Raw genomic sequence first — 51052 nt, forward strand, 5'->3', positions numbered from 1 at the left:
CATCATGTTCCGTTCGCTGGGCTTTCTCGGCAAGCTGATGGGTGAGGCCATCGAGGAGATCGATCGTCGCCCGGTGGAGGCTCTGGAAGCGACCGGCGCTTCGCGCGCCAAGGTCATCCTCTATGCCATCGTGCCGCAGGTGGTCCCAACCTTCTTCGCAGTCAGCATCCTGCGCTGGGACATCAACCTGCGTGAATCTACCGTGCTCGGTCTGGTAGGCGCCGGCGGCATCGGCGTGATTCTCCAGGGTGCCATCGACACGCTGGACTGGCCCACCGTCGCCACCGTATTGCTGGCCATCATCGTGCTCGTCATCGCCGGTGAGGCCGTCGCCGCCTGGCTACGCAAGAAGGTGATCTGAAGACATGGCGCTACGAGATCAAGTTAGTCGCGATATCCGTCACCCAGCCTGACACACTACGAAAAACCGGGCGTTTGTCAGCGCCCGGTTGAGAGTGAGCATTAACTTTTGACGGCTTAGCGCTCGAAGAAGTTGCTTTTGACGAGGTCGACGACGTCTTCCATGCGGCCGTTGAGGACGGCTTTGGTGGAGTAAAGCGCGGTGGAGGCGACTTCTCCGGCGGCTACCTTGGGTGGCATGACGAGCTCCATACGGTTGACCTTGACGTCGAGTAGCGCGGGGCCGTCATGTTTGAGCCATTCAGTGATGGCAGGCTTGAGCTCGTGGGCTTCCTCGACGCGTTTGCCCCAAATACCCGTGGCCTGGGCAAGTTTATCGAAGTCGGGATTCTCAAGGTCAGTGTAGCTGTCGAGCAGACCATCGACCTTCTGTTCGAGTTCGACGAAGCCCAGCGAGCTGTTGTTGTAGACGACGATGTTGAGCGGCACTTTCTCTTGCTTGAGGGTGAGAAGATCGCCCATCAGCATGGTCAGACCGCCATCGCCACACATGGCGATAACTTGCCGCTCGGGAAACGCCTCCTGAATGCCGATGGCCTGCGGATAGGCGTTGGCCATGGTGCCGTGAACGAGGCTGGAAAGCGTACGGCGTTGGCCGTTGGCGTGAATGTGAAGCAACAAGCAGAGAATTGATATATCATCGCTTGGTCACCCGCCATGAATATCCGGTGGCCATGCGCGCCCATTCATAAACACGACCCACTCATGAACGGAGGTTAGTTCCATGGAGCTGACGACGTGGCTAACCTATGTCGGCGTTATCTCCGCACTGATCGCTTTTCCCGGCCCAGTGGCCTTGTTATGCATGCATCATGGGCTGCGCCATGGCCGACAACGCGCGCTAGCGACGGTAATCGGTGGGGCGACGGCATCGCTGGTTCTCATGGGGCTGTCGTCTTTGGGGCTGGGGGCTATCCTGGCAACTTCTGAGCTTGCCTTCACGTTGCTCAAGGGCGTGGGCGCGGCGTATCTCATCTATCTAGGCGTACAGGCATGGCGCGCACCGATGACGGCGGCGTCAATGACGGGCAATGCCGCACAGAGCTCGCAGCCCATCGAGCGAACCGGTACGCGTGCCCTCTTATGGCGCGGTTTTACTGTGGGTATCAGCAATCCCAAGGACCTACTTTTCTTCGGCGCATTGTTTCCCGGCTTCATTGACCTCGGTGCCTCGCAACTGCCGCAATTTGCGATTCTGTCGCTGACCTGGCTGGCCATCGACCTCACCACCATGTCGAGCTACGCCACGATGGGCTCAGGGATCGGTCGTTGGTTTCGTAGTCCACGCCGCGTGAAACTGTTCAATCGCACCACGGGCAGCTTATTTATTGCCGCCGGAGGGACCTTGGCGGCCTCGCATCGCTGAGGCCCATCATCAGCCGCAAAGCTCCGAGCCGGCCTCGGCCTGCTACGCTTGGCGCGGTCACTTAGCCGTGCCTGAACTTTCCAGGTGTCTGTCCGGTCGAGCGTTTGAAGGCGCGACTGAAAGCGGCTTGGGAACCGTATCCCAGACGCCAGGCAATCTGATCGATCGAAAGCTGCCGCTCGGTGATCCATTGCGTAGCCAGACGCATACGCAATTGGGTGACGTAGCCGAGCGGCGAGACACCCAGCGAGCAGCGGAAGCGTTCGGCGAAAACCGAGCGTGAGCTGCCCATCTCCGCCGCCATGGTAGCCACTGTCCAGTCTCGGCCAGGTTCACGGTGGACAGCGGCGATGACCTTGCCCAGACGCGGATCGCGCAACGCCTCGATCCAGCCACCGATGTCGGCGCAGCCACACTCGACCCAACCCCGTACGATGCTGGCAGCCACGACGTCGGCTAGCCGGGACAGAATACCCGCAGCGCCAGCCCGCTCGAGACTCGCCTCGCGCGCCATCGCTTCCAGCATCGGCAGTATTTCGGGATAGCGCGAGAGTAACGTGTCGACGTGCATCACGGCGGGCATCAGCGTCAACAGCGGCTGCATGCCGCCTAGATCGAACTGCATGCAGCCGCTGAAAAGTCGCACCGGAGGCGTACCGTCGAGCGTATCCGGGCATTCATTGACGCAACTGAAATCGTCACATAAAGGCAGCGCGTCAATCTGCTCGATATCGCGACTCTTCACTTCGGGCGAAGAAAGCAGACAGTGCTGGCCGCCCCGAGGTAAAAGTACGGCATCGCCGGTCTCCAGGCTCTGTTCCTCTACACCGATCCGCAGTATGACGGGGCCTTGGGCGACGAAGTGAAATTGCGCGCAGCTGGAGTGAGTATCGAAACGAATGCCGAAGGGCGGTGCGACCTGGAGACGACGATAGTTCAACCCCGACAGGCGCATACCGAGGAGCAGCTCGTTGATCCATTCGCTGGAGCTCACTCCAGCGCCGTCAGTGGCAAAAATTTCGGACTCTTGATCAATCATGTCGGGGCTTTAGTGATAGGAGATCCTAAGATAATACTTTAGTCTATGCACCATCCCAAGTATTGATCGGAACTATCGAAATGACGACGCAAGAACCTCAACGCTCGACGTACGCGTCGCCCACGCCATCGCGCTGGGTCGCCGTGCTTTCGCTGACGATGGGCGTCTTCAGCCTGGTGATGGCCGAATTCCTGCCGGCCAGTCTGCTGACCCCGATGGCGGATTCGCTCATGATCAGCGAAGGCCAAGCCGGGCAGGCCGTTACCGTCACGGCGGTGGTGGCGCTGCTATCCGGCTTGCTGGTGACGTCCGTGACGCAACGCCTCGACCGGCGCCACGTGCTACTAGGATTCTCCGTGCTGATGATCGCGGCCAACCTGGTGGTAGCCTTCGCCCCGCATCTGATCTGGTTGCTGATCGGCCGGATACTGCTCGGTGTGGCACTGGGCGGCTTCTGGGCACTGTCGACCGCCACGGTGATGCGGCTAGTGGCGGAACATGACGTTCCGCGCGCATTGTCGCTGCTGTTTACCGGCGTCCCCATCGCCACCATTAGCGCCGCTGCGCTGGGCAGCTATCTCGGCGACATGATTGGCTGGCGCAACGTTTTCCTTCTCGCGACCGCGCTCTCAGTACTCACGCTGATACTGCAGTACGCCACCCTGCCACGGATGACACCTGAGCGTCCGACACCCCTTGGTACGTTGGTGAGCGTAATAAAACGGCCGGGCATGGCAGTCGGCATCGTCGCCATTCTGCTGGTGTTCTGCGGCCATTTCGCCTTTTTCACCTATGTTCGTCCGTTTCTTGAAGCCGTGTCCGGGATGGGCATCAACGAGCTTTCTTCGACCCTACTGGCGTTCGGTGTGGCGAACTTCGTCGGCACGTTGGTCGCGGGTTATCTACTTGAGCGCAGCCTGCGACTGACACTGCTGCTGATGCCGCTGATCATGGGCATGCTGGGCTGGCTGTTGGCCACGCTGGGCGGCATTTCAATGGGCACCGATGTCCTCATGGTGGCCCTATGGGGCTTCGCCTTCGGTGCCGTGCCAGTCGCCTGGTCGACCTGGATCACCCGCGTCGTACCGGATGAGGCAGAAAGCGGCGGCGGTTTGATTGTCGCTTCGATCCAGCTGGCGATCGCGCTGGGCGCCGCCGTCGGTGGGGTGATGTTCGATATCAGCGGCGTGCTGGGAGTGTGCGCGACGGCCGGCACGCTATTGCTGGCTGCCGCCGCTCTGGTGCTTGTCGGCGTGAGAACGCAGCCGACTGTCTCCACCGATGATGATGCCGTCGCGGTAGCCTGCCAATAAAGCAGACAAGCATCCGTCAATCGAGAAACAGCACGGTTGACGGCCCTCCCCGACCGCCCACAAAAAAGCCACGCCCGAAGGCGTGGCATTCCCTTGAAGCCCCTTTGAGCAGGGGGTTTGACGACGCGTTATCGTGGTTGTGGTGACGAGGGCCGGATAGCGGGATCAGGCGTCTTCCTCGTCGGCGCCGTCTTTATTACCAAGATAATCGGTCTTGCTAGAACGTTCGAGCCACAGCGGGTTCGTCCAGGCAGTATCGCCATCGGCATCGTCGACTTCGAGAGCGACCCAGCCGTTGGCGTCGCCGGGGATATCGAAGGTCAACGTCGCGTCAGTGCCGTCGATGGATTGCGTGGCAAGCACTTCGCCTCCCTGGCCGATCAAGCGCGCTTCCTTGAGGCCGTTGACGGCGGTGGCGTTCAGGGTCCATTCGCCCTTGGCGTCTTCCATCAGACGTAGGCTGTCGCCGAACATGTGGTTCTCGGGAAACAGCAGCGGCCCCTGGGTCGCGTAGCCGTGGCCATCCTTGAGGGCACGAGCGAAGGTGCTCGGGCTCAACTCACCGGGCACGTGGCCCATCATGCGGATGCGACCGGTGAGGTCGTTCCAGGCATCGTGGGTATCCGTGCCCGCCGTGAAGTACATGCGCGTGCCTTGATCCCACAAGCGATGCGCGGCCTTCAAGGTCGGCGCGTTATCCACCTCGGCGTTGAGCTCGAGCAGGTCGAAGCCGGTGGTAAAGCCGCCGGGTACCTTGCCAGCGCCTAAGTTCTGCAGATAACCATAGGCGTTGTACGGATGATTCATGGGAATCACCTCGGCACCCAGGCGGCGCGCGTCTTTGAGGATGTCTTGCACGTCATCGGTACCGGGGTCGACCTTGAGCTCACCGTTCATTTCGATGGGGAACGGGTTCATGTGGCCCCACGAGGGCGAAATCTCGATGGAGGGTATGAACGGCACGCCGCGCTCGGCGGAGAGCTTGCGGAAGGTAGCGTGATTGGCAGTGGAATCGTGATCGCTGATGAAGGTCAGATCGAGATCCGTGGCCAACTGTGCACGCACCACCATGTCCGGCGGTGTGGTGCCTTCCAGCACATTGGCGTGATGGTGCAGATCGGCGCCATACCAGTGTTCGTCGTTGGGTTCGACGAGACGCTCGATCTCAATGGTCCTGTCGATTTCTTCGCCGGTCTCAAGACTGACATCCAGCGTTTTCTCGCGGGCCGTAAAACCGGCGCCGGCGTTGACGCCCAAGCGGTAATCGCCGGGCGCCAGCTTGAGCTCGGCATGCCCGGCCGGGTCCAGTTCGGTGAAGAAGGTCTGCTTACCGAGGAATTCCACCGGCGGCTGCTGGCCTTCGAGAATCGTCAGGCGTGCGTCGCGCGGGGTGTCATTGTCAGCGCCGCGAATATCCAGCGACAAGGTGCCGGGACCGCGCATGTCGTCGAAGATCAGCTCGCGCTCGCTGCCGTCGGTGACATTCAGTTCGACCGGCTCGGAGTTGGCAAAGCCTTCCGCAGTAGCGTAAGCCTGGTACTTGCCCGCCGGCAGCGGCATCGAGAACTTGCCATCGTCGGCCAACGTCCAAGCGTAAGGCGCGCCTTCTTTCTCGACCATCACCAGACCATTGGCGGGCGCCTCGCCGTCGCCATCACTTAGCCGACCATGAATCTCGCCGCTATCGAGATTCTTGCGTTCGATTTCGTTGGCAACCACCGGCACCAGATCGCCTTCCGGCACCACCTGCAACCAGCCTTCGAAACGGCGCGACTCGCCGGCTTTCAGGCTGTGTTCCAAGTACATGTCCTGGCCTTCGTAGTTGATGCGATCAAAATATGGCGCATGCAGGGCGAAGGCCCAATCCTGGTCGTAAGCGACCATGCGGTCGGTGAGTGCGTCGCTGGCTTCGGTCTCCTTGGCGTCGCCTAGCCCGGGTACGCCGAACAGATAGCCAGTATCCGGCCACAGCGTGAAGCCGGAGCGAATGGCGTCCAACGGCTCGTCGCCCTGGTTGTCGAGCACCGTTTCCAGATGCACTCGGTCGCTGTCGGCATCCAGCGTGTAGGTGGTGGTGACCATCGCCTCGCCGAAGTTGCGGCTAACGCGGACCACCGCGCGCTCGGGCGACTTATCGACGACTTCGACGTTCTTGCCGTCGTTGGGCCAGGCAGACCAGTTGTTGGGAATGAAATCGGCGAAGGCAACGCGGTCGAGGTCGATCTCGCCGCCTTTTACCGCCGCCAAGTCGACCAATGTGCCACGCGGCACGCCCCAGGGCGGCCGTGACTCGACGGCCAGCGCGAAGGCCAGCTTGTCGTTGGCGACGGTAATGTCCTCGACGTGAGAGGCCTCGCCATCGGGAATGTCGGTTGCGCCGCGCGTCACGCTGACATCGGCCTGCGTCAGTGAGGCAGCGCCCAAGGTCAGTGCCGCCAGCGGCAAGAGGTTCCATCTTGAACGTGTCATGAGCCCCTCTAATATTGAATTATTATCCAAGATTGTCTTTTCCATTATTCATAATTTTGATTTCTCGTTCAAATTACGCTCATCTGTGAAAGAGCGCTTGCCCTGGAGCCCACTTTAGGGTTGTAAAATCAGGGCATATTGATCGACAAACGATACGAGGTCTCTAATGGCATGCTGCTGCGGTCCTTCTTCCCCTCCACCACAATCAACATCGCGTTACCGGCGCGTACTGTGGATAGCACTGTTGGTCAACGCGGTGATGTTCGGCTTCGAGATGCTGGCGGGGATGAAGGCGGATTCGACTTCGCTGATGGCCGATTCGCTCGACTTTCTCGGCGACGCGGCGAATTACGCCATCAGCCTCGGCGTACTGGGCATGGGCCTGATCTGGCGTGCTCGCGCGTCACTCATCAAGGCCGCGACGCTGGCAGGCTTCGGCGTCGTTGTACTGGGAGTGACGCTGCATAATCTAATAGCGGGCAGTTATCCGGACGCGCCGACCATGGGCGCAGTGGGGCTTTTGGCACTGATCGCCAATCTCGCGGTGCTTTTGCTGTTGATGCGCTATCGCGAGGGCGACAGCAACATGCGCAGCGTGTGGATCTGCACGCGCAACGATGTCATCGGCAACGGTGCCGTGCTGCTCGCCGCGCTGGGTGTATTCGGCAGCGGCACCGCCCTGCCCGACTTGATCGTCGGTGGGGTATTCGCGTTTCTCTCGCTGTCCGGCGGCTGGAAGATCGCCCGCCAGGCGCGTGGCGAGCTGCGTCAAGCGCACGCGAAAGAAAGACCCGGCATGCCGTCCACCGAACCTCGTTGAACGGTGCCTCGCCGGGTCATTACTCCCTCTTCTTCAGAACTCGATAGCGACGTTGCTCCTGGGCGTGCTGCAGCAGCTCAGGATGTAACCGTCCGCTTCGTCGTCCTCGGTAATGCCGCCGTTGTGCTCCATATTGACGTCGCCCGAGAGCTTCTTGACCTTGCAAGTTCCGCAGATGCCCATCCCGCAGGCCTTGGGGATGTGTAGACCGAGCTTGGCGGCGGCGGAATGTACGGTCTCCTCAGGCAGAATGCGAATACTCTTGCCACTGGAGCTGAATTCGACCTGCAGCATGTCGGCGGTATCGACGGCTTCCAACTCCGCTTCGGCCTGCTCGGCCAGTTCCTGTACGTCGGCGCGCACCTCGGCGGGCGTGGCCCCGAACGACTCCTCGTGATAGTGGCTCATGTCGAAGCCGTTGCTCTGCAACACCTGCCTGACGGCCTTCATGTACGGTGTGGGGCCGCAGCAGAAGATTTCGCGCTCCAGGTAATCCGGCACCATCAACTCGAGCATCGACTGCGCCAGATAGCCACGGAATCCCGCCCAGGCCACACCGTTTTCATCGCCGCGCTCACAGACGATATGCAGCCGGAAATCGGGGATCCGAGAGAAGATATGTTCCAGCTCGCGGTGAAAGATGATGTCGCGTGGCTCGCGTGCGCTGTGCACGAACTGTAGGTCGACATTGGCGTTGGTATCGAAAAACCAGCGCGTCATCGACATCAAGGGGGTGACACCGACCCCGCCGGAAAGCATGAGCACCTTGTCGGCGGGGTAGTCGATGACGTTGAAATCCCCCACCGGCCCGTGAACGACCAGCTCGCTGCCGACCTGCAGGTTATCATGTAGCCAGTTGGAAACGCGTCCATCGGGAAGACGCTTGACCGTGATCGAGAAGCTATAGGGCACCGAGGGGGAGCTGGAAATCGTGTAGGAGCGCATGATCGGCTCGCCATCGATCTCCAGTTCCAGTGTCACGAATTGCCCGGGCTTGAAGAAGAACAGCACTGGCTGATCGGCCATGAAGCAGAAGGTGCGCACATCCCAGGTTTCCTGGATGACCTTTACGCAACGCACATTATGGCGCCCATTAGTCCAGGTCTGGGTATTGACGGGATTGAAATAGTTCAAGGTCATAAGATGGCTACCCGGTCGCACGGCGGTATCTGACTGTCAGGCGCATTGTGGGCGCCCCCCGCACCGACCACTTGCCTGCCAACGACACGTGCATGCCTGCTCCAGCCGCCATCACGAGAGCAACCGCCAACTGACGTCGTCACGGCATCGGCCAATGTCGCGGGCAGACAATCCCCACTGGTGGCAATACGCCACACTCCGTGTCACTCACGCCTCTCAAGCACACTCACTCAATGTCATGGCGCCTCCGTTATCCGACACGGCGCACGAAGAGGATGCCTTCATGGATCTGCTCGCTACATCCGCACTCGACGATCCCTTGGCCGCCGCGCGTGACGCGACCGCCGACATGCTTCGCCAGCGTCGGCGCACGTATTCGCTGCCGCAACCCTTCTATAATGATCCGCGCGTGTTCGCGCTGGATATGCAGGAAATCTTCACCCATGAGTGGCTGTTCGTCGGCATGACCTGCGAGCTACCCACCAAGGGTAATTACCTGACCGTACAGATCGGCGACAACCCCATCATCGTCGTACGTGGCGATCAAGGCACGCTGCATGCCTTCCACAACGTCTGCCGCCACCGTGGATCAAGGCTGTGCACACAGGAGAAAGGCAAGGTCGCCAAGCTGGTCTGCCCCTATCATCAATGGACTTATGAACTCGACGGCCGCCTGCTGTTCGCCGGGCAGGACATGGGCGAAAATTTCGATCTTTCAGCTCATGGCCTCAAGCCGGTGGCAGTGAAGAGCGCCGGCGGTTTCATCTTCATCAGCCTCGCCGACCAGCCACCGGCCATCGACGACTTTCTAGCGACACTGGATGAGTACCTAGCGCCTTACGAGATGGACAACGTCAAGGTCGCGGCGGAATCCAGCATCGTCGAGCAGGCCAACTGGAAGCTGGTGATCGAGAACAACCGCGAATGCTATCACTGCAACGGTGCCCACCCGGAGCTGCTCAACTCGCTGATCGAGTACGACGACACCGACGACCCACGTGCCACGCCTGCCTATCGCGAACTGGTCGCCCGCCAGCAAGCGCATTGGGAAAGCCTGCAGGTGCCCTGGGAGCTCAAGTACTTCGGCAAGCGCCAACGCCTGACTCGCACGCCGATGATCGACGGCGTCATGTCGATGACCATGGACGGCAAGCCTGGCTGCGGAAAACTGATGGGACGCTTGACGAGTCCCGATCTGGGCTCGCTGCGCATTTTGCACCTGCCTAATTCCTGGAACCATTTCATGGGCGATCATGCCGTGGTCTTCCGGGTGCTACCACTGGGCCCGCAACAGACCCTGGTGACCACCAAGTGGCTAGTCCGCAAAGATGCCCAGGAAGGCGTCGACTACGACCCGCAATGGCTACGCAAGGTGTGGGACGCCACCAACGATCAGGACCGGCAACTGGCGGAGGAAAACCAGCGCGGCATCAACTCCATCGCCTACCAGCCCGGCCCCTACTCCGAGACTTACGAGTTCGGCGTGATCGACTTCGTCGACTGGTATAGCGAAACCCTGCTCTCCTACCTGGAAGCAGAGACGCCCTCGTTGCAGGTCGTACAGGGCTGACCCCTGACATCATGCGCTAGCAATGTACACCACCGCCGCGCCGATACCGGCGCGGCGGTGGACGTTGGTTGCTTTATTTATTCGTTCGCTCGCAGGCGAGGCAGTAGGTGGGTGTCGATTGCCTGGCGTACCGACGGCAGCATTTCATCGCTGTGCTGCAGCATGTCGTGAATGGCTTCGGGCAAGCCTTCTACGCCGACTTCGTTGTGCTTGCATGCCGCCATGCGGGCACAGGTTTCGGGGCAAGCACCGTCGGGGATGCGCACGCCCAGCGCTTGCAGGCGTTGACGAAAGTCGTCGCCGTCGATCAGTTCCGCGAGCATCATGTCTTACCCTCCTCGAGTGACGGCACGCCGGTATGTGTCACCGGCCGCGACCGCGATGGTGGTGTTGTGGGCAATCACTGTCGTGAACGCCTATCGCCACCGGCGTTATCAAAGTTTAGGAGAGCGGTGGCAAAATGCCCGCCCCCGCATCGTCAGCGCTTGAACACCACGGTGCGCTTGGCATGCAAAAACACCCTGCGCTCCAGATGAAGCGATACCGCCCGCGCCAGGGTCAAGCATTCGATGTCTTTCCCCTTGGCCACCAGGTCCTCGGGATAATCGGCATGACTGACCGGCTCCACGCCTTGGGTGATGATCGGGCCTTCGTCGAGATCGTCGTTGATGTAGTGCGCGGTGGCACCGACCAGTTTGACGCCTTTTTCATAGGCCTGATGATACGGTTTGGCGCCCTTGAATCCCGGCAATAGCGAGTGATGGATATTGATCGCGCGCCCGCTTAGACGCGCGCACATCTCACTGGAAAGTACCTGCATGTAGCGCGCCAGGATCACAAGCTCGGCGCCGGTGGTTTCGATCACCTCGAGGACGCGAGCTTCCTGCGCCGCCTTGGTTTCGGGCGTGACCGGAAAATGGTGGTATGGCAGTCCATGTCCGGCTACCAAGGATTCGAGATCGGGGTGATTGGAGATCACCGCGCGAATATCCAACGGCAACTGCCCGGTACGATAGCGATACAGCAGGTCGTGCAGGCAATGATCCGCCTTGGAGACCATGATCACCACCGGCGTGCGACGCTCGGGCGGGGTCAGTTCGAAATCCATCTCGAACTCGAAGGCCCGGGTCGCGAAGTCGGCCTGGAAGGCCTCGGCATCGAAATCGGAGGCCAGAGGCCGAAATTCGGTACGGATGAAGAATCGCTCGCCCAGGCGGTCATCGAATGACTGCTGTTCGGTGATGTAGCACTCGCGCTCCTTGAGGAAGCGGGTCACGACATCCACGGTGCCCAGGCGGCTGGGGCACTGCGCAGCGATGATCCAGGTATCGTCACTGCGGCTCATGGCGGCTTTCTCGAGCGACACCAATGCCATATTCCTCGCCGGCATCCAGCAGCCAGCGATACACGTAGTCGGCGAAGCTGCGCCGTACGATGAGCTCCCAGCGCGACGCGTCCGGGCGACGTAGAATGACGCTGGTCTTGGCGAAGAGCGTGGTCACGCCCTTGCCCACCGTGAACGTATGCGGGTCGACATCATAGACCGTCGACTTCATCAGGACTTCGTGCGCCGCCTCCCCGGAGAGCTCGATCAGCGTCTGCCCCGCGCTGACGTCGACGATGGCGACATGCGCCCCGCCAAGATGTGCACGCAGCCGCGTCTCGAGACCGAAGGTCTCGTCGCCGGGGACGATCAGCAACCATTCATCGGGCGATAACCATTGCACGGAGCGCTGACCATCGGCGTCCACGGTGAGCGAATTGGGACGCCCGGGCAGGCCGATACCGAGCACCTCGCGCAATGCCTCGTCGAGCACGATGGCTCCGCCGCGCAGGATGAGATGCCCCAGGAATGCTCGTTCGCCAATCACCGCACGGCTTTCCTCTCCAGACGCGTCTCCGGGCGCGGGCATACCGCTGCGCTGGAAGGAATACGCCAGCGGCGACTCGGCGGTAACGGTAGCGTGATCGGCGCGGGCGTCGTAGACATGGACCGAGTTAGACATGCTGGCGCTCTCCCTTGGGATCGACGAATTGGGTGCTGACGATTTCGGCTTCATGCACACGGCCATCGACCATGGGCAAGTAAACGCTCTCGCCCATGCGTTGATGCCCGCCCTTGACCACCGCCAGCGCGAAGCCGCTTTCCAGCGTGGGGCTGTAATAGCTGGAGGTGACATGGCCCACCATGGGCATGGGAATGGCGTGATTTGGCTCGAAGACGAGCTGGGCGCCTTCTTCCAGCACCACGCTCGCATCCTTGGGTTTGAGGCCGACGAGCTGCTTGCGCCCTTCGCGGCGCGTATCGGCACGCGTCAGCGCCCGCTTGCCAACCCACGGGAACGACTTGTCGTAGCCGATAGCCCAGTGCATGCCGAGATCCTCGGGCGTCACTGAACCATCGGTGTCCTGGCCGACGATGATGAAGCCCTTTTCGGCGCGCAGGACGTGCATGGTTTCCGTGCCATAGGGGGTCAGATCGAAGGCCTCGCCGCGTGCGAACAACGCCTCCCAGACGTGCATGGCGTAATGCGCCTGGACGTTGATCTCGAAGGCCAGTTCCCCGGTGAAGGAGATACGGAACACCCGCGCAGGTACGCCAGCTACGTGCCCCTCGCGCCAGTCCATGAACTTGAACGCCTCACGATCGAGGTCGATATCGGTCAAGTCGGTGAGCAGCTTGCGCGCCTCGGGGCCGGTCACGGTCATCGTCGCCCAGTGATCGGTAACCGAGTTGAAATACACATCGAGTTCTGGCCATTCGGTCTGGTGCCAGAGTTCGAGCCATTCCAGCACCGGCGCGGCATTGCCAGTGGTGGTGGTCATCAGGAAGTGATTGTCGGCCAGGCAGCTGGTGGTGCCGTCATCCATCACCATGCCGTCGTCGCCGCACATCAGTCCGTAGCGCACGCGACCAGGCGCCAGCTTCTGCCACTTGTTGGTATAGATGCGGCCCAGGAACTCGCGGGCATCCGGCCCCTGAATATCGATCTTGCCCAGCGTCGAGGCGTCGAGAATGCCCACGCCCTCGCGGACCGCGCGGCATTCGCGGGCAACCGCTTCCCCGATGCTTTCGAGCCCGCCATCGGCGCGCTTGCGTGGATAGTACCAAGGGCGCTTCCACTGGCCGACGTCCTCAAACTCGGCGCCTCGGGCGACATGCCAGGCCTGCATCGGCGTGTAGCGCTCGGGGTCGAAGAGCTCGCGGCAGTGACGACCGACCACGGCACCGAAGGTCACCGGCGTGTAGTTGGGCCTGAATACCGTGGTACCGGTTTCGGGAATGCTCTGCCCCAGGCAGCGCGCGGTGACCGCCATGCCATTGATATTACCCAGTTTGCCCTGGTCGGTACCGAAGCCCATGGCGGTGTAGCGCTTGACGTGCTCGATGGATTCGAACCCTTCGAGCGTCGCCACTTCGATGGCGGAAGCAGTAACGTCATTCTGCAGATCGACGAACTGCTTGGGTGCACGCAGCGTCGCTTTCTCATGTGGCACTTGGAACAGCGCGCAGACCGGGCCCTCATGGCGCGACGCGACCTGCGGCAGGTCCGCATCGTCAACGGTGACATCGAATCCCAGTGCCGTGGCCGCGTTAACGCCGGCCTCGACGCCGTCCGCCAGCACCTCATCCAGTGGATAAACGCCACGCGCGCCACCACTCGCGGCGACACCCGCCACGGTCGAAGGCACGAAACCGATGATGGCATCGCTCCAGACCGGACGCGCGCCGGTATGCGAGGCCAGGTGAATCACCGGACTGTAGCCGCCGGAGCTGGCGATGGTGTCGCATTCAAGCGTCTCGACTTTTCCGGTGACCCTGAAGGCGTCCACGTCGATGGCCGCCACACGTGCCGCCGAGACGCGCTGCGCCCCCTTGGCTTCGAGCACGGCGCTGCCGGTAATGACACGGATGCCTGCCGCTTTGGCTTGCGCAACGAGATCGCCCTGCGGGGCTGTGCGGGCATCGACGATGGCGACCACTTCGCGTCCAGCTTCCTGCCAATCCAATGCGGCGCGATAAGCGTGGTCGTTGCTGGTGGAAAGCACCATCTTCTCGCCGGGCACCACGCCGTAGCGGCGAATGTAGGTCGACACCGCCCCTGCCAGCAGATTGCCGGGGACATCGTTGTTGGCATACACCAACGGACGCTCATGAGTGCCGGTCGCCAGGATCACCTGCCCGGCGCGTACCCGGTGTAGCCGTGAGCGCGGCTGGCGGTAACCGGCCTTGGACGGGGCACTATCGCCCAGGTGTTCGGTGCGGCGTTCGTGGAGGGTCACGAAATGATGATCATGATAACCATGCGCAGTGGTACGCGGCAGCAAGGTAACGTTGTCGTGTTCCGCCAGCACCGCCAGTGTCGTCTTCAGCCATTGCGCGGCGGGTTGATCGTCCAGTGTCTCGCGCGTATCGAGCAGCGAGCCGCCCATCGCCTCCTGTTCGTCGGCGAGGATCACCCGTGCCCCGGCACGCGCCGCCGTTAACGCCGCGCTCAAGCCTGCGGGGCCAGCGCCGACGATGAGCATGTCGCAATGCCGATGCATGTGATCGTAGATATCTGGATCGGACTGTGTCGGGCTGCGCCCCAGACCGGCCGTCTTGCGGATGAATTTTTCATAGGTCATCCACATCGACGCCGGTGCCATGAAGGTCTTGTAATAGAACCCCGGCGGCATGAACGGGCTGCCCAGTTTGCCGATCCAGCGCATGATGTCGCGCTGCGCGTCAGGCCAACCGTTGGTGCTACGCGCAACCAGGCCGTCGTACAGCGCCTGCTGGGTCGCCCGTACGTTGGGCACCTGAGTCGCCTCCGTCGCGCCCAACTGGACCACCGCGTTAGGCTCTTCCGCGCCGGACGCGACGATGCCGCGCGGGCGCGAGTACTTGAAGCTGCGATTGACCAGATCCACACCATTGGCCAGCAAGGCCGAGGCCAGGGTATCGCCGGGATGGCCGGTGTATGTATGACCGTTGAAAGTGAAAGTCAACGCCTGCGTGCGATCGACCTGGCCGCCTTGCGCCAGGCGGTTGGGCTGTGATGCTGTCTGGCTCATGCCTGCGCTCCCTTGACCGACGCCACGGCGGCGTCGCTGGCACCTACGGTCTGCTGGCCGCCTTCGGCAACCTGCGCATTATTGGTTTTTTCCTCACGCGCGTTTTTTTCCTCACGCGCCAGATGCTCGGCGGTGATCGTCGGCTGTTCGCCCATCTTGTAGGTTTCGAGGATCTCGTAACTCACGGTATTGCGCGTGATGTTGAAGAACTTGCGGCAGCCCACTGCGTGCAGCCACATCTCGTGATGGATGCCGCGCGGATTGTCGCGGAAGAACAGATAATCGCCCCATTCCTCGTCGCTGCAGGTGTCCGGCTCCTCGGGGCGTGCGATGTGCGCCTGGCCCTTGGGATGGAATTCCTCTTCCTCGCGCAATTCTTCGCAGTAGGGGCAATAGATATGGAACATGATGGCTCTCCCTTAGTGCGCGACGCCAGCGGCGCCATGCTCATCGATCAACGCCCCGCTGTGGAAACGATCGATGGAAAACGGCGCGGCGATGGGGTGCATCTCGCCCTTGGCCAAACTCGCGGCGAACACATGCCCCGATCCTGGCGTCGCCTTGAAACCGCCCGTCCCCCAACCACAGTTGAAGTAGAGCCCCTTGATCTTCGTCTTGGAAAGGATCGGACAGGCATCCGGGCAGGTATCGACGATGCCGCCCCACTGGCGGTTCATGCGTACCCGGGAGAAGATCGGGAACATCTCGACGATGGCCTGTAAGGTATGTTCGACGGTGGGATAGCTGCCCCGCTGACCGTAGCCGTTGTAGCCATCGATGCCCGCACCGATGACCAGATCGCCCTTATCCGACTGGTTGATATAGCCGTGCACGTGATTGGACATCACCACGGTATCCAGCACCGGCTTGAGCGGCTCGGAAACCAATGCCTGCAATGGATGCGATTCCAGCGGTAGATTGAGACCGGCCATACCCGCCAGCACGCTGGAATTGCCCGCTGTCACGCAGCCAACGGTCTTGGCCTCGATGTCGCCGCGATTGGTGTGCACGCCCTGGATCTGCCCGTCGCGAATCTTGAAGCCGGTGACTTCGGTGTTCTGCAACAGATCGACACCCAGCGCGTCGGCGGCGCGGGCGTAGCCCCAGGCCACGGCATCGTGGCGAGCCACGCCGGCACGTGGTTGCCAGGAAGCGCCCATGACCGGATACCGAGCACGCTTCGAGCAGTCCATGATCGGCACCAACGACTGAACGCCCTCGGCGTCGAGCACTTCACCATCGATGCCATTGAGGCGGTTGGCATTGACCCGGCGCTGAATATCACGCATGTCCTGCAGCGTATGGCCCAGATTCAACACGCCACGCTGGGAGAACATGACGTTGTAATTGAGTTCCTGCGAGAGCCCCTCCCAATGCTTCATGGCATGCTCGTAGAGTGCCGCCGATTCATCCCATAGATAGTTGGAGCGCACGATGGTCGTGTTGCGCGCGGTATTGCCGCCACCCAACCAGCCCTTTTCCACCACCGCGACATTGGTGATGCCGTGCTCCTTGGCCAGGTAGTAAGCGGTCGCCAAGCCATGCCCCCCGCCGCCGACGATGATCACGGCGTAGCGCGGCTTGGGCGTAGGATTGCGCCATTGGCGTTGCCAACCCTCGTGGTGACGCAGCGCGTGCTTGACGAGCCCGAAGCCTGAATAACGTTGCATACCCTCTCCCCTCCGCGGCCCCCGTGCTCTGGACTGGCACGACGACGTGTCTTTACATGCCGCGATGGTAGCCCTGTCGCCCCTTGGATGGAGTGCTTGCAAACGTCACGGCCGGATGCGTTTGCGACACACCGACTCGGATCAGCCATCAAGCTCCGTCGACACCTCGCCGCGATGCAAACGGCTGGCGGCACACTTGAACTCGGGAATCTTGCCGAAAGGGTCGATCGCCGAGTTGGTCAGGATATTGGCCGCCGCTTCCAGATAGCAGAAAGGCACGAACACCATGCCTTGCTGCATCAATGGGATTCGAATGCGCTTTCCGGCGGGACGGGGCGCCATCAAGAGCAGCCCCGGGGTTTGGCCAGCCTGTCTTGCGACAGGCGCCTCGTTGCATGTTAGCCCCGGTCTCGTGCCGGGGCCATTCAATGCCGCTCAAGCGGCTACGCTGCCGTGCGGGTCGATGACGAATTTCTTGGCCACGCCACCGTCGAAGTCCGCATATCCGCGCGGCGCGTCGTCCAGGGAGATGACCTCGACATTGACCGCATCGGCGATGTTCACCTTGTCGAACAGGATCGCCTGCATCAGCTGCCGGTGGTACTTCATTACCGGGCACTGGCCGGTATGAAAGGAGTGGGACTTGGCCCAGCCCTGGCCAAGACGCATCGAGAGGTTGCCATGTTGGGCTTCCTGACTCTCGGCGCCGGGGTCTTCGGTGACGTACAGTCCCGGGATGCCGATCTGGCCACCAGCTCGGGTGACGTCCATGCAGGCATTGAGCACCGTGGCGGGCTGCTCATGCGCGTGGTTATGGCCATGACAGCGCGCCTCGAAGCCTACTGCATCCACCGCACTGTCCACTTCGCGCGCGCCAAGGATAGGTTCCAGCATATCGGCCATCGGCGTGTCCTGGCGCAGGTCCAGGGTCTCGCAGCCGAAGCTTTCGGCCTGACCGAGACGCTGCGGGTTCATATCGCCGACGATGACGCAGGCGGCACCCAGTAGTTGGGCGGAAACCGCTGCGGCCAGGCCGACCGGGCCGGCCCCGGCGATGTAGACGGTGCTGCCAGGGCCGACGCCGGCGGTGGCGCAGCCGTGAAAGCCGGTGGGGAAGATATCGGATAGCAACGTCAGATCGCGGATCTTATCCATGGCGATATCGCGGTCGGGGAACTTCAACAGATTGAAGTCCGCATAGGGCACCATGACGTATTCGGTCTGGCCACCGACCCAGCCGCCCATGTCGACATAACCATAGGCGGCACCCGGACGCGCGGGATTGACGTTGAGGCAGATACTTGTCTGGCCTTCCTTGCAGTTGCGGCAACGCCCGCAGGCGATGTTGAAAGGCACCGAAACGACATCGCCGACGCCGATGAACTCGACGTCACGCCCGCACTCGACGACTTCGCCGGTGATTTCGTGCCCGAGTACCATGCCGCTCGGTGCGGTGGTACGTCCGCGTACCATGTGCTGGTCGCTGCCACAGATATTAGTGGTGATGACCTTGAGAATCACGCCGTGCTCGCATTTGCGATTGCCCAGCGCCAGTTCGGGAAAAGGGATCGGTTGGACCTCTACATGGCCGGCGCCCATGTAGATCACGCCGCGGTTGGCTGCACTCATGGCTATTATCCTTTGGTTTCGTAGTGAGAGGCGTCGTGGCGTCAACGCCACTCTTCGACCATAGCCCTCTTGCTGGCGCGTACTGTTCCCAGCGAGTCATCGCCATGCTCAAAAGAGACATTGCCATGCCAACCGCAGCCTCGCTTATCGTTCGCGCCCTTACCATAAGCGCGACTTGTTCCGGCTCCAGGGGCGTGCTATTCAAGCAATGATCGAAATACGCCCTACCCCGGAGCGTATCTGCCACCCATTCGCCACCGGAGTTCGCCATGGAGGCCTCGACCGCCGCCACCTCGTCTCGTTCCCAGCCTGCTCGCCTGACCGGCATGAGCTGGGCGCATTTTCTCAACGACGGCGCCGCCAATTATCTACCGGGCGTACTACCAGCGATTTTGATCTCGCTCAATCTATCCGTGGCACTAGCGGGTACGATCATGGCGGCCTTGTTGATGGGCCAGGCGCTGCAACCACTAGTGGGAATTTTCGCCGACCGTGTCGGTGGTCGTGTCATGGTCGCCCTGGGGCTCGCCGGTTCGTCGCTGGGCGGCGCCCTGGTAGGCTTCGCCTCGGGTTTCTGGCCTCTGCTCGGCACCCTGCTGTTGATTGGAATCTCCAACGCCTTCTTCCATCCCCAGGCACTGGCCGGCATTCGTCGTCTGGGTGGCGAGCGCCCGGGGACCGCGATGTCGATCTTCATGGTCGGCGGCGAGGTGGGACGCGGCGTATGGCCGGCCCTGGCGAGCTGGGTGGTAGTGCAGTGGGGCCTAGGGTATCTGTGGCTGCTCGCCCTGCCCGCGCTCGTCACGCTGCCGTTCATGCTGCACTGGGCGCCACGTCTGCCGCCACGCGCCACGGATGCCACCCCCATCGCCTGGCGTCTGCATGCCGGCCCGTTATCGCGGCTGGTGGCATTTTCCACGCTACGCTCGCTAATGATTCTCTCGGTCGTGACCTATGTGCCACTGATGTGGGCCCAGGGCGGCGGCGACCTGACCACCGGCGCCAGTTTCATCACCGTCCTGATGGTCGTTGGTGTGATCGGCAATCTCGGCGGCGGGCGGCTCTCGGATCGCTTCGGTCGCCGCCCGGTATTGATCGTCGCCATGAGCGTCTCGGTCATCATGCTGACGGCTTTCCTGTTGGCCGAAGGCATCTGGCTGTGGATCGTGCTCGGCGTGCTAGGCATCAGCCTGTTCGCGACCTTGCCGCTGGGTATCCTCATTGCCCAGGACATCCTGCCCGAGAACCGCTCGCTGGGGTCGGGCATGGCGCTGGGCCTGGCCAACGCACTGGCGGCTCTCGGCGTGATGCTTCTGGGGCCGATCGCCGCGCTTTGGGCGCCCGCCGCGCCACTGTGGATCGCCCTGGGCGGCGGTGTAATCAGCATCTTCCTGGCCAGCGGCCTGCCCGAGCACATGGAAAGGAAACCCTAGTCAGGGATAAGGAGCTTTCGAATGCAGATCGAGTCGTTCATTCGGCGCCTGGCGCTGATCGACGATTACGCCGATACCCCGCTTGGCGAACGTCGGCGCATCTACGAGCGTTTGCATGCCGAATATCGCCCAACCGACCCGGAGGGCATGCAGGTCAACGACGACGTTGTGGCCGGTGTCGCCGTACGCCGCTTCCTGCCGGCACAGACCGTGGGCGAGTGTATCGTCTATATGCATGGCGGTGGTTGGAATCTGGGATCGGCGAAGAGCCACCACGGGATCACCGCCGATCTCGCCGAGCGGCTCGAACGCGAGGTCGTCAGCGTCGACTACCGCTTGCTGCCGGAGGCGCACTACGCTGAGGCACTGGACGATTGCCACATGGTGGTGGCAGCGCTCGCGCCCGTCGCCGTGCTCGGCGATAGCGCTGGCGGCCGCCTGGCACTCGACATCGCGGGTACTAGCCCGTGGTCAGGACTCCTGGGCGTGATTTATCCGCTGGTGGGCACGCCGACAGCCGAGACTCTGGGCCCGGACGCCCCGCTGCTCTCGTGCGCGGATATTCTCTCGTTGTGGGAGATGGCCGCTAACGACGTGCCCAAGCTCGACCCACATGCCCCACCCGCCATGCGCATCGAGGCATTGGCAGTGGAGCACGACCCACTGACGCGGCCACTGGAGCAGGCCATCGAACGCTGGCGTGCAGCCGGTGCCTCGGTCGGCTACCGCTGCGCGCCAAACATGGTGCATTCGGCACTGCACGGCCACGCCGAGCTGCCCGACATGACCGCCGCCTGGCAGGATTTCTGTCAGGCGCTGCGGGCGCGCCTGGACGACGCCTAGGCCTTACCTGTCATCTCGCCCGACCGTCAACTTCCCAGTTGTGCCTTGACTGCATCGATGGCCGGCTCGCCCGCCTTGGTGGTCACGCCTTCGAGCCACTGGGCTACGGTATCGTAGTGGTTGCGGATCCACTCGCTGGCGACTTCGTCGGCGGGACGTTCCTCATGACTGTACTCGTAGATCCAGTCGTTCTGATCCTCGATCGAGATCCGATACTGCGACAGGAAACGATAGAGATTGGCATCCTCCGCTTGAAGCTCGGGCGGCACCACGGTCCAGACCGTGCTCTTGATCTCGGCGACACCACTATCGTTATCGTCCTTGAGGTAATAAAGATCGTAGCTGACGTTCATCCAGTGCGGCTCCCAACCGACGAACGTCACCCACTCCTGATTGGCGATGCGCTGGTCGGCGTAGGCGAGCATCGCCGAGGTCGAACTCTCTCGCAGATCCCAGTCACCGAGCCCCACTTTATCGTCGTCGATGGCCGCCAGAATCGCATCGTTGATGCCTGTACCTGCCTCGATGCCTTGTATCTCGCCATCGAAACGTTCCCGGTACTGGGCGAGATCGGCGACACTATCGACGCCCGCTTCGTGGACGTATTCCGGCACCACCAGCCCCGAATTGGCATCGTCGATGTTCTTGGTAAGCTTGACCACTTTATCGTCGGCCACCAGCGGCTCGACCATTTCTTCCTCAATGGGGTACCAGCCACCAAGATAGACGTCGAGATCGTCGCTGGTCAGACCATTGAGGATGACGCCAACCGCCAACTCGCTTTGCTCGGTGTGATATCCCATCGCCTCAAGAAGTTGCGACGCAACCTCCGACTTGACCGTCACCCCCGGCCACGGCGGTACACCGAAGCGTACGGTATCGAGATCAGCTTGCACCGGTCCGGCAGCGATCCACGCCAACGGCAACAAGGCAAGCGAATGGCGAAATGGCATCTTGCGCATAAGAGGACTCCATTGGTTACTAGTAACCCTCTTACTCTGCGCAACTTAATGATGAACTATTGCCATAAAACGACAAAAAATACACGCCAAGCGTCTAACATGAACTTGCATCGACGCCTGGCGCCACCCTACTGGAGCGATGCGAGCCTCAACGCAACACGTCTTCTTCGCGCAGTAGCGTCAGGATCGCCTCAGCGCCCTGGGTCGGGGTCACGTCCGTCAGCACCTGCCCGCCGCCGCCTTCGGCCTTGGCAGCGGCGGCCTTGAAGCGGTCTCGTGCCGAGGCGGCCTTGACGATCTTGAGGCGTTTGGGACGCTGGCGCGCGGGTTGCACTTGCCATGCAGCCCACTCTTCATCATCGCTCACCGGTCCTGCCGTCGCTTCGAACGCGCCGCGTCGCGCCGGCCCATAGGCGCTCTGGCGCGGCGTGGGGGCTGCATCGTCGACGGTGACGATGACGGGCAGGCGGACCTTGAGTCGCCGCCGCTGACCTCGCGGCAAGGCCTGCAGCAAGGTCGCCATGCCGTCCTCGACGCTTTCCACCGCCGCCAGACCGCTTATCAGAGGCCAACCAAGGCGCTCTGCTAACAGATAAGGCAACAGGCCCGACCCTTCGCCTCGCTCGGCACGTTCACCGGCGATCACCAGATGCGGCGACGTCGCATCCAGAGCCTCGGCAAGCGCAGGGAGTATATCGGCGCTCTCGGGCTGCTCAAGCAGCGCCAGCTCGGTGAAGCCCATGCCCAGATAGCCGCGTAATGCCGCTTCGCTACTTTCATCCCGCAGGCCGGCATGTAACAAACGTACCTGGGCATCCGCCAGGGAGCGCGCCAGTTCCACGCCCCGAGCATCCTGGTCGGCACGCCGCGCCCTTCCCGTTAGCGGGTGGCGGCCGACGGAAACCAGCACCGTCACTTCGAGTTCTGGCGTCATGGCCGATTCAGGCTGCATCGCGTTTCTCCTCTCGTGCCTGAGCCACCAAGGTGACCAACGCCTCGAGTATTTGAGTCGAGTCCCCGATTACCGCAAGATCGGCGCGCTTGATCATGTCGCAACCGGGATCCATGTTGATCGCTACCACCTTGTCGCAGGTCTGAATACCCTGCAGATGCTGGATGGCGCCGCTGATACCCACGGCCACATAGACCCGCGCCGTCACCCAGGTGCCGGTGGCGCCCACCTGACGGTCACGGGCCATGAAACCATCATCCACCGCCACGCGTGAGGCGCCCTTGGTGGCCCCCAACACCTCGGCAGCATGGTGAAACCCTTGCCAATCCTTGACGCCATTGCCGGCAGAGAGAATGAATTCCGCCTCGGAAAGCGCCACGCCTGACGGGTCGACACTCACCTGGCCGAGATCCTGAATGCGCGACAAGGTCGACGGCAACGGCTGAGGCAAGGCCAGTTCGGCAGCGGTGTGACGCGTTTCGCTGACCGGCTCGGCACATTCGGCCAGGGCCAGGGCGAGACGCGGCAAGGGGCGCCGAATGTCCAGCGATCCGGCCGCACCCCGCGCTGTGCAATGCCAACCCGTGGCCACCTCGGCGTCCGCTTCGACCTGCCAGACGCCTGTCGCCGGTCGCTCGCCGAGACGCACTGCCAAGCGTCTTCCCAGTTCTCCGCCGCCCAGTTTGGAGTCCGGCAGCAGCCAATGGCGTGGTGCCCAGGCCTCCTCGGCCATGACCAGCGCTCCCAAACGCGCCTCGGGGGCATAGCCTGCGACCTCCGGTGAATCGAGATGCAGCAGGCGATCGATACCCGCCTCACCGAAGCTCGACTCCTTATGGGGACCGAACACCACGGCCACTACCGCGCCCCGGGCTGCCTGATCGGCATCGGCGAGCTGACGCGCCAGGCCGAGTAGGTCACGGTCATGTCCGCTCAGGCGACCGCCGGCCATGTCCGGTACCACGGCGACCATGAAGTCCGGCGCCTCAATCTCGATCAACGGCTTGCGCTCGGCAGGCGATGTCGCCGCACCGCCGCCACCCGCGCCCTGCTGTGTGCCGCTGCGGTCGATACGTCTCACGCCATTGGGACCGACGAACCCCACCGCATGTGGATTTCTGCGTACGAGACCGCCAGGGCCCCACCATTCGCTGGCCGCGCCCTGACCCGCCGCCAGCAGCACTTCAGCATGGCGTGGATGCAGACGATTGCGGGCGATCCATTCCTGGCGTGGATCGCGACGCGGAAGATCGCTCATGACATGACCTCCTCTGTGACCTGCGCAGTCGAGGCATCACGCGGCGCAGATGATGTCGCCGCCGGCGTGCTATCCAGTGCGGCGACGACCATCTCGGCGATATCCTTGACCGCGACTTCTTCGTCGCCTGTTGGCGGGACGACACCTTCGAACATGGCCGTGCATTGCGGACAGCCCACTACCACCTGCTCGGCCTGGGTCTCGCGCACATCATTCATGCGCATGTCAGGGATGCGTTGCTTGCCGGGAACATCGGTGACCGACGCCCCGCCACCACCGCCGCAGCAACGTGAGCGATAGCCCGAACGTTGCATTTCGACCAGCTCGACGCCCAGCGCTTGCAGCACCGCGCGGGGGGCTTCGTATTCACCGTTGTAGCGGCCCAGGTAGCAAGGGTCGTGATAAGTCACGCGCGCCGCTTGGCCCGGCGCCAGTCGCAACCGACCAGCCTCGATCAACTGATTGATGAAGGTGCTGTGATGCCAGACCGGGTAGTCAGCGTCCTGTCCTTCTGGATAGAAGGCACCGTATTCGTTCTTGAGCACGTGGAAGCTGTGCGGATCGCAGGTAACGACACAGTCGAAGCGATACTGGGACAGCGTGGCGATGTTGCGCCGCGCCAGCGACTGGAAGGTTGCCTCATCCCCGAGACGACGCGCCACATCACCACTGTCACGCTCTTCATTGCCGAGTACGGCGAAATCGACGTCGGCAGCGCGCAACACCTTGACCAGGGCGCGCAGCGTGCGTTGATTGCGCATATCGAAGACGCCGTCACCCAACCACAGCAACACCTCGGCGCGCTCGACGTCGGCCATCAACGGTAGTTCGAGATCCGCCGCCCAGTTGAGTCGTCCACCGGGATCGAAACCGCCGGGATTGTCGGTGGCGATCAGGTTGTCGATCACCTCGGCGCCTTTACCAGGCGTCGCGCCTTCTTCAAGGGTCAGATGGCGGCGCATGTCGACGATGGCATCGACATGCTCGATCATCATCGGGCATTCCTCGACGCAAGCCCGGCAGGTGGTGCAGGACCACAGCGTCTCGGCATCGACCAGCGCCTTGCCGTCTTTGGTGGAAGCCGGCGCGACGATGGGACCATGCGGTGAGCCTTGGTGTTCACCCACCGAGCGGTCCCCAGCCTCTTGAGAAGGGTGGGAGCTGCCGGCATATTGGGCATCGCTCCCCCCGGCCATGCCCACTACCATGTCCTGAATCAATTTCTTGGGATTGAGCGGCTGGCCCGCAGCGAAGGCCGGGCAGACCGCTTCGCAGCGCCCGCATTGCACACAGGCATCGAAGCCCAAAAGTTGGTTCCAAGTGAAATCGGTGGGCTGGCCGACACCCAATGGCGCCTCGGTATCGTCGAGATCGAGCGACTTGAGGCTGGTGGAGGGATATCCACCGTGTTGCGTATCGGAAAAGCGCTCGGGACGGCGATGAAAGGCCAGATGCAAGGCGCCGGCGAAGGCATGCTTCATCGGCCCGCCCCAGGTCATTCCTACCACCAATTCCGCCAGGCCCCAGGCCACCACGGCGGCCAGCACCAGTGCGATCAGCCAGCTACCCGCGGCGTCGGGCAGTATACCCAACGCCGGCAGGGTGACCGCGAAGATGCCCAGCGAAAAAGCCATCAGGCTCTTGGGCAAGCGCATCCACGGCCCTTTCGACAAGCGTGCCGGTGGGTTACGCCGCCGTCGGACGACGAACAGGCTACCCGCGAACATGATCGCGCTGGCCGCCAGCAGCAGCCAGCCTAATATGCCCTCGGCGAGGCCCAGTCCGTGGACGACAATCGCCAGCCCCATGGCGGCGACGAAACCACCGGCAGTAGCCACGTGAGTATTGGCCATCACCTTGTCGCGAGCCACCACATGGTGCAGGTCGACCAGATAACGGCGCGGCATCGCGGCCAGGCCGCGGAAGATAGATACCTGCGATGCTCGTCCCCGGCGCCACAGGCGCACACGCCGCCAGGCACCGAGCGCAGCTACCGCCAAGGCAGCGAAGAGCAGTATCGGCAAGAGGATATCGAGCATATTAACCACCTCACTTTGGGGCTACGAGCTGCGGGCTCCGGGCTACAGTGTTGCTCGCAGCTCGTTGCCCGAAGCTCGTGGCTGACGCGAAGCGTCTTCAGAAATCCTTGCAGATCCGCAGGGCATCGTAGATCGCCGCGTGCGTATTGCGCGGCGCCGTGCAGTCGCCCACTCGGAACAGCAGGAAGCCAGATTGTGCGTCGTCGTCTAGCGTTGCCAGGCTGGGTTGCGGCGCGGCGGCGTAGAGCGCTTCGAGATCGAGTTGACCGTGATTGCGCGAGCGTTCCTTGAGCGCGTAATAAAGCGATTCATCCGGGCGCACGCCATTTTCGACCACCACCTGATCAACCACGCGCTCTTCCTGGACGCCGGTGTATTCGTTCTCCAGTACCGCTACCAGCGATGCGTCCTCGCGATAGACCTTATGCAGCGCCAGGTCCGAGGTCATGATGACCTCCTTCTCGTAGAGGCTACGGTAGTAGGTGGGAAAGGTCGTACCACCAACCGCGCTCCCGGGCTTGGTGTCATCGGTGACGATCTCCACCTGAGCGCCCTTTTCGGCCAGATAGTCGGCCACCGAGACCCCGGTGAATTCACAGAGAGTATCGTAAACCAGCACGTTCTTGCCCGGCGCCACGTCACCGCCGAGGACATCCCAGGCACTGACGACCAAGCTTTCGTCGCGATCTTGTGTATAGCCCCATTCCGGGATCTGGGTCAGAAACGGCTGACCACCGGTGGCGAGGAGAACGATGTCGGGACGCAGGTCATCGATCGTCGCCTCGTCGGCGTGCACACCCAGGCGGACATCGACCTTGAGCCTCGTCAGCTCGAGCTGAAACCAGCGCGTAATGCCGGCAATCTGATCGCGCTGCGGCGCCTTGGCGGCCAGCGTAATTTGCCCTCCCAACGCTTCGGCACCTTCGAACAACGTGACGGAATGGCCACGCTCGGCGGCGACGCGTGCCGCTTCCATGCCACCCGGGCCACCGCCTACGACCACCACCTGCCGTTGGGGGCCGGCGCTTTTCTCGATCTCGTGCGGCATCCCCATGTGCTCGCGGGAAGTCGCCGCGTTCTGGATGCACAACACGTCGAGGCCCTGATACTGGCGATCGATGCAGTAATTGGCACCCACGCACTGCTTGATCCGGTCGGTCTGCCCCATCTGGACCTTGGCGATCAGGTGCGGGTCGGCGATATGCGCCCGGGTCATGCCCACCATGTCGACGTGGCCGCCTTCGAGAATACGGTTGGCCTGGGTGGGATCCTTGATGTTCTGAGCATGGATCACCGGCGCGCCGACCACCTCCTTGATACCCGCCGCCAGATGCAGGAACGGCTCCGGCGGATAGGCCATGTTGGGAATCACGTTGGCCAGGGTGTCGTGAGTATCGCAGCCCGACCCCACTACACCGAAGAAGTCGACCTGGCCGGTGGCATCGTAGTAGGCGGCGATATCCTTCATATCGTCGTGAGTCAAACCATCCGGGTGAAACTCGTCGCCACAGATGCGCATGCCGACCACGAAATCGTCGCCGACCTCGGCACGTACCGCCTTGAGCACTTCCATGCCGAAGCGCATGCGGCCCTCGAAGCTACCGCCCCATTCATCGGTACGCTTGTTAACGCGCGGACTCCAGAACTGGTCGATCAGGTGCTGGTGTACGGCGGAAAGCTCGACGCCATCCAGACCGCCTTCTTTTGCGCGCCGCGCGCCCTGAGCGAAATCGTCGATGACCCGCCAGATGTCTTCTTCTTCGATAGTCTTGCACGTCGAACGGTGCACCGGCTCACGAATCCCCGAGGGCGATAGCAGCACCGGCCAATCGTGACCATCCCACCGCGAGCGACGCCCCATGTGGGTGATCTGGATCATGATCTTGCCGCCGTGCTTGTGAACGGCAGCCGAGAGGTTCTGGAAATGCGGAATGATGCGGTCGGTGGTCAGGTTCACCGAACTCCACCAGGGCTGGGGGCTGTCGATCGACACCGGCGACGAGCCGCCGCAGATAGAAAGACCCACGCCGCCCTTGGCCTTTTCTTCGTAGTATTTGACGTAGCGATCGGTGGTCATGCCGCCATCGGTGGCATGGACCTCGGCATGAGCGGTGCTGACCACGCGGTTGCGAATGGTCAGCTTGCCGATCTCGATGGGTTGGAAAAGTGCGTCGAATGCCATCGTGAAAACCTCAGCCGTCGATTGGGGAACGGGGCGTGACCTGGAAGTAGCCGACATCGCAGCCCGGCTCGGCGGCGCTTTGGGTCTGCTCGGCGATGGTACGCAGATCACTACCATGCGCGGCGAGAATCTGATCCATCGCCCCGGCGAACCAGCCGGTGAACATGTAATCCACCTTGTGGCCGACCTTGCCCTGTTGATAGACGAAGGCGCTGTCTTCCAGGCGTACACGGGCACGGCCCGCATCGAGATCGAAGGCCTCGGTGAAAAAGCGTCCCCAGCCGCGTTGAGAGAGTCGCTTCATGTAATGTTCAAAGACATCCACACCTTCCAGGCCATGGCATTCGGCTTCCTTTTCGCACCAGTGCCAGGCGCTCTTGTAGCCGGCCTGGTAGAGAATCTCGGCATAGGTCTCGATACCCAGCGCCTGCTCTACGGCGACGTGATTGTTGATAAAGAAATGGCGCGGTACGTAGAGCATGGGGAGCGCATCGGTGGTCCACACGCCGGTCTCGCTATCCACTTCGATGGGCAGTTCGGGAGGCATCTTGGTCACGGTCGTATTCCTCGTTTTTGAAACTTGCAGTGCCGTGGCAACAGGAGCTAGAAGTAAGCGCCGCTGCGCGGCTAGAAGAAGGAAGTACGGCGCTACGCGCCTTAAGATGGAAGATAAACGCATAGTTTCACTTCTCTACTTACGTCTTCCCTCTTATTTCTTCTTTCTTCCCTCTCCGCTCTTTATTCGCCCCATACGTCCTTGAGCACTCGCATCCAGTTCTCACCCATGACCTTGCGCACCTGTCGCTCGCTCATCCCGCGTCGCAAGAGCGCTTCGGTGAGGTTGCCGAACTCGCCGATGGTGCGAATACCCTCGGGATTGATGATGGTGCCGAAGTTGGTCAGGCGCCGGGCATAGCCCTTGTCGTGGGTGAGCCACTCGAAGAAGGCTTGATCCTGCCCCTGGGTGAAATCGGTGCCGATCCCGATGGCGTCCTCTCCGACGATGTTCATCACGTATTCGATGGCTTCGACGTAGTCATCGACAGTGGCGTCGACACCGGCGCGCAGGAAGGGAGTAAACATGGTCACGCCGACGAAACCGCCATGCTCGGCGATGAAGCGCAACTCGGCATCGGACTTGTTGCGCGGGTGTTCCTTGAGGCCGGACGGTAGGCAATGGGAGTAGCAGACCGGCTTCTCGGACGTCTCGATAACTTCACGAGAGGTGGTCTCGCCAACGTGGGACAAGTCGCACATCACACCCACACGATTCATTTCGGCGACGATCTCGCGACCGAATCCGGAAAGACCGCCGTCGCGCTCGTAACAGCCGGTGCCGACCAGATTCTGGGTGTTGTAGCACATTTGCACGATACCCACGCCGAGGCGCTTGAAGACCTCTACGTAGCCGATCTGATCCTCGAAGGCGTGGGCGTTCTGGAAACCGTAGATAATGCCGGTCTTGCCTTCTTCCTTGGCGCGGGTGATATCGGCGGTGGTGCGCACGGGCCTCACCAGATCATCGCACGCTGCAAGTAGTGCGTTAGTCTGGACGATATTATCGACGGTGGCCTGAAACCCTTCCCATACCGAGACGGTGCAATTGGCAGCGGTCAAACCGCCCCGGCGCATGTCTTCAAGTAGTTCGCGGTTCCATTTGGCGATGACCAGGCCATCGATGACGATGGCGTCGTCGTGCAGTGCTTGCGCGGTCATGAGTATCGCTCCGGGGATGGTGTCATGCGGCCAGCTTAGCCCCGTCCCCGAGACCGTCGACGCTTGGAAGCGACGAGGAAAATTCCAAATGCGTCACGCCTTGTCATCGGTATTAACGCAACGAGGCCGCCCGATGATCGGACGGCCTCGTTGGAAGCGGTACCTCGGCCGCATGAATAGCGCGAATACGCGCTACCCCAAATGCACACTCGCGTAGGTGGGCTCGCCCTGCGCCTGAGCCAGGGCCTGCATCGCACTGGAGGCACGGGACGCGACATAAGCATCGTCTTCATTGCCCGCAGCGAGGTTGGCGGGCGTCAGCGTCACGCTGGCGCTCGCCAGACGCGTCAAGCGTTCGTCACGCGGCGGCGTGCCGAAGTATTCTCGATAGCACTTGGAAAAATGCGGTGTGGAAACGAACCCGCAAACCGAGGCGATTTCGATAATCGACATCGAGGTCTGGCGCAGCAGTTGTCGGGCACGGGTCAGACGCAGCTTGAGGTAATAGCGCGACGGCGAGCAACTCAGATATTTCTGGAAGAGGCGCTCGAGTTGGCGACGCGAGACGTTGACGTAGTTCGCCAGTTCATCAAGGGCAATGGGCTCTTCCAGGTTAGCCTCCATCAGCGACACGATCTCGAGCAGCTTGGGCTGGCTGGTGCCCAGTACATGCCGCAGCGGCACACGCTGCTGGTCTTGCTCGCCACGCATGCGATCGCAAATGAACATGTCGGAGATCGCCGCCGAGAGCTCGCGGCCATGATCACGGGCGATCAGCGTCAGCATCATGTCCAACGGCGCGGTCCCGCCAGAAGCCGTGGCGCGGTCGCGGTCGATGGAGAACAAACGGGTGGTCAGCGTAGCGCTTGGGTAAGCTTCCTGGGCAGCGGCCTGGAATTCCCAGTGAATGCTGCATTCGTAGCCATCGAGCAGCCCCGCCTTGGCCAGTGCCCAACTGCCGGTACACAGCGCGCCGATGCGTCGCGACTGGCGCGCCTGCGCCTGCAGCCACAGCACATGTTCACGTGTGACATGACGCTGGATGCCGACGCCGCCACACACGAACACCATGTCGAGTGCCAACGGCTCGTGCATGCCGTTATCGGGCGTGATCAGCAATCCATCGCTGGCCCGTACCGCCTCTCCGTCCGGGCTCAACGTGGTCCACTGGTAAAGTTCACGCCCCGCCAACTGATTGGCCATACGCAACGGCTCTACTGCCGAGGCCAACGAGATCAGCGTGAAATTATCCATTAACAAGAAACCCAAACGCAGCGGCGCATCGGGGGCGGTAGGCGGCGCGGGACGATCGCTCGTCATGGCCATCAGCGGTTCTCCTCGGGTCACGTTCGGAGCCACTGGTAGTGCTTCACCAGGGGTGTATTGTCATTGTCGGAAATTGGTTTCTACGTCTTGAGTGTGACGAGATGACGCCCCTTCAACGTATCTAAAAGCGTCATCTCATGCTATCAAAAACGACATCCCTATGACGTTTTCAAGAAAATGCCCCGCGCCAGTTCATCGCCTGGGCGGGGCATGGGTCCAGCACGGCACCTAGCAGGCTATCGGCCTTGACACCGCTCTGCCACTAACGCTTTCGCTGCAGACGCTCGGCGTGATAGCGCAGATGCTCTTCGATGAAGGTCGCGATGAAGAAATAGCTATGATCGTAACCCGGCTGACGGCGCAGGGTCAGCGGATGGTCGTGCTTCTCACAGGTAGCCTCGATGCGCTCGGGCATGAGTTGTTCGTCGAGGAAGTTATCCGCCTCGCCCTGATCGATGAACAGCGGCTGGCGCGATGCGCCCTTGGCGATCAGTTCGCAGGCGTCGTATTGCGTCCATTTGCCATGATCCTCGCCGAGATAGGCGGTGAAGGCCTTCTGCCCCCAAGGCGAGACAATGGGATTGACCACCGGAGCGAACGCCGAGACTGAAGAATAACGCCCAGGTTGGCGCAAGGCCAACACCAGCGCGCCATGACCGCCCATGGAATGTCCGCTGATGGCTTCCCGCCCGTTGAGCGGGAAATGTTGACGCGCCACCGAGGGCAGCTCCTCGGTAACATAGTCGTACATACGATAGTGCTTGGACCACGGCGCCTGATTGGCATTGACGTAGAAGCTCGCGCCGGAGCCGAAGTCATAACTATCGTGCTCACCGGGGAGGTCGGTGCCGCGCGGACTGGTGTCCGGACAAATGATGGCCATGCCCAGCTCGGCGGCCACACGTTGCGCGCCGGCCTTCTGCATGAAGTTCTCGTCGTTGCAGGTCAGCCCCGAGAGCCACCACAACAGCGGTACCTTGTCGGTTTCCGCCTGGGGCGGCAGATAAATGGCGAAGATCATCTCGCAATCGAGCGCACGCGAGTGGTGCTTGTAGCGCTTCAGCCAACCGCCGAACGACTTGGTGGCGGAGACCAGCTCCAGCGATTCGGATATGGTCATGGTACTCTCCCTGAGAAACCGGCAGCATCAAGCCGCCGGCGGATGGAACGACATCGGCACGCGCCCGAGCGTATATCAGACGCTCTTCGCGCAACATCAGGCGCGATGGCTCAATCCCGAGCGCGTATCAAGCGCCTTTCGTGCGGCATCGGGCGCGATAAATCAGATGCTTTTCGCGCAGCTTCGGGCGCGTGTCAAAAATGCAGCACGGTACGAATGCTCTTGCCGGCGTGCAGCAACTCGAACGCCTCGTTGATCTCCTCGAACGCCATGTCCTGAGTGACGAACTCATCGATCTTGAGCTTGCCATTCATGTAGTCGTCGACGTAACCCGGCAGTTCGCTACGGCCCTTGACGCCACCGAAGGCAGAGCCTTTCCAGACGCGCCCGGTCACCAGTTGGAACGGCCGCGTGGCAATCTCCTCTCCGGCCCCGGCGACGCCGATGATGATCGATTCGCCCCAGCCCTTGTGGCAGCACTCCAGTGCGCTGCGCATGACGTTGACGTTGCCGATGCACTCAAAAGAATAATCGACGCCACCATCGGTCAGGTCGACGATCACCTGCTGAATGGGGTCCGAGTAGTCCTTGGGATTGACGAACTCGGTGGCACCGAACTGACGCGCCAGGTCGAACTTGTCAGGATTGACGTCGATGGCGATGATCCGGCTTGCCTTGGCCATCTGCGCACCCTGGATGACCGCCAGGCCGATGGCGCCGAGGCCGAACACGGCGACAGTAGCGCCCGGCTCGACCTTGGCGGTGTTCATCACCGCGCCGATGCCAGTGGTGACGCCACAGCCCAGCAGGCAGATCTTGTCCAGCGGCGCCTCGGAGGACACCTTGGCCAGCGAGACCTCGGGCAGCACGGTATATTCGCTGAACGTCGAGCAGCCCATGTAGTGGTGCAGCGACTGGCCGTCCTTGGAAAAGCGCGAGGTGCCGTCGGGCATCACGCCCTTGCCCTGGGTGGCACGGACCGAACTGCACAGATTGGTCTTGCCGGAGAGGCAGAACTTGCACTGACCGCACTCGGCGGTATACAGCGGAATGACGTGATCGCCGGGCTTGAGGCTGGTGACACCCTCGCCGACTTCCTGGACAACACCTCCCCCTTCATGACCCAGCACCGCCGGAAAGTTGCCTTCCGGATCGGCTCCGGAGAGAGTAAAAGCGTCAGTATGGCAAACGCTGGTTGCCTTGATCTGAACCAGTACCTCGCCGGCTTTGGGCCCTTCGACGTCGATCTCGGCAATCTCCAGCGGTTTGCCAGCTTCCCAAGCGATGGCGGCGCGTGATTTCATCAGGCATTCTCCTTCGTCGATCATGGCGGCGCCCGATGCGCCAGCAAAGGCAGTCTAGGCGCGCGTGGTTAACCCCACCAGTCTAGGCAGTTGGCGCGCTTGGATAAATGCTTACGACGTCACAACATTATTGCCGTGGAGCAACAATGCAGCGCTGGGATCGCATAGAGGCTTTCATCGAAGTCGCCCGCTTGGGCACGTTTTCCGCCGCTGCGCGGCATTTGAAGGTTTCCACCTCGTACGTGAGCCGCTCGATTGGGCAGCTCGAGAGTCAACTCGGCACGACGCTCTTGTACCGCACCACGCGCCAGACGCGTCTCACCGACGCTGGCGCTCTCTACTATCGGCATTGCCGCCATTTATTCGATGGCTTTCGCGAGGCAGAGGAAGCCATCGTCGACTTCCAGTCGCGACCCAAGGGCACATTGCGACTGACCTGTGCCACCACCTTCGGCGAGCGCTACATCGCCCCGCTGGTCAACGATTTCCAGCGTTTGCACCCGCAGCTCGAAGTCGACATGCACTTCACCAACCGCCAGGTCGAGTTGATCGAGGAAGGGTTCGACGTTGCTATCCGCATGGGCGTGCTGCGTGACTCGAGCTTGATCGCGCGACGGTTATGCGAGCGTCGCGAATACGTCGTCGGCGCGCGCGAATACTTCGAGCGCGCTGCACCGCCACATTCATTGGCCGAGTTACCCCATCACAACTGCCTGCGCGGTTCTCGCGATAGCTGGCTGTTCGAGGTCAACGGCCAGCGCCGGGAAATACGTATCGAGGGCCGCTGGCGCGCCAATTCCGGGCCGGCACTGCTCGATGCGGTATTGAAAGGCCTGGGACTGGCGCAATTGCCGGACTACTACGTGGCGCCGCACTTGGCGCAGGGACAGCTAGTGTCGGTGCTGGATGCCTATCAGTTCACCGACACTGCAGTGTGGGCAATCTATCCGCGTCACCGGCATCTCTCGCCCAAGGTGCGTCAGTTCGTCGACTTCCTGGTCGCGCGACTGTCGGACACGCTACAAGCCTGACTCGCACCCCTCGCGACAGCCTCGTGGCTCATTCTCCCGAGGTAGGCCATAGCCCATCACGCAGATACCGCCCGGCGAATTCGGCTTCATGCGCCAAGGCATCGGGATCGAGCAATTCGACCCACTGGCGCTCTCGAATCAGCAGTCCATCCTCGCGGAACCCGCTCAATGTCCGGCTGACATGTACCGAGGTGAGGCCCAGCGCATCGCCCAGTTGCTGTTGCGACAGCGGCAGGCGAAAACGCCGCGTGGCGTATGGCATGGTGCGCTGCAAACGCATGTACATCTCGTAAATCAGGTGGGCCAGCTTCTGGCGCGCGCTGCGTCGTGCCAGATTGATCAGACGCTCTGTCAACAAGGCCTGCTGTTGCGAAGACACGGCGAAGAAGATCATCGACAGCGTAAAGGATTCGCGAAACACCTCGATCAGGCGTCGGTGAGGAAAATCACAGACGACGCCGTCGTCGATCATCATTACCCCGGAGAGGCGCTCTTGAAAAGCGAATTCGCGCAGGCCGATGACGTCCCCCGGAAGCAATATCTCGAGAATCTGACGCGAGCCGTCCTCCATATCGCGGAAGGAATACGCCCACCCCTTGGAGAGCGTGCAGAAACGCCCTGCCGGATCGTCGGTTTGCCATAGCGCCTCGCCGCGTTCGACCTCACGCGGCTCTCGTTCGAGCGAGTCCAACAGCGCCTCGTCACTCTCGGTAAGATCCGCGTAATGCCGGAAATGGCGGATGATACAGCTATCTGTCTCGCTCATGAGCGACCTTCTTTCTGTTTCTTCGGAGTCCTGAACGGGCTGCCGAGCCTATCCCGGCAACACTATGCGCACTATGTTGCGAGGGAATAAAACCATAGAAGACCGCACGGTGCGATCCCGAATCAAAAAAAAAGGCGCCACACGGGCGCCCCAAAGGGTTGATCGAACGATTCAGTGTCAGCATTCGATGGCATTCACCGCCAGGCCACCACGCGAAGTTTCCTTGTACTTATCCTGCATGTCGGCGCCGGTATCGCGCATGGTACGAATGACTCGGTCGAGGGAAACGAAATGTTCACCGTCGCCCCCCAGCGCCATCTGCGCGGCGTTGATCGCCTTCACCGAAGCGATGGCGTTGCGCTCGATGCATGGCACCTGTACTAGTCCGCCGATAGGGTCGCAGGTCAAGCCCAAGTTGTGCTCGAGTCCAATCTCGGCGGCGTTCTCGACCTGCGCGGGCGTGCCACCCATTACCTCGGCCAACCCGGCGGCAGCCATCGCGCAGGCCGAGCCGACCTCGCCTTGGCAACCCACCTCGGCGCCGGAAATCGAGGCATTCTTCTTGCACAGGATGCCAATCGCGCCGGCCGCGAGCAGGAAGTCGACGACATCGCGTTCACAGGCATCCGGCTGAAACTGCATGTAATAGTGCAATACCGCCGGCACGATGCCCGCCGCACCGTTGGTCGGCGCAGTCACCATGCGCCCACCGGCAGCGTTTTCCTCATTGACGGCCAGGGCGAAGACATTGACCCAATCCATCGCTGAAAAGGTCGAGGCGATCACGCTGGTGTTGTCGCTGGCCGCCTGCAGGCGCCGATGTAGCGTGCTGGCTCGGCGTTTGACATTGAAACCACCGGGTAGCACGCCATCATGGCGCAAGCCATTGTCAACGCAGGCCTTCATTGCCTCCCAGATACGCCACAGCGCGTCACGAACGTTTGCTTCGTCGCACCAGGCTTTCTCGTTTTCGAGCATCAGCTCGCTGATGCGTAGCCCATGCGTGCGGCACAGCATGAGCAGTTCTTCCGCAGTTGCGAAATCGTAAGGTAACGTGGTGGTATCGGTATCCAGTGCACCGTTGGCGGCCTGCGACTCGTCGACGACGAAACCGCCGCCCACGGAGTAATAGGTATTGCGATACAGCTCTTCGCCGTGAGCATGGGCTATAAGGCGCAACGCATTGGGATGATAGGCAAGCGACTCTTCATGCCACTGCATGTCGCGTGCCCAGGGAAATGAGATCGGCTGCTGACCGGCAAGCAGCAAGGTCTGCGATTCGCGCAGTTCTTCCATGCAGGCGGGGACTATCTCCGGATCGATGCATGCAGGGCGCTCGCCCATGAGCCCCATGATCACTGCCTGATCGGTACCATGCCCTTTGCCAGTAGCGCACAACGAGCCATGGAGATGCACTTCGATGCGAGTGACACGTGTCAGCCAATCATGCGAGCGCAGCTCATCGATGAAGTCACAGGCCGCACGCATGGGGCCGACCGTATGCGAACTGGACGGTCCAATTCCCACTTTAAACAGATCGAACACACTGATTGCCATGCATGACACCTCGAACAGTCTTTATGCATCAAAATTACTAAACGAACTTGTTAGCAGCTCGATTTGACTTTAGCTTGAAGGCAGCCTGGATGCCGGGCAACGGAGAATAATTCGATCAAGCTTTAGAATGGCTAAATCATGAGCCGCACCCTGCACGCCCAAACCCACGCTTGGCTCAAGGTCTTCGCGATTAGCGCGCGGCACCTCTCCTTCACCCGGGCCGCCGAAGAACTACACGTCACCACCGGCGCGGTCAGCCAGCAGATCAAGCAGCTCGAGGCGCGGCTCGGCTTCAAGCTGTTTCGCCGCCTGCCACGGCGCCTGGAACTCACGGATGAAGGACAACGCCTGGCGACGGTGGTCGATCAGGCCTACGATGCAGTAGGCATGGAGGTGCGTCGCCTGCGTACGGGGGTCATGAGCGGCGTGCTGCGCTTGCGTTGTGTGCCCTCGTTTCTGGCCAAATGGCTGATGCCACGACTGACGCGGCTGCAGGCGCGCTTTCCTGACATCGAGTTGCATGTCGCTTCCGAGGACAGCAACCTGTCATTGCGTGAAGGCGAATTCGAACTGGCCATCGACCTCAACGATGGGCGCTACGCCGGCTTTCAAATCACGCCGCTGATGGACGAAGAAATCTTCGCGGTATGTTCGCCGCAACTGTTGCGCCGACGCCCGCCGCTGGTGCGCCCCGAGGATCTGGGCTACTACCCATTGTTGCATGACGTGACCGCATGGCGCGGCAGCCACGATTACGCCGAATGGGAGCACTATCTGCACGCGTTGGGCGACGAATCGGTCAACGTGCGGCGCGGCTACACCTTCAATCGCAATCACTTGACCGTAGAGGCGGCCATCGCTGGCATGGGCGTAGCGATTGCACGGCGCACGCTGATTACCGATGAGTTCGATAGCGGTGCACTGATCGCGCCATTCACCGGCGCCGTGGCCACCGGCAAGACCTATGGCCTCGTCTATCACCCTGGGGCATTGGATGATCGGCGTGTGCGTGCCGTGCACGACTGGATCGTCGAGGAAGCGATGCGCAGCGGCGAACGTTGAATTCGCCCCCAACTACGAGACGTTTTTGCGAAACGCACCGCAAAACGTTTAAGGTCTTGATGGCAAAAACGACTCAATTATGCAAATTTATTGAGTACGATACGTTTTAACGACAATACGCTAGCCGCCAAGCGGCATATCTCGCGTCACCGACGCAATCTACGCTTACCTGAGACGGAGAATTCTCATGGACAAACATTCGCAGGATGATGCGGCCCAAGAGCCGAATGAAGGCTCAGAGGGTATTCCGGCTCCGGATGGGCCAGCAAACCTGATCGATACCGATTATGTGATAGGCCAGGACAATATCACCTCCACTAAGTTCGGTATCGACTTCGATCTACATGGCAAGGTGTTCACGATCTCCTCCTTGGTGATCCTGTTTTTCGTCATCGTGACGTTGGCGTTCCAGAACCAGGTAGCCCCGGTTTTCAATACCATGTTCTCGTTCTTGACGGGCAGCATGGACTGGTTCTTCATTCTTGCCGCTAATATTTTCGTGGTCCTCGCCGTCGTACTGATTTTCACGCCGCTGAGCAAGGTTCGCCTGGGTGGCGCCAAAGCCACGCCGGATTTCAGCTACGCCGGCTGGTTCGCCATGCTGTTCGCAGCGGGGATGGGCATCGGCTTGATGTTCTACGGTGTCTCCGAGCCGCTGACTCACTTCGGGACCTCGCTTGCGGGTGATGGCAGCGCCCCCCTGGGTGGCGCCGAGGGCAACGAGCAAGCGGCAGCGCAGTTGGGCATGGCGGCAACGATTTTCCACTGGGGACTGCATCCCTGGGGCATCTATGCCATCGTCGCCCTGTCGTTGGCGTTGTTTTCCTATAACAAGGGTCTCCCGCTGACCATGCGCTCGATCTTCTACCCAATCCTGGGTGAGCGCGTCTGGGGATGGCCAGGCCACGTCATCGATATCCTGGCGGTCTTCGCCACACTCTTCGGTCTAGCGACCTCGCTGGGTCTGGGTGCTTCGCAGGCCTCTGCGGGGCTGCACCACCTGTTCGATACGCCCAATACCAACGTCACCATGGTGATACTGATTCTGGCTATCACGCTGGTGGCGCTGGTCTCGGTCGTCGCCGGTGTCGACAAGGGCGTGCAACGCCTCTCGCAGCTCAACATGGCCCTCGCCTTTTTGCTGCTACTCTTCGTCATCTTCGTCGGGCCAACGCTACTCATCGCAACAGGGTTCTTCGAGAATCTGCTCGGTTACGTCAAGAATCTACCCGGCCTCTCCAACCCCTTCGGTCGTGAAGATAGTGGATTCACACAAACCTGGACGGCATACTACTGGGCCTGGTGGATTTCCTGGTCTCCGTTCGTCGGGATGTTCATCGCCCGCGTCAGCCGTGGCCGTACCGTACGTGAATTCTTGATCGCAGTGCTGCTGGTGCCGACACTGGTCTCGATCCTGTGGATGACCGCTTTCGGGGGCACCGCTATCGACCAGGTCGTCTCCGATGGATTCAGTGGCGTGCAGGACGCTGCGCTGGAGCTTCAGCTGTTCACCATGCTCGGCCAGCTACCGCTGACGGCGATCACCTCGTTTGTGGGCATCGTGTTGGTGATGGTGTTCTTCATCACCTCCTCGGATTCCGGCTCGCTGGTCATCGACTCGATTACCGCCGGCGGCAAGGTCGACGCACCCAAGCCTCAACGCATTTTCTGGGCGTTGATCGAAGGTGCAATCGCCATCGCCCTGCTGTTGGGCGGTGGCCTCACCGCACTACAAACGGCGGTCATCACCACGGGCCTGCCCTTCACGCTGGTCTTGCTGGCGGCCTGCTACGCCATCATCAAAGGCTTGATGAGCGAACCACGCAGCAACTAAGCGAATTCCTGAATTCGCGACGCATAGAAGGCGGCCCATGGGCCGCCTTCTTCGTTTCCAGACCTATTCACGCCCCCCTTTACAAAACGCCACGCTCGTCTGACTAGCTCCAGATCTCGCTCAGTGGCGTCTCGGGGCTGTAGCGATGAGCAATCTGCGCTTGCAACAATTCGGCGGTCGCCATGGCATCGATCAAGGCATGGTGCGCCTGATAGGGCGGCAAACCATAGCGCGTGCGGCTATCGGGCAGCCGGATCGAGGCCGGCGGCCGTCCCATCCAGCGTCGAAAACGCGCCCATAAAGGCTGACGGTGTAGACGCGCTTCCAGCGACATGGTGTCGATTACCGGAAAGTGAATGCCCTCGCCACGTCGCGCCCTGACGGCCGCATTCAGGAAAGTGCGCTCGATATGGCGATAATGCACCACGACGATGCGCCCGGCCATCGCGGCCAATAACTCGTCGAGCACATCATCAAGGTCGGGGGCCTGCTCGATCTCGCTATGGGTAATATGGTGAAAGGTGATCGAGCGCTCATTGAGCGGACGCGGCGGCCTCACGACCCAGTAACGACGCTCGGCGAGCCGTATGCGCCGCAGATCGAAAGGCACCACGCCGATGCTGACGATGGCATGACGCTGCTCATCTAGGCCAGTGGTTTCCATGTCCATGGCCAACATCGGTACATCACCGATTGGGGTCTCCGGCGTGGGCACACCGACATCGAAGTAGCTTTCCAATGCCGTATCACGCGCCTGCTGGTGACGCGCCATGAAATAATCCGCCCATGTCGGCGGCTGCGGGTGTCGGCGTGAACGCAGTGGCTTCATTCAAATATCAGCGTTTCTGGGAAGGCATGGGATAACGGAACTTCAGGAATTTCTGGGCGTTGCTCAATACCTGAAAAGCGTCCTTGAGATTGTGGCGTTCGTTATCCGAGACGTTTTCGGGCTCAATGTTATTGTCCGGTTCACGCTCTTCCTGGATATCGATGACCTGATGACGAATTCGCACCATGGCGATAAATTCCAGGGCGTAGCGAATCCGCTCCCCGGAGTGGCCAGCGAGCAATCGCGTTTTGTTGATATCCTCGAGACGGTCGAAAGAGTTCTGCGCCCGCGAGCCACAAGCCAGCGCATGCACACGGATCAGATCGACCAAGGGTGCCGTACCGCGCCGCTTGAGATTGATCGTGTTGTTCTGTTCGCCGTCTTTTTCCATTACGAAAGTGCGGAAAAAACCAAGCGGGGGCGTACGATTCAGCGCATTGCGCGCCATCGCGGCCAGAAAGCGTGGACGCTGAGAGGCGCGCTCGGCGACCAGATCCTGCAAGGACTCGGCGAACGCCTCGTCGCCATAGACACTATCAAGATCGAAGAAGATCGAGCTATGCAGCAAACGCTCGGCGCTGGGGTCGTCGATCCAGTCACGAAAATATTGCTGCCACACGTGCAACGGCTGCCGCCAACGCGCATTGGTCGCCATGACGTCGCCCTTGCAATAGCTATAACCGCAGGCCGCCAATCCATCACTGACGCGTTGTGCCAATGTCAGGAAGTACGCGTCGTGCTGCTCGGGGTCGAAGCTGTCATCGAGTACCAGAGCATTGTCCTGGTCGGTGACGATGGATTGCTCATTGCGCGCCATCGACCCCAATGCCATGAAGCAATATGGCACTGGCGGCGGCCCCAGCTCTTCCTCGGCAAGCTCCAGCAAGCGGCGTGTAAACGCGCGCCCGATGCTCGACAGCGAACTACCAACCATCTGCGAGTTGTCGTCTTCGTTGACCATACGCACGAACGCCGCACGCACATCGCGACTCATCGTGGCTAGACCCTCAGCATTGGGCTGGCGAAAGATATTGTCTACCAGATACAAGCTGCTATTGGTCTCGTGGCGCACGATATCGGATAGATGTAACACGCCCACCGGGCGCCGCCGATACAGGACAGGCAGGTGATGGATATTGTTGCGCAGCATGCGCAACATCGCTTCATACACCGACTCGTCAGACTGAATGGTGATCGGGCGCTCGTCGATAAGCTCCCCCACTGTAGTACTCGTTGGACGCCCCTTGGCCAGGACACGGTTACGTAAGTCATGGTCAGTGAGGATCCCGATCATGCGGCGCAGTTGCCCATCTTCATGGGTGAAGGCATGCGAATCATCCGGTGTTTGCGGCGCCGCCAGCACCAGTACCGAGGAGGCACTGTGCTCCCCCATACGCTGCGCTGCCTCCTGCACCGTGGCACCGCTTTCTACCATCACCGGTGCCCGGGTGGCCAGCTTACGTACCCGCGTCACCAGCATCTCATGGCCTTTGCGTTGCTGGTCGACGGTAGACTCCAGACGCGGGCGCTCGACCTCGACGAAATCGGCAAAGTTGTCGTCCGCTTCGCACAAGTGTTGAAACGCCGCAAGGGGAATGAAGTAGATCAACGTATCTTCGATTGCCCGGGCCGGGAAACGTACGCGCTGATCGCGCAGCAGGTCGAACTGGCCAAATATATCGCCTTCGCTGAGGCGGTTGTAGAGATCGCCGTTGCGGCGATAAAGGTCGATAGCACCACTACGAATGTAGTGAAGGTACTCGACGGCGTCCCCATGATGGTAAATATCGGTCTCAGCCTGAAAGTACCCAACCTCGACCTGACTGGCCAGCTCATCGAGCAAATCGTCAGACAGCTGCTCGAAGGGCGGAAACTGTGCCATGTGCTGACGAATCTCCAGCAATTCTACTTGCATGCGACCACTCTCCGCCGATGGTAGGACAATACCGTTAGTCTGAGATTCTACCCAGGCTCTGTAAAGGACTACCTTGTAGATCGGAAACGGTGTTTCTTAAGAGTCGTTTTCTTGCTAATATTAAACATTCATCGACGCCCTAATCACCGTCGCTTCGACGCACGCCAGAGACCATGTATGTCGCATTTCTCCCAGCCGCCCGAAGATCACCACACTTTCAAGGCCACTTGCCTTCGCGCCATGTGCTACATCTTGATTGTTGCAGGCATCATGCAGCTAGTGATGCTCGATGCTCATTCAGGTGTTAGCCAGTTTTCCGAAGCATCATTTACCGAAGTGACACAGTCGGTGCTGTTGCTGCTGAGCGCGTTGATGATGGGTTACATCTATCGTCGCCCGGGCGCTATCCCTCATGTCAGCCTGCTGCTCGGCGCATTCTTCCTCGCTTCCTTTGTGCGAGAAAACGATAGCTGGCTAGATCTATATGTATTCGATGGTACCTGGCAAGTGCTCGTGACCTTGATCGTGTTGCCGATCTTGTTCGTGGTGATTCGCCATCGGCATGCTTTTGCCGAGGAGTTCAAATCGATCGCCAACAGCTTCGGCTTCGGGATGTTCGCCGCCGGCTTCCTCAGTACATATGTTTTCTCACGGCTATATGGCCGTTCCGCATTCTGGGAAGCCATGCTCGGCGAGCATTATCAGCGCGTCATCAAAGACGCCGCAGAGGAAGTTACTGAGCTGGCCGGATATATGCTGCTCTTCTTCGCCTGCATCGAGCTGGTGCTACTGGTGCGTCGTCGCTTCCGCCATCATGGCTGAAACGACCGCCTTCATACGTAGCACATAAGAAACCCGCGAGCTTGAACTAGCTCGCGGGTTTCTTGGTTCTAGCCTCGCTCACTCGTCAAGGAAAGTGCGCAACGGCTCGGAACGCGAGGGATGACGCAGCTTGCGCAGCGCCTTGGCCTCGATCTGGCGGATGCGCTCGCGGGTTACATCGAACTGCTTACCGACCTCTTCCAGCGTGTGGTCGGTATTCATGTCGATCCCGAAGCGCATGCGCAGCACCTTGGCTTCGCGCGCCGTCAAGCCGCTCAGCACGTTGCGCGTCGACTCGATCAGGCCCTCACCGGTGGCCAAGTCGATCGGCAACAGCATCGTGCCATCCTCGATGAAATCGCCGAGATGCGAGTCGTCGTCGTCACCGATCGGCGTCTCCATGGAGATCGGCTCTTTGGCGATCTTGAGTACCTTGCGCACCTTATCTTCCGGCATCTCGAGACGTTCTCCCAGCTCTTCCGGCGTCGGCTCGCGGCCCATTTCCTGCAACATCTGGCGCGAGACGCGGTTGAGCTTGTTGATAGTCTCGATCATGTGCACCGGAATACGAATGGTGCGTGCCTGATCGGCGATAGAACGCGTGATCGCCTGGCGAATCCACCAAGTGGCATACGTCGAGAACTTGTAGCCACGGCGATATTCGAACTTATCTACCGCCTTCATCAACCCGATGTTGCCTTCCTGAATGAGATCCAGGAATTGCAGGCCGCGGTTGGTATACTTCTTGGCAATCGAGATCACCAAGCGCAGGTTGGCCTCGACCATTTCTTTCTTGGCACGACGCGCCTTGGCCTCACCAATCGACAACCGGCGATTGACCTCTTTGATATTCGTGACAGGCAAACGCACCGCTTCTTCCTCGAAGCCGATCTTGCGCTGAGCACGCAGAATATCGGCACGAAACGGCTCGATACGCTCGGCATACTTGGAATGCTTGGTCTTGAAACGATCCAGCCATTCGAGGTCGGACTCGGCACCCGGGAAAGAGCCGATGAAGGTCTTGCGTGGCACCTTCGCCTGCTTGACGAAGATCTGCATGATGGCCTTTTCCTGACCACGGATCTGCTCGATGCTGATGCGTACTTGCCCCACCAGACGCTCGAAGTGCTTGGGCACCAGCTTGATCGGCGAGAACAGCTCGGCAAGGCGCGCTTGTTCTTGATTCGCGTCCGACGAGCCCAAGCCATGCTTGTCGATTGCGGCCTTGGCACGCTCGTTCTGTTCGCGAATCTGCTCGAAACGCGCCTTTGCTTCCTCGGGATCCGGACCGCCACCGGTTTCCTCTTCCTCAGCCTCATCGGCGTCTTCAGGATCATCACCGTCCGCGACACTCTGCTCGGGGACGGGCGCCGGAATCTCCGCCTCGGCCACACCGGGAATCCCCTCATCGGGATCGATGAAGCCCGAGAACAAATCAGAAAGCCGTCCCGGTGCTTCCTCGTCCTGAGTGGCATCATAGGCCTCCAGGACGGAGTCCACGGCCCCCGGCAAATAAGCCAGCGAAGACATCACCTCACGGGTGCCTTCCTCGATGCGCTTGGCGATCTCGATCTCGCCTTCGCGCGTCAACAACCCCACCGTGCCCATCTCGCGCATATACATGCGCACGGGGTCGGTGGTGCGCCCGACGTCGCTCTCGACCGCCGCCAAGGCAGCGACGGCTTCTTCCGCCGCGGACTCATCGGTCGATTGGTCGGACATCATCAGGGTATCTTCGTCAGGTGCTTCCTCGACGACGCTGATACCCATGTCGTTGATCATCGCGATGATGTCTTCCACCTGATCGGGATCGGCGATATCCTCGGGAAGGTGGTCATTGACTTCCGCATAGGTTAGGAAGCCTTGCTCCTTACCCTGGGCGATCAACTCCTTCAGACGTGACTGCTGCGTATTTCCAGCCATAGAAACCCTATCTCAACAATGGAGCACCTGGAAGCGAACGGACCGAAACGTTGCTAAGCCTGCCAGTATAGCCGCTAAGGACATTTTACTGCCAGTGTCGTATTTGTCTTGTCATCCAAGTGTGCTAGTTTGTTCGGCTACCCTTTCCGATATTGCCTAGTAAATGGCGACGTTTTGCGCCAATTCAACCCGTCGTGGCAGGCATCTCCTCCACGACCATCATGTTGGACGAGCACCGCCCTTCAATTCCATCAGCAGCTCGTTCAACTGCTGGCGCTCTTCCCTGGACAGGCACTCTCCGGCCTGCATCCGGGCCAACAGGGCGTCATACTCTTCCTGCGGCGAACGCTGCGAATGACGTTGACGCAGCCCATCGACCAGACCATCCACCTCGACGCCGCGTGCGTCGCGTGGCATCAATAGCTCCCGACGCGCCAGCCAAGCCAGTCGCTCACCTTCGGGCGTGCCATGAAAATGCGCCAGCAAGACCTGCGCATTGCGATACCCCCCCGCACGGATCAAGCGCACCACTTCGTGACACAGTGCTCCATCGCCCTCGTCGGCGGGGCACCAGTCGAGCGTCTCGGGCAAGCGCTCCACCAGGCCAGGCTCATGCACCAACAAATGCAACAAGCGGCCGACAAGGCTCAAAGCGCCACGCCGCCCGCCTGACACCGCCTCTCGCGGAGTCGTCGTTTCTGGAGGCGCCCCTTCCTGCGCCTCGGTGAGGCCAGAATCCTGTATACCATGTGTCTTATCGGCACGCGCCAGCAATGCCTGAAAGTTCGCTTGTTCGACGCCCGTACGCTGCGAGAGTTCGCGCAGCAATAGCGATTTCAACACGCCTTCCGGCAGACGCTCCAAGGCCCGCAATACCGTGGTAGCGAAGCGCTCACGCTCTTCGATGTGCTTGAGGTCGCGCCCCTCGGCCGCCTGATCGAAAAGAAACTCCGAAAGAGGCGCGGCACATAGCACCCGATTTTCGAAAGCCTCAGTGCCTTCACGCCGTATCAGAGTATCCGGGTCTTCGCCTTCGGGAAGAAACAGAAAGCGCACCTGGCGCCCATCGATCATCGACGGCAGCACTGTCTCCAGCGCGCGGCGTGCTGCCTGGCGTCCAGCCTGATCGCCGTCGAAACAAAACACCACCTCGCCCACCAGGCGGAACAGGCGTTGCAAATGATCTTCGCTAATCGAAGTGCCCAGGGTCGCGCAGGCGTTGCGAATCCCGAATTGGGCCAACGTCACGACATCCATGTAACCCTCGACGACCAGCATGCGTTCCAGCCGCGCGTTGGCCTGACGCGCCTCATAGAGGCCGTATAGCTCGCGCCCCTTGTGAAACACTGGCGTCTCGGGCGAGTTGAGGTACTTGGGCTTGGCGTCCCCGAGCACACGTCCACCGAATGCAATGGTGCGCCCCTTCCAATCGCGGATCGGAAACATCACCCGATTGCGAAAGCGGTCGTAGCTGCGCCCAGAATCTTCGCGATGCACCAGCAGCCCGTATTCGACCTGTACCGCATCACTGATGCCGCGCTCCCCCAAATGGCGCTTGAGCGCTTCCCATTTGTCTGGAGCGAAGCCGATACCGAACTCGCGAACGACATCCTCGGACAGCCCGCGCCGCTCGAGATAATCACGCGCGTCACTGCCCTCAGCCATCACCAGGCGTTCGCGGAAGAAACTCGCCGACAACTCGAGCAGGTTGACCGCCTCTTCTCGCCGCTGCTCACGCTGCTGGGCACGCGGATCGTCATCGCCTTCGCGAGGCACGTCCAGCCCCAATCGCGACGCCAACTGTTCGACCGCCTCGGGAAAGCGCAGGTGATCGAACTCCATCAAGAAGCGCAGCGCATTGCCGTGCACGCCGCAGCCGAAACAGTGATAGAACTGCTTCTCGGCACTGACGGTGAACGATGGCGACTTTTCCTGATGAAAGGGACAAAGGCCCGAGTAGTTGCGACCGGCCTTCTTGAGCTGAACGCGTTCGCCGACGAGCTCGACCACGTCGGTGCGAGCCAGCAAGTCATCGATGAAGCGTTGAGGTATCTGTCCAGCCATGGCGGGGAAGCGCTCGACGAAACGTTGTCTGTATCGCGGAAATCACGGAGCCAGGCATCGCGGAAACAGCGAGGCGGGAAAAACAAGCGGCCACCCGATGGCAGCCGCTTGGCGTCCCTCTAAAAAGCGACCGAAGCCGCTTCTAGTACGGATCAATACAGCCGTTCGAAACGCTTGCGCTCACGCTGCAGCTTCTTCGCATGACGCTTGACCGCCGCAGCAGCCTTGCGCTTGCGCACTGCGGTGGGCTTTTCATAGGTCTCACGACGACGCACTTCGGAGAGAACGCCGCCTTTTTCGCAAGAACGTTTGAAACGCCGCAGGGCGACGTCGAACGGCTCGTTGTCACGTACTTTTACAGAAGGCATTAACCAATCACCTACCTTAAGGAAAGATGAGTTCGGATTGAACGCACACCTAGTCAGCTCAAGTTCGGCTAATGCCGAACGGCATGACGAGTGCACGACCCAGTCTTGCAGAACACAGTATTCTAGTCGTCGTAAGATTGCTTTGCAAAGCCTTTACTCGAGCTTTTACCTGACGGCCCCTGCCACACACGCCGTGAAAGGCGTAGAATAGCGGGCTTCACAAGATAGCGGGGACATGATGACACATGCGGGTATTGGGCATTGAGACCTCCTGCGACGAAACCGGCGTCGCCATCTACGATACCGAGCGTGGCTTGATCGCCGATGCGCTGCATAGCCAAATGACCATGCATGCCGAATTCGGCGGCGTAGTGCCGGAGCTCGCTTCGCGCGATCATACTCGCAAATTGCTGCCGCTGATTCGCCAGGTACTCGACGACGCCGGACTGCGCGGCAACCAGCTCGACGCCATCGCCTACACAGCAGGCCCCGGTCTGGTCGGCGCCCTGATGGTCGGTGCTTCGACCTCGCACGGCCTGGCGCGCGCCTGGGGCATCCCGGTGCTCGGCGTGCACCATATGGAGGGGCATCTGTTGGCGCCAATGCTCGAGGACACGCCGCCTGACTTTCCATTCGTGGCATTACTGGTCTCGGGCGGGCATACGCAGCTCGTCGAGGTACACGGACTCGGACGCTATCGACTGCTCGGCGAGTCGGTCGACGATGCCGCAGGCGAGGCCTTCGACAAGGCCGCCAAGATGCTCGACCTGCCCTATCCCGGCGGCCCACAGGTGGCCAAGCTCGCCGAACACGGCGACCCCGCACGATTTCGTTTCCCGCGCCCCATGACTGACCGCCCGGGGCTCGACTTCAGCTTCTCCGGGCTCAAGACGCATACCCTGACCACCGCCCGAAAGCTCCAGGAAGCTGGCCCCCTCAGTGACCAAGACCGCGCCGATATCGCTCGTGCCTTCGAGGAAGCCGTCATCGACACACTGGTCATCAAGTGTCGCCGCGCCCTCGATGACACGGGGCTCAAGCGTCTCGTGGTAGCCGGTGGGGTCAGCGCTAATCATCGCCTGCGCGAGCGTCTCGACCATGCAATCACTAAGCGCCACGCGCAGGCTTTTTATCCGCGTGGGCGCTTCTGCACCGACAACGGCGCGATGATCGCCTACGTCGGCGCACAGCGCCTGCTCGCCGGTGAAAGCGACGATGCAGCGATGCAGGCGACTCCACGCTGGCCGCTGGCAACACTCACTCCTCCGGCGGCCTGACGCCACCTTCGCGCGAGGCGCGTGAAAGTCCCGGCTCGCCACCGTGACCCAGGCGGCGAATGTTCCAGGCATGGCGCACAAGCACCAACGCCGAGAAGACGCTCACCACCGGAGTCGCCTCACGCACCAACCAATAACTGGCCAAGGGAGCGAGCAAAGCCGCAGCCAGCGATGCCACCGCCGCAGTGCGCGAGCGCCACGCCAAGAGAGCCCAGCACAGGGCACACACCCAGGCCACCGGCGTAGCGATCATCAGCAGCACGCCAAAGGCACTGGCCACGGCCTTGCCACCGCGCCCACGATGCCACACTGGATAGCTATGCCCCACCAGCACCGATAACCCCACCGCACCTTGTATCCACAGCGGCAACGTCTCTCGCTGCGCTATCCACAACACCGGCATGGCCTTGACCGCATCGACCGCCAGCGTCAAGGCAGCCGGCAACGTCCCATGTACACGCAGGACATTCGAGAACCCGGGATTGCGCGACCCCGCGTAACGCGGATCGCGACGCCCCAACGCACGACACACCCAGACGGCGCCGAGCAGCGATCCGCTCAGATAACCGGCAACCACCAAGGCCGCGACGGGCAAGACTGGAGACATGAGGTGGACTCCCTCGTAGCGTGGGCGACGATGCATGGGCCCCGCCCATGATTCTGCCACCTTCATGGCGTACAATCTAAGGTTTGCGATGCTGCGAAGCGCTGACCAGGCTTTGCCGCATGAAAGCCCGACCTAATGAGGATACGCCGTGGATCACGTGCTGATCGAGGCCCTGGAAGTGGATACCGTCATCGGTGTCTACGACTGGGAGCGCACCCTTCGCCAGCAGCTGCGGCTGGATCTCGAACTGGCGACCGACATCCGTCCCGCCGCAGACCGGGACGATATCCAACTGGCGCTCGACTACGCCGCCATCAGCGAACGTATCGGCACCTTCGCCGAGGCTCATCAGTTCGCGCTGGTCGAAACCTTTGCAGAACGTCTGGCCGAGACCCTGCGCCAGGAATTCACCATCGCCTGGCTCAGCCTGACCGTCCGCAAACCCGGCGCGGTCGCCAATGCTGCCAGCGTGGGCGTACGCATCACGCGGGGGCAGGCATGACACAGGTGACCGTCAGCATCGGCAGCAATATCGACCGCGAGTACCACGTTCTTGCCTGTCTCGACGCCCTCGCCGACACCTTCGGCGACGTGCAGGTATCGCGCGTCTTCGAAAGCGAACCAGTTGGCTTCGAGGACGGACGCAATTTTTACAATCTCGTGGCGGCGTTCCACTCCACCCTCACGATCGGCGAGCTGCAAGCCTGGTGCAAACAGATCGAAGCCGACAACGGACGCCTGCCGGGCAGTCCCAAGTTCAGCCCACGCACGCTGGATATCGACCTGCTCACTGTGGGCGACCGATGCGGCCATATCGAAGGCGTCGATCTCCCGCGTGACGAGATTCTCCACCATGCGTTCGTGTTGCAGCCACTCGCCGAACTGCTGCCGGAGACGTCACATCCCGAAGCAGGACAATCTTATGCCGAGCTATGGGCCGCGTTCACGAACGGCGACCAACACCTGTGGCCCGTGACCTTCACCTGGCGTGGCCGCACGATCTCGCGCTCGGATTGATGCCTCGGGCCGGACGGTCTCTGCTTTCACATTGCGTGACGCTGTCTTTAACAGGCGTCCAACATGATGCTGCCATCGCGCGCATCAGCCTCAAGCTGTTCGCCGCCATTCTGTTGACCAACGTTGATCGGCGGCATGAGCCTTTTGCTCATCGTCCGCAGTTACAGGGTCGGATACCAACACCAGCCCGACGCTTGAACCTACCCGTCACCGACACAATAAAAAGCCACCCGCCTCGAATGAACTGACCCCCGATTGTTGGACGGTTGGTTCCCTTAACCGGTGGCTATGGCCTGAGCCCTGTATTGCACGGGGCTCAGGCCTTTTAGTTTCTGCCTGATCCGGTGATGA

The 51052-nt window shown here is 61.1% G+C and carries 44 protein-coding genes (1 of these 44 running past the window's edge); 14 read left to right on the forward strand and 30 right to left on the reverse strand.

The genetic code is table 11. From position 1 onward, the window contains the following. Window positions 1-361: the 3' end of a phosphonate ABC transporter, permease protein PhnE gene (gene phnE, locus OP496_RS02555; protein ID WP_280561818.1), read on the forward strand. 443 nt of this gene lie to the left of the window's left edge; only the last 361 of its 804 coding nucleotides appear in the window; the start codon falls outside the window, past its left edge; the stop codon is at window positions 359-361. Between the two features lie 116 nt (window positions 362-477). On the opposite strand, the gene OP496_RS02560 is transcribed toward phnE, so the two are convergent. Continuing rightward, window positions 478-1041 (reverse strand): thiamine pyrophosphate-dependent enzyme, encoded by a 564-nt coding sequence (locus OP496_RS02560; RefSeq protein WP_280561819.1) that lies wholly within the window; start codon window positions 1039-1041, stop codon window positions 478-480. A 103-nt stretch (window positions 1042-1144) separates the two neighbouring features. Between OP496_RS02560 and OP496_RS02565 the strand changes: the two genes are divergently transcribed. Continuing rightward, window positions 1145-1786 (forward strand): LysE family transporter, encoded by a 642-nt coding sequence (locus tag OP496_RS02565; RefSeq protein WP_280561820.1) that lies wholly within the window; start codon window positions 1145-1147, stop codon window positions 1784-1786. Window positions 1787-1847: 61 nt separating this feature from the next. On the opposite strand, the gene OP496_RS02570 is transcribed toward OP496_RS02565, so the two are convergent. Continuing rightward, entirely contained in the window at window positions 1848-2780 is a 933-nt protein-coding gene (locus tag OP496_RS02570) for an AraC family transcriptional regulator (protein WP_280561821.1), read from the reverse strand. 125 nt (window positions 2781-2905) lie between these two features. Here OP496_RS02570 and OP496_RS02575 point away from each other — a divergent pair, with 125 nt between their 5' ends. Beyond that, window positions 2906-4138 carry an MFS transporter gene (locus OP496_RS02575; protein ID WP_348521307.1) on the forward strand — a complete coding sequence of 411 codons (1233 nt, stop codon included), beginning with the start codon at window positions 2906-2908 and terminating at the stop codon, window positions 4136-4138. 165 nt (window positions 4139-4303) lie between these two features. Here OP496_RS02575 and OP496_RS02580 read toward each other — a convergent pair whose 3' ends face one another. Continuing rightward, window positions 4304-6607, reverse strand: coding sequence for a CehA/McbA family metallohydrolase (locus OP496_RS02580; protein ID WP_280561822.1), 2304 nt, complete (start codon window positions 6605-6607; stop codon window positions 4304-4306). Window positions 6608-6851: 244 nt separating this feature from the next. Between OP496_RS02580 and OP496_RS02585 the strand changes: the two genes are divergently transcribed. After that, entirely contained in the window at window positions 6852-7427 is a 576-nt protein-coding gene (locus OP496_RS02585; RefSeq protein WP_348521996.1) for a cation transporter, read from the forward strand. A 33-nt stretch (window positions 7428-7460) separates the two neighbouring features. On the opposite strand, the gene OP496_RS02590 is transcribed toward OP496_RS02585, so the two are convergent. Then, window positions 7461-8567: a hybrid-cluster NAD(P)-dependent oxidoreductase gene (locus tag OP496_RS02590; RefSeq protein ID WP_280561824.1), complete on the reverse strand. Its 1107-nt coding sequence runs from the start codon at window positions 8565-8567 to the stop codon at window positions 7461-7463. A gap of 283 nt (window positions 8568-8850) precedes the next feature. On the opposite strand from OP496_RS02590, the gene OP496_RS02595 reads away from it, so the two are divergent. Continuing rightward, complete coding sequence (locus OP496_RS02595; protein ID WP_280561825.1) at window positions 8851-10137, forward strand: aromatic ring-hydroxylating dioxygenase subunit alpha; 1287 nt, start codon at window positions 8851-8853, stop codon at window positions 10135-10137. 77 nt (window positions 10138-10214) lie between these two features. Here the strand turns inward: OP496_RS02595 and OP496_RS02600 are convergent, their stop codons facing one another. The 8 genes from OP496_RS02600 to fdhA all read right to left on the reverse strand — a co-directional run bounded on the left by OP496_RS02600 (window position 10215) and on the right by fdhA (window position 18494). After that, the gene (locus tag OP496_RS02600; protein ID WP_280561826.1) at window positions 10215-10463 is read right to left on the reverse strand and encodes a hypothetical protein; all 249 of its coding nucleotides are present in this window, start codon (window positions 10461-10463) and stop codon (window positions 10215-10217) included. Window positions 10464-10615: 152 nt separating this feature from the next. Then, window positions 10616-11482 (reverse strand): formyltetrahydrofolate deformylase, encoded by an 867-nt coding sequence (gene purU / locus OP496_RS02605; RefSeq protein WP_280561827.1) that lies wholly within the window; start codon window positions 11480-11482, stop codon window positions 10616-10618. Beyond that, window positions 11469-12143 carry a sarcosine oxidase subunit gamma family protein gene (gene soxG / locus OP496_RS02610; protein ID WP_280561828.1) on the reverse strand — a complete coding sequence of 225 codons (675 nt, stop codon included), beginning with the start codon at window positions 12141-12143 and terminating at the stop codon, window positions 11469-11471. Before soxG ends, purU begins: the two co-directional genes overlap by 14 nt. Beyond that, complete coding sequence (locus OP496_RS02615; protein ID WP_280561830.1) at window positions 12136-15195, reverse strand: sarcosine oxidase subunit alpha family protein; 3060 nt, start codon at window positions 15193-15195, stop codon at window positions 12136-12138. Before OP496_RS02615 ends, soxG begins: the two co-directional genes overlap by 8 nt. Continuing rightward, on the reverse strand, window positions 15192-15602 hold the full coding sequence (locus OP496_RS02620) for a sarcosine oxidase subunit delta (protein WP_280561831.1): 411 nt from the start codon (window positions 15600-15602) through the stop codon (window positions 15192-15194). The genes OP496_RS02615 and OP496_RS02620 overlap by 4 nt, the downstream gene beginning before the upstream one ends. 12 nt (window positions 15603-15614) lie before the next feature. Further along, window positions 15615-16865, reverse strand: coding sequence for a sarcosine oxidase subunit beta family protein (locus OP496_RS02625; protein WP_280561833.1), 1251 nt, complete (start codon window positions 16863-16865; stop codon window positions 15615-15617). Window positions 16866-17006: 141 nt separating this feature from the next. Further along, complete coding sequence (locus tag OP496_RS02630; protein ID WP_280561834.1) at window positions 17007-17207, reverse strand: hypothetical protein; 201 nt, start codon at window positions 17205-17207, stop codon at window positions 17007-17009. Window positions 17208-17300: 93 nt separating this feature from the next. Further along, window positions 17301-18494 carry a formaldehyde dehydrogenase, glutathione-independent gene (gene fdhA / locus OP496_RS02635; RefSeq protein ID WP_280561835.1) on the reverse strand — a complete coding sequence of 398 codons (1194 nt, stop codon included), beginning with the start codon at window positions 18492-18494 and terminating at the stop codon, window positions 17301-17303. A gap of 269 nt (window positions 18495-18763) precedes the next feature. On the opposite strand from fdhA, the gene OP496_RS02640 reads away from it, so the two are divergent. Next, complete coding sequence (locus tag OP496_RS02640; protein WP_280561836.1) at window positions 18764-19927, forward strand: MFS transporter; 1164 nt, start codon at window positions 18764-18766, stop codon at window positions 19925-19927. A gap of 21 nt (window positions 19928-19948) precedes the next feature. Beyond that, window positions 19949-20770, forward strand: a complete 822-nt coding sequence (locus OP496_RS02645; protein ID WP_280561837.1) for an alpha/beta hydrolase fold domain-containing protein — start codon at window positions 19949-19951, stop codon at window positions 20768-20770. A 26-nt stretch (window positions 20771-20796) separates the two neighbouring features. Here OP496_RS02645 and OP496_RS02650 read toward each other — a convergent pair whose 3' ends face one another. From OP496_RS02650 to OP496_RS02695, 10 genes are all read right to left on the reverse strand, one after another. Beyond that, window positions 20797-21732: an ABC transporter substrate-binding protein gene (locus tag OP496_RS02650; protein ID WP_280561838.1), complete on the reverse strand. Its 936-nt coding sequence runs from the start codon at window positions 21730-21732 to the stop codon at window positions 20797-20799. Window positions 21733-21880: 148 nt separating this feature from the next. Further along, window positions 21881-22684: an electron transfer flavoprotein subunit beta gene (locus OP496_RS02655; RefSeq protein WP_280561841.1), complete on the reverse strand. Its 804-nt coding sequence runs from the start codon at window positions 22682-22684 to the stop codon at window positions 21881-21883. Further along, on the reverse strand, window positions 22674-23942 hold the full coding sequence (locus tag OP496_RS02660) for an electron transfer flavoprotein subunit alpha/FixB family protein (protein ID WP_280561843.1): 1269 nt from the start codon (window positions 23940-23942) through the stop codon (window positions 22674-22676). The genes OP496_RS02655 and OP496_RS02660 overlap by 11 nt, the downstream gene beginning before the upstream one ends. Then, a complete protein-coding gene (locus OP496_RS02665; protein ID WP_280561845.1) occupies window positions 23939-25981 on the reverse strand; it encodes a (Fe-S)-binding protein in 2043 nt (680 codons plus the stop codon). Before OP496_RS02665 ends, OP496_RS02660 begins: the two co-directional genes overlap by 4 nt. Window positions 25982-26078: 97 nt before the next feature. After that, window positions 26079-28163, reverse strand: coding sequence for a dimethylglycine demethylation protein DgcA (dgcA, locus tag OP496_RS02670; protein ID WP_280561847.1), 2085 nt, complete (start codon window positions 28161-28163; stop codon window positions 26079-26081). 10 nt (window positions 28164-28173) lie between these two features. Then, the gene (locus tag OP496_RS02675) at window positions 28174-28719 is read right to left on the reverse strand and encodes a DUF5943 domain-containing protein (RefSeq protein ID WP_280561848.1); all 546 of its coding nucleotides are present in this window, start codon (window positions 28717-28719) and stop codon (window positions 28174-28176) included. A 182-nt stretch (window positions 28720-28901) separates the two neighbouring features. Further along, entirely contained in the window at window positions 28902-29879 is a 978-nt protein-coding gene (locus OP496_RS02680) for a dipeptidase (RefSeq protein ID WP_280561849.1), read from the reverse strand. A gap of 192 nt (window positions 29880-30071) precedes the next feature. Continuing rightward, a complete protein-coding gene (locus tag OP496_RS02685) occupies window positions 30072-31199 on the reverse strand; it encodes a GlxA family transcriptional regulator (RefSeq protein ID WP_280561901.1) in 1128 nt (375 codons plus the stop codon). A gap of 268 nt (window positions 31200-31467) precedes the next feature. Continuing rightward, entirely contained in the window at window positions 31468-32325 is an 858-nt protein-coding gene (gene fghA / locus OP496_RS02690; RefSeq protein ID WP_280561851.1) for an S-formylglutathione hydrolase, read from the reverse strand. 194 nt (window positions 32326-32519) lie between these two features. Beyond that, a complete protein-coding gene (locus tag OP496_RS02695; protein WP_280561852.1) occupies window positions 32520-33629 on the reverse strand; it encodes an S-(hydroxymethyl)glutathione dehydrogenase/class III alcohol dehydrogenase in 1110 nt (369 codons plus the stop codon). Between the two features lie 146 nt (window positions 33630-33775). On the opposite strand from OP496_RS02695, the gene OP496_RS02700 reads away from it, so the two are divergent. Next, window positions 33776-34660 (forward strand): LysR family transcriptional regulator, encoded by an 885-nt coding sequence (locus OP496_RS02700; RefSeq protein ID WP_280561853.1) that lies wholly within the window; start codon window positions 33776-33778, stop codon window positions 34658-34660. Between the two features lie 28 nt (window positions 34661-34688). On the opposite strand, the gene OP496_RS02705 is transcribed toward OP496_RS02700, so the two are convergent. Together OP496_RS02705 and OP496_RS02710 are read right to left on the reverse strand one after the other, a co-directional pair. Further along, on the reverse strand, window positions 34689-35426 hold the full coding sequence (locus tag OP496_RS02705) for a Crp/Fnr family transcriptional regulator (protein WP_280561854.1): 738 nt from the start codon (window positions 35424-35426) through the stop codon (window positions 34689-34691). A 177-nt stretch (window positions 35427-35603) separates the two neighbouring features. Then, window positions 35604-36983, reverse strand: a complete 1380-nt coding sequence (locus OP496_RS02710) for an L-serine ammonia-lyase (protein ID WP_280561855.1) — start codon at window positions 36981-36983, stop codon at window positions 35604-35606. Window positions 36984-37121: 138 nt separating this feature from the next. Between OP496_RS02710 and OP496_RS02715 the strand changes: the two genes are divergently transcribed. Together OP496_RS02715 and OP496_RS02720 are read left to right on the forward strand one after the other, a co-directional pair. Then, window positions 37122-38045: a LysR substrate-binding domain-containing protein gene (locus OP496_RS02715; protein ID WP_280561856.1), complete on the forward strand. Its 924-nt coding sequence runs from the start codon at window positions 37122-37124 to the stop codon at window positions 38043-38045. Window positions 38046-38232: 187 nt separating this feature from the next. Beyond that, window positions 38233-39879 carry a BCCT family transporter gene (locus tag OP496_RS02720; protein ID WP_280561858.1) on the forward strand — a complete coding sequence of 549 codons (1647 nt, stop codon included), beginning with the start codon at window positions 38233-38235 and terminating at the stop codon, window positions 39877-39879. A gap of 103 nt (window positions 39880-39982) precedes the next feature. Here the strand turns inward: OP496_RS02720 and OP496_RS02725 are convergent, their stop codons facing one another. Next, window positions 39983-40708, reverse strand: coding sequence for a 3'-5' exonuclease (locus tag OP496_RS02725; protein WP_280561859.1), 726 nt, complete (start codon window positions 40706-40708; stop codon window positions 39983-39985). Window positions 40709-40715: 7 nt separating this feature from the next. Continuing rightward, window positions 40716-42623, reverse strand: a complete 1908-nt coding sequence (locus OP496_RS02730; RefSeq protein WP_280561860.1) for a DUF294 nucleotidyltransferase-like domain-containing protein — start codon at window positions 42621-42623, stop codon at window positions 40716-40718. A gap of 282 nt (window positions 42624-42905) precedes the next feature. On the opposite strand from OP496_RS02730, the gene OP496_RS02735 reads away from it, so the two are divergent. Continuing rightward, complete coding sequence (locus tag OP496_RS02735; RefSeq protein WP_280561861.1) at window positions 42906-43445, forward strand: hypothetical protein; 540 nt, start codon at window positions 42906-42908, stop codon at window positions 43443-43445. Between the two features lie 78 nt (window positions 43446-43523). Here OP496_RS02735 and rpoD read toward each other — a convergent pair whose 3' ends face one another. The 3 genes from rpoD to rpsU form a co-directional block, all read right to left on the reverse strand. Next, on the reverse strand, window positions 43524-45368 hold the full coding sequence (rpoD, locus tag OP496_RS02740; RefSeq protein WP_280561863.1) for an RNA polymerase sigma factor RpoD: 1845 nt from the start codon (window positions 45366-45368) through the stop codon (window positions 43524-43526). 219 nt (window positions 45369-45587) lie between these two features. Then, on the reverse strand, window positions 45588-47432 hold the full coding sequence (dnaG, locus tag OP496_RS02745) for a DNA primase (RefSeq protein WP_280561865.1): 1845 nt from the start codon (window positions 47430-47432) through the stop codon (window positions 45588-45590). Window positions 47433-47584: 152 nt separating this feature from the next. Next, on the reverse strand, window positions 47585-47800 hold the full coding sequence (gene rpsU / locus OP496_RS02750; RefSeq protein WP_040244373.1) for a 30S ribosomal protein S21: 216 nt from the start codon (window positions 47798-47800) through the stop codon (window positions 47585-47587). Between the two features lie 245 nt (window positions 47801-48045). Between rpsU and tsaD the strand changes: the two genes are divergently transcribed. Further along, a complete protein-coding gene (tsaD, locus tag OP496_RS02755) occupies window positions 48046-49077 on the forward strand; it encodes a tRNA (adenosine(37)-N6)-threonylcarbamoyltransferase complex transferase subunit TsaD (protein WP_280561866.1) in 1032 nt (343 codons plus the stop codon). Here the strand turns inward: tsaD and OP496_RS02760 are convergent. Continuing rightward, complete coding sequence (locus OP496_RS02760) at window positions 49058-49684, reverse strand: glycerol-3-phosphate acyltransferase (protein WP_280561867.1); 627 nt, start codon at window positions 49682-49684, stop codon at window positions 49058-49060. The genes tsaD and OP496_RS02760 overlap by 20 nt on opposite strands. A gap of 148 nt (window positions 49685-49832) precedes the next feature. Between OP496_RS02760 and folB the strand changes: the two genes are divergently transcribed. Both folB and folK read left to right on the forward strand, forming a co-directional pair. Then, complete coding sequence (folB, locus tag OP496_RS02765) at window positions 49833-50186, forward strand: dihydroneopterin aldolase (protein ID WP_280561868.1); 354 nt, start codon at window positions 49833-49835, stop codon at window positions 50184-50186. Beyond that, complete coding sequence (gene folK, locus OP496_RS02770) at window positions 50183-50701, forward strand: 2-amino-4-hydroxy-6-hydroxymethyldihydropteridine diphosphokinase (RefSeq protein WP_280561869.1); 519 nt, start codon at window positions 50183-50185, stop codon at window positions 50699-50701. The genes folB and folK overlap by 4 nt, the downstream gene beginning before the upstream one ends. The last annotated feature ends 351 nt before the right edge of the window (window positions 50702-51052 follow it).

The sequence above is a fragment of the Chromohalobacter sp. 48-RD10 genome, from assembly GCF_029889785.1.
Classification (GTDB): Bacteria; Pseudomonadota; Gammaproteobacteria; order Pseudomonadales; family Halomonadaceae; genus Chromohalobacter.

Bases quoted from the DNA above. Each gene is read 5' to 3' on its own strand.
- OP496_RS02600 (WP_280561826.1), bottom strand. From the start codon at position 10,463: ATGATGCTCGCGGAACTGATCGACGGCGACGACTTTCGTCAACGCCTG.
- OP496_RS02660 (WP_280561843.1), bottom strand. From the start codon at position 23,942: ATGAGCGATCTTCCGCGTCGCGATCCACGCCAGGAATGGATCGCCCGC.
- OP496_RS02620 (WP_280561831.1), bottom strand. From the start codon at position 15,602: ATGTTCCATATCTATTGCCCCTACTGCGAAGAATTGCGCGAGGAAGAG.
- folK (WP_280561869.1), top strand. From the start codon at position 50,183: ATGACACAGGTGACCGTCAGCATCGGCAGCAATATCGACCGCGAGTAC.
- OP496_RS02565 (WP_280561820.1), top strand. From the start codon at position 1,145: ATGGAGCTGACGACGTGGCTAACCTATGTCGGCGTTATCTCCGCACTG.
- OP496_RS02630 (WP_280561834.1), bottom strand. From the start codon at position 17,207: ATGGCGCCCCGTCCCGCCGGAAAGCGCATTCGAATCCCATTGATGCAG.
- OP496_RS02665 (WP_280561845.1), bottom strand. From the start codon at position 25,981: ATGCTCGATATCCTCTTGCCGATACTGCTCTTCGCTGCCTTGGCGGTA.
- OP496_RS02710 (WP_280561855.1), bottom strand. From the start codon at position 36,983: ATGGCAATCAGTGTGTTCGATCTGTTTAAAGTGGGAATTGGACCGTCC.
- fdhA (WP_280561835.1), bottom strand. From the start codon at position 18,494: ATGAGTGCAGCCAACCGCGGCGTGATCTACATGGGCGCCGGCCATGTA.
- fghA (WP_280561851.1), bottom strand. From the start codon at position 32,325: ATGACCATATCCGAATCGCTGGAGCTGGTCTCCGCCACCAAGTCGTTC.
- rpoD (WP_280561863.1), bottom strand. From the start codon at position 45,368: ATGGCTGGAAATACGCAGCAGTCACGTCTGAAGGAGTTGATCGCCCAG.
- OP496_RS02720 (WP_280561858.1), top strand. From the start codon at position 38,233: ATGGACAAACATTCGCAGGATGATGCGGCCCAAGAGCCGAATGAAGGC.
- OP496_RS02650 (WP_280561838.1), bottom strand. From the start codon at position 21,732: ATGCGCAAGATGCCATTTCGCCATTCGCTTGCCTTGTTGCCGTTGGCG.
- OP496_RS02705 (WP_280561854.1), bottom strand. From the start codon at position 35,426: ATGAGCGAGACAGATAGCTGTATCATCCGCCATTTCCGGCATTACGCG.
- OP496_RS02680 (WP_280561849.1), bottom strand. From the start codon at position 29,879: ATGACCGCGCAAGCACTGCACGACGACGCCATCGTCATCGATGGCCTG.
- OP496_RS02640 (WP_280561836.1), top strand. From the start codon at position 18,764: ATGGAGGCCTCGACCGCCGCCACCTCGTCTCGTTCCCAGCCTGCTCGC.
- dgcA (WP_280561847.1), bottom strand. From the start codon at position 28,163: ATGGCATTCGACGCACTTTTCCAACCCATCGAGATCGGCAAGCTGACC.
- OP496_RS02730 (WP_280561860.1), bottom strand. From the start codon at position 42,623: ATGCAAGTAGAATTGCTGGAGATTCGTCAGCACATGGCACAGTTTCCG.
- OP496_RS02575 (WP_348521307.1), top strand. From the start codon at position 2,906: ATGACGACGCAAGAACCTCAACGCTCGACGTACGCGTCGCCCACGCCA.
- OP496_RS02735 (WP_280561861.1), top strand. From the start codon at position 42,906: ATGCTCGATGCTCATTCAGGTGTTAGCCAGTTTTCCGAAGCATCATTT.
- tsaD (WP_280561866.1), top strand. From the start codon at position 48,046: ATGCGGGTATTGGGCATTGAGACCTCCTGCGACGAAACCGGCGTCGCC.
- OP496_RS02645 (WP_280561837.1), top strand. From the start codon at position 19,949: ATGCAGATCGAGTCGTTCATTCGGCGCCTGGCGCTGATCGACGATTAC.
- OP496_RS02715 (WP_280561856.1), top strand. From the start codon at position 37,122: ATGAGCCGCACCCTGCACGCCCAAACCCACGCTTGGCTCAAGGTCTTC.
- OP496_RS02655 (WP_280561841.1), bottom strand. From the start codon at position 22,684: ATGCAGCCTGAATCGGCCATGACGCCAGAACTCGAAGTGACGGTGCTG.
- OP496_RS02625 (WP_280561833.1), bottom strand. From the start codon at position 16,865: ATGCAACGTTATTCAGGCTTCGGGCTCGTCAAGCACGCGCTGCGTCAC.
- OP496_RS02590 (WP_280561824.1), bottom strand. From the start codon at position 8,567: ATGACCTTGAACTATTTCAATCCCGTCAATACCCAGACCTGGACTAAT.
- rpsU (WP_040244373.1), bottom strand. From the start codon at position 47,800: ATGCCTTCTGTAAAAGTACGTGACAACGAGCCGTTCGACGTCGCCCTG.
- dnaG (WP_280561865.1), bottom strand. From the start codon at position 47,432: ATGGCTGGACAGATACCTCAACGCTTCATCGATGACTTGCTGGCTCGC.
- OP496_RS02615 (WP_280561830.1), bottom strand. From the start codon at position 15,195: ATGAGCCAGACAGCATCACAGCCCAACCGCCTGGCGCAAGGCGGCCAG.
- OP496_RS02580 (WP_280561822.1), bottom strand. From the start codon at position 6,607: ATGACACGTTCAAGATGGAACCTCTTGCCGCTGGCGGCACTGACCTTG.
- OP496_RS02760 (WP_280561867.1), bottom strand. From the start codon at position 49,684: ATGTCTCCAGTCTTGCCCGTCGCGGCCTTGGTGGTTGCCGGTTATCTG.
- OP496_RS02595 (WP_280561825.1), top strand. From the start codon at position 8,851: ATGGATCTGCTCGCTACATCCGCACTCGACGATCCCTTGGCCGCCGCG.
- purU (WP_280561827.1), bottom strand. From the start codon at position 11,482: ATGAGCCGCAGTGACGATACCTGGATCATCGCTGCGCAGTGCCCCAGC.
- OP496_RS02700 (WP_280561853.1), top strand. From the start codon at position 33,776: ATGCAGCGCTGGGATCGCATAGAGGCTTTCATCGAAGTCGCCCGCTTG.
- OP496_RS02725 (WP_280561859.1), bottom strand. From the start codon at position 40,708: ATGAAGCCACTGCGTTCACGCCGACACCCGCAGCCGCCGACATGGGCG.
- OP496_RS02695 (WP_280561852.1), bottom strand. From the start codon at position 33,629: ATGAAATCACGCGCCGCCATCGCTTGGGAAGCTGGCAAACCGCTGGAG.
- soxG (WP_280561828.1), bottom strand. From the start codon at position 12,143: ATGTCTAACTCGGTCCATGTCTACGACGCCCGCGCCGATCACGCTACC.
- OP496_RS02685 (WP_280561901.1), bottom strand. From the start codon at position 31,199: ATGACGAGCGATCGTCCCGCGCCGCCTACCGCCCCCGATGCGCCGCTG.